A 56,526-nucleotide genomic window follows, 5' to 3' on the forward strand; every position below is an offset into this window, starting at 1 on the left:
TTTGCCGAGGAAAAGACCAAGGCGGCGCTGTCGGCGCTGAGCGGCGGCACGACGCAGGGCATGACCATCCGCGACGGCAGCGCCTTCCTCGATGCACTGGCCTCCGAGGGGATCGCCGGACCTGTTGGTGTCGTCGGCTACTGCATGGGCGGCGCGCGGGCGCTGAACGCGGCGGCGAGCTATCCCGACCGGATTGTTGCCGCGGCAAGCTTCCATGGCGGCAATCTGGCCAGCGACGCCGCCGACAGCCCGCACCGCAAGGCAGCAATGATCAAGGCCCGCATCTATGTCGGCGTTGCCGGCGTCGATCGCAGCTTCCCGCCGGAACAGTCGGCGCGGCTGGCGGAGGCCTTTCGGGTGGCCGAGGTCGACCATGTCATCGAGAACTATGTCGGCGTCGGCCATGGCTGGTGCGTGAAGGATCACAGCGTTTATGACGAGGTAGGCGCCGAGAGGCATTGGAAGCGGCTGACCGCGTTCTTCAAAGAAACACTGGGCTAGCCATCTCTCGCAGATCGCGGAGAGGGCACCGTGTAGCGCGAGCCTTCGAAGGTTCGCGCTGCCCCTCATCCGCCCTTCGGGCACCTTCTCCCCGTGAAACGGGGAGAAGGAAAATGCGCTGCGCTAAAAAAATCTTAGCATCGTCCCAAGGATTGGCCATTAGCCTTCGTCCAACAGGCAAATGATGGCGATGATGCTGGACGACGGCGAAGCCTCCGATGCCGAACTGATCGGGCGGGCGAGGGGCGGAGACAGAGGGGCTTTCGGCACATTGCTCGAAAGGCACTATGGCTTCGTCTATCGCGCCGCCTATCGCTGGTGCGGCCGCAAGGCCGATGCCGAGGACATCGCCCAGGACGTCTGCGTGCGGCTCGGCCGCGCGATCCGCGATTATCAGGGCAGCAGCGCCTTCACGACATGGCTCTATGCCATGACGCTGAACGCGGCGCGCGACATGATGCGCAAGCGCGCCCGCGACAACGCCAAGACCGATGCCTACGGCACCTATGCGCTGATTGCCGGCGAGGCGTCGGCGGAGGCCGGCGATCCGGCAGAATCGCTGTGGGCGGCGGTGCGGATGCTGCCCGACAAGCAGCGCGACGCGGTGCTGCTGGTCTATGGCGAAGGTCTCAACCACGCGGCCGCGGCGGAGGTGATGGCGATCTCGGAGACGACGGTTTCCTGGCACATCCATGAAGCGAAGAAACGGCTGAAAGTGCTGATGCGTTCAGCCGGGGAAGTGTGACCATGGTCGACGACAACGAACTCGAAAGGCTGCGCGACATCGCGGTACCGGCGCCGGACGGCGAGGCGAAGGCGCGCGCGTTCGCCGCCGCGATGCAGGCCTTCGACCTCGACGAAAAAATTTCGCCTGTCCCCCAAGGAACCTCAGCGGGCCTTCGTCTCACGGAGCGAGCACAAAAGCTCTGGAGAGAAATCATGCAACGGAAACTCATTGCCACGCCGGCCATCACCGCGCTGGTCGCGCTGCCTATCGCCGGCTATGCCGCTTTTGAGATGCTGAAGGAAGAGCCGCCCGTCTTCGGCGGCAACGGCACGGTCACCGAGACGGTGGCCGACAAGCCGGTGGCGCAGAAGCCTGCGCCGGAGCAACCCGCGATCAACGAGCCGCTGGCGACGGCGCCCGCCAAGCAGAAGAAAACCGACGCGGACACCGAAGCTCTGGCGAGGAACAATTCGCAAGTGCCAGCGACGCCGCCCAAGCCGGCGACCGAGGTCGACAGCCTGCTCAAGCGGGAGGTGGCGCCCGAGGCCAAGCCTGCTCTGCAATCTGCGCCGGCAGAGAGTGGCCAACTCGCGGCCGGCGGCAAGGACGGCTCATCTGGCAGAACGGCGATGTCGATGGCGCCGCAGCCCAGCGCTGACGAAGCCGCGAGGGCTGACCAGGCGCCGGCCGGCTCGGCGGTCGCCGATTCCAAGCTGATGGTGCAGCCTTCGCCCATGCCGGCCGACCAGATGCAGCCGCAGGCGGAAAACCGCGACCGCATCGAGACCTTCAAGACCAATCCGGTGCATGAAACCGCGCAGGATCCGGTCTCGACCTTCTCGATCGATGTCGACACGGCCTCCTACTCCTTCGTGCGGCGCTCGCTGAAGGAAGGCACTCTGCCTGAGGCCGATACGGTGCGGGTCGAGGAGATGATCAACTACTTCCCCTATGATTGGAAGGGTCCGGACTCGGCTGCGACGCCGTTCAACTCGACCGTCACCGTGATGCCGACGCCGTGGAACGAGCACACAAAGCTCATGCATGTCGCGATCAAGGGTTTCGATGTGAAGCCCGCCGAGCAGCCCAAGGCCAATCTCGTCTTCCTGATCGACGTCTCGGGCTCGATGGACGAGCCGGACAAGCTGCCGCTGCTCAAGTCCGCCTTCCGCTTGCTGGTCAGCAAGCTCAAGGCCGATGACACCGTCTCGATCGTCACCTATGCCGGCAATGCCGGCACGGTGCTGATGCCGACCAAGGCGGCGGAAAAGCAGAAGATCCTGTCGGCAATCGACAATCTGGCGCCCGGCGGCTCGACGGCCGGCGAGGAAGGCATCCGCGAAGCCTACAAGCTTGCGCAGCAGTCCTTCGTCAAGGACGGCATCAACCGCGTGATGCTCGCCACCGATGGCGACTTCAATGTCGGCCAGACCGACGACGAGGATCTCAAGCGGCTGATCGAGAGCGAGCGCAAGACCGGCGTCTTCCTGTCGGTGTTCGGCTTTGGCCGCGACAATCTGAACGACCAGATGATGCAGACCATCGCACAGAACGGCAACGGCACGGCCGCCTATATCGACACGCTTGCAGAGGCGCAGAAGGTGCTGGTCGATGACGCGTCCTCGACGCTGTTCACCATCGCCAAGGACGTCAAGATCCAGGTCGAGTTCAACCCCGCCGCGGTCTCGGAGTACCGGCTGGTCGGTTATGAGACCCGGGCGCTCAAGCGCGAGGATTTCAACAATGACCGCGTCGATGCCGGCGATATCGGCTCGGGCCATTCGGTGACGGCGGTCTATGAGATCACGCCGAAAGGCAGCGGCGGCGAGCAGGTCGATCCGCTGCGTTACGGCCAGGCCAAGATCGACAATGGCGGTGTCGCCAACGCCGGCGAATATGCCTTCGTCAAGATCCGCTACAAGCTGCCGAACGAGAATGTCTCGAAGCTGATCACCACGCCGGTGACCGCCGCCAACGAAGTGTCGTCCTTCGACGCAGCCGGCGCCGACCAGCGTTTCTCGGTCGCCGTCGCGGCCTTCGGGCAGAAGCTGCGCGATGAGGATCAGACGGCGAATTTCGGCTACGACCGGATCGCCGAGATCGCAAACGCCGCGCGCGGCGCCGATCCGTTCGGCTACAGGGCGGAGTTCCTGTCCCTGGTGCGACTGGCCTCATCGCTGGACGGCAACAAGTAGAGCGTCGTCAATCGAACCAAGGGCCGGCAGGACAAATCCTGCCGGCCCTTTTGCAATCGTTAAATTGCGCGGCTTTTCCGGAATATCATCGCAATGAGCTTCTGTTAGTCAGTGCCGATAGGGTTTGAGGGATCGGCGGTGCATATCACGACAATCGGGAACGCGAGCTCGACGGCGGCCAATGCGCCGGTGCGGGGACCGTCCGCTCCTTCAGCGGAATCCACGCGCATCAGGAATGATGTCGACGCGGCTCGAAACACGGCGCTTTCGGCGCTCAATAACGACCGTTTTCGTGTGATGCTGGAACAGATCACCGATCCGCGCGCATCGGGCGCCCTGATGACGATGGGCGCCGACAGCCAGGACGGCGGCGTTGTCGATTTCAACACGGCGCTGTCGCGCTACACCGAAAACAGCAAGTAGAAACCGTATCAGGCGCGGCTGCGCCGGCGCTCGCGACGCGCTTCGCTGGTTTCGGCGGTGTTTGCCGTCGCCACCTTGTTGCGCATCGGGCCGATGCGCTCGACGATCGTCTCGACGGTCGGCCGCGCCGCCTTGGTGTGCGCATCGAGCGCCTTGCGCATGGCGGCAAGGTGGGCGAACGAGGTGCCGCAGCAGCCGCCGACGATTTTCGCGCCGGCATCTACCGCAAGCCGCACATAATCGGACATCAGCTCCGGCGTGCCGGAATAATGGATCTCTGCGCCGCGGAATTCCGGAATGCCGCAATTGCCCTTGACGATAACCGTCGCCTCGGGCTTCGCCTCGGTCATATCCAGCAGCGAAGCCAGGATATCGGAAGCGCCGACGCCGCAATTGGCGCCGACACCGAGCGGGGCCTGCGACAGTCCGTCGGCGACGGCGTGGATGTCCTTCGGCAGCAGGCCCATCATGGTGCGGCCGGCCGTATCGAAGGAACCGGTATAGGTATAGGGCAGGCCGACGCGGATCGCGGCTTGCGCCGCGGCGCGGATCTCGTCGGGCGCCGACATGGTCTCGATCCAGGCGACTTCGGCGCCGCCGGCCTTGAGACCCTCGATCTGCTCGGCGAAGGCATCGACCGCATCCTCATAGGTCATGGCGCCGAGCGGCACCAGCAGCTCGCCGGTCGGGCCGACGGAGCCAGCGACGATCACCTTGTGGTCGGCCTTGTCGGCGACGGAGCGGGCGATTTCGGCGGCGCGCCTGTTCAGGTCGTGAACGCGGTCCTGCGCATGGTGCAGCTTCAGCCGGTGGCGGGTGCCGCCGAAGGAATTGGTGAGAATGATATCGGCGCCGGCGTCGACGAAATTCTGATGCAGGCTGGCGATGGTTTCGGGCGAAGTCTCATTGAGCAGCTCGGGCGCTTCGCCGGCCTCCAGACCCATCGCGAACAAATTGGTGCCGGTGGCGCCGTCGGCCAGAAGCACGCCCTTTTCGGCAAGCAGTGCGTCAATCGGGTTGGTCGCGGTCATGGCTTTAGCTTTCGTGTTCCGAATTCAAATAACGATATAAAGAAGTCTTTATGTCCAGTCAACGAGTTTGCGCCCGGGAAGGCCCTATGCAGCCGGGGTGATCTCGACCTCGATCTCGGTGCAGGCGTCGCCATTGGTCGGGTGGTGGTCGACCGAGCAGGCGGTGACGACAAGCAAGAGGTCCTGTTCGGCGCGCAGCGTCACGTAGCCGCCCGGCGGATTGATCGAGGCCTCGACCACCAAAGTCCCGTCGGGCTGCGGCATGGAGTTCTGGAACAGGTCGACCGGATCGGGCGCGAAGGGGAGTTCGATGCCTTCCGTGCTCAGCGCCTTCATCAGATTGTCGCGGCAGTTCGGGTGGTTGGGCAGGCCGGCCCGTTTGTAGAGCGCGCTGTCGCAGGCCGGGTAGAGCATGTCGTGCGGTCCGGGCGAGGCGTCCTCGACCAGCGTCAGCATGATCTTGCCGGCGGCGCTGTAGAAATGGTCGCCCAGTTTCGGAAACAGCCTCTCGGTGATGTCGCGGGTCTGCGATGTGCTCAGCCAGTCGAGCCCGCCTTCGGTCGAGAAGGCCCAGAGGTCGGAGACCTGCTGGCCCTTGGGATCGATGATGCGAACCAGATCGCCGCGCCCGACGCGCATGGAACGACCCGATTGAGGAGGAACGACGACGTGACGCGGCTCTTGCATGGGTTTCCCTGAAACGATGATCGGCGGCCGGGACGTCGGCCGACCGTCAAGATGATGTCGATGCCGGCGATCAGACAGAGCCTGATGGGAAGGACATTGCGGCCAGCTTTTGCGCGAAGCTCGCCGCCTCGTGCGCGTTGATGTCGGCCGCCCGGATCAGATTGTCGAAATGGCTGGTGAGGGTGCGGATCGGCTGGGTTGCGTTCAACACCAGATACATGTCTCCGACATAGATCGCGGCGCGGTAGGGGCCAAAGATCGTGTAGGGGATCGAATAGCGCATGCGTCCGTCATAGAGAAACAGGCGGAAGGTCGGGTAAAGGTCGTCAAGGAGCGCTGCCATGTGCAGCAGTTGCTCACGGCGGTCGGCTTCGGGAAAACGATCCCAGACGCCGAGACCGCGCGCAAAGATCTCCAATGTGTGGCGCGGCATGCAGACTTCCATGTCGGTCTCCGGCCGGCGGTTGTAGTCGATACGGTACTGCGTTTCGCCGGCTTGTGCTTCACGGCTCTTGTTGGTTATTCCGGCCTCATATTCGACCAGGGCCTCCGTGCGCAAAAGGTCAGGGATGCCTGCCGGCACGTAGCGGATCTTCGTGCCGGCCGCCTCCGCATGCCATTTGGCGAGCAGCGTGCGGTCGAAGCCGTCCGGCGCCTCCTCGATCTCCAGGCTCTCGCGGATTTCGCCGGTGACGCCTTCGTCGTGGCTCAAGCCCAGCAGCCAGTCGAGCGATACCTTGAACTCGGCGGCGATGTTGAGAAGCGTCTCGGCGCGCGGCAGGCGGGTCGAGGCGCCGGAAAGCAGTTGCGACAGCGCCGAGCGGTCGATGCCGACGGCCGTCGCGAAGGCCGACTGGTTGAGGTCGGACCGTGTCAAGAGCAATTTCAGCCGCTCCCGGAAGATCGTCGACAGATCGCGCTTGTCCATCAGGTCGCCCCTGCTTGCAGGAGGAAAAATTTTCGTCTGAGCCGTGCTGAACATGGCTCAGGCGTAAATGAATCCCCAAGTTTGTTTACAATATATAACACCTGCAGCCAAATATGCGCAATCGCAACAGTTTGTGCGCTTTGTCGCGTTGCGGCAACGGCAGGCTCCTGACACAATGCTGTCAGGAATCAAGGGGGTTCCGGCGACTGAAAGGCAGTGGTCGATAGCATGGCAAGCATGAATACTGGCATGAACAAGAGGCGTCGCAGCGCACCGGCAATCGAATGGCCGACAGCCTTCCTCACTCTCTTCTGCTACGGCACATGGCTCGCCACCGGCTTCCTGCTCTGGCCATCTTATCCCCTGATCGCGTTGATCGCCCTGGGGCTGATCCTGGCGCTGCAATCCTCGCTGATGCACGAGGTTCTGCACGGTCATCCGACCCGCAGCGCCCGCGTCAACGAAGCCTTCGTTTTTCTGCCTATCGGCATGGTCTGGCCGTTCCGCCGCTTCAAGACAATTCACCTTCGCCATCACGCCGACGAGCGTCTGACCGATCCGCTCGACGATCCGGAAAGCTACTACCAGGCGCTCTGGATGCATGAGGACCTGCCGCCGGCGATGAAGTTCCTGCTCAAGATCAACAACACCATGGTCGGCCGCTTCATCCTCGGTCCTTGGCTGTCGTCGGTCGGCTTCTTCATCGACGACGCCAAGCAGATCGCCGCCGGCGACAAGGCTATCCGCAAGGCCTGGCTGCTGCACGCCATCGGCATCGCCGTGGTGACGCCGGTCGTGACCTTCGGCTTCGGCATCCCGCTCTGGCTCTATGTGCTGGTGCCGGTCTGGCTCGGACAGTCGCTGATTTCGGTGCGCACCTATGCCGAGCACCAGTGGTCCGAACATCCGGAAGGGCGCACCATCATCGTCGAACGCTCGCCGCTGTCGTTCCTGTTCCTCAACAACAACCTGCATTTCGTGCATCACAAGAGCCCGACGGTTGCCTGGTACAGACTGCCGAAGCTGTTTCGCGAGCGCCGCGAGGAATGGCTGCGGATGAACAACGGCTATGTCTATCCGAACTATCTCTCGCTGATCAAATCCTTCGCCTTCAAGGCCAAGGAGCCGGTCATCCATCCGGTATTGCGCCGCTCGCCCGAACCTGGCCGTGCTTTCAAGCCGCGCGTCAGGGCGCGCAATGTCAACGGGCTTGGAACGGCGCCGGTTCCGGCTGAGCCGCCGAAGGAGTAATCTCGACTTTTCGCGATCGCTTTTTTCGCGGCGGAACGCAGGCGCCGACGGTTGCCTGTCTTTGAAAGCTGTTCGGCATGAGTAAATTCGTTGCGGCATTGCCGATGTATGACTGGCCCGAAGCGCGTGGCGAAGTCGACGCGCAATGGGCGCGGCTCCGCGACGCCTTCCGGCAAAGGGGCATCGATGCGCCGGAGGCCGTCGCGCGCAGCAATCGCGAGTTGCCGGCGGTGCCCGGCGGTATTCTTGACGACGCCGGAAGGCTGATCGCGCCCGACCCGGCGACACTGCCCCCGCATGAGTTCGATTTTCACCAGCTCTGGCTGAGCCCCGCGCTGCTCTTCGGGCAAACCTGCTGGGGGCCGATGGAACTCGGCCTTGCCCAGCATGTGCAGGCGATTGCCCAGCCAAACTACGATGGGTTCGAGGGCGGGCAGGGAGAACTCTATTCCAGCGCGCTGGTGATGCCTGCGGATGGCGGACCCTCGGTTGCCTCGCCGCTGGATGGCAAGGCCATCATTCCGACCGGTCTTCTGCGCGGCAAACGCTTCACCTTCAACAGTGCGGATTCGATGTCCGGGCTGATCGGGCTGACACGCGACCTGGAGGCGATTGGTGAAAGCCTTGATATTTTCGCCTCGCGCAGCGAAAGCGGCGGCCACCGGTCGTCGATCGTCGCCGTCGCCGAGGGCAGGGCCGATATCGCGGCGATCGACTGCGAAAGCTGGGCGCTGGCGCAACGTTTCGAGCCGGCTGCGCAGGGCGTCAAAGTCGTCGGCTGGACGGCGCGGCGCAAGGGCCTGCCCTATATCACCGCCAGGACCACCCCGGCGCCGATCGTCGCCGCTATGCGCGAGGCCGTCGCGGCGGTCGAGGGCGGCGCATCAGAGCAGCCGCTCGTCCAGCTTGTAGGCTGAAAGCTTCTCGTTGCCGGTCTCTGTTATCAGGATCTGCTCTTCGATCTTGACCCCTTCGTGCCCGCCGAGCCGGCCGATATAGCTTTCGACGCAAAGCGCCATACCGGGTTCCAGCACGCCGTCCGGCGTGTCGGCGGTCCAGTCGCCGGCATGCGGCAGCGTCGGGTATTCGTCCGCCAGGCCGACCCCGTGATAGAGCACGCCGTAGCGTGTCGGATAGCAATCGCCCGGCGGCACCGCCGAGCGCTCGACGAGGTCGCGGAAAGAGATGCCCGGCCGCATCAGATTTGTATTGTGCGAGATCTGGTCAGCGGCAATGCGGAACAGGTCGCGCTGCTCGTTCGACGGCCTCCCGTCGCCGCAGAGCCAGGTGCGCGAGAGATCGGCGCAGAAGCCGTAGGGGCCGACGAGGTCCGTATCGAAGGCGACGAGATCGCCGTCCTCGATGATGCGTGAGGAGCATTCCTGGAACCAGGGATTGGTGCGTGGCCCCGAGGACAGAAGACGCGTCTCGATCCACTCGCCGCCGCGCGCGATGTTGCCGCGATGCAGTTCCGCCCACAATTCGTTCTCGGAAATACCCGGCTTCAATTTCGCTTCCATCTCGCTCATCGCCGCCTCGCAAGCGACGATGGCCCGGCGCATGGCGAGGATCTCATCCGACGATTTGATGAGGCGCGCATTCTCCATCACGGCCTCGCCGTTGCCGACGGAAATGCCGCGGCGGGCGAGCTCCTCGACGCCTTCCGGATCGATGTGGTCGACGGCGATGCGTCGGTTGCCGCCGCCATGCTCGGCAACGAGCTCGGCGATGCCGGCGGCCCAGCGGCGAACTTTCTCATCGGTCAGTTCGCCGCTGTAGAGATATATCCACGACACGGCCGGTCGCACTTCGTCGACGACGCCCGAATGGTCGGACAGGTGCTCGCAGGAGAAATAGTCGAACAGCACCACCGGCCCATCGGTGGCGACGAAACAATGGCGGGTCGGATTGTGCGCGACCCAGAGCTGCATGTTGGTCGAATCGGTCGCGTAGCGAATGTTGACCGGGTCGTAGAGCAGGGCGCCGGCATAGTCGCGGCGCTTCAGCTCGGCGCGAATACGCTCCAGCCGGTATCTGCGCATGGCGGGCAGGTCGGGCGCGGCGATGCCTGCCGCCGCCCACTCGGCTTCGGCCTGAAGGCCATAGCCCAGCAGATGTTGATTAAGCGAGGCCGCCTTCTCGCGGGAGGCTTCGAGCAGCGCTTCGACCGAGCCGGGTTCGAACGGCATGATCTTGCGGTGGTGGCCGAAGCGTTGCTTGTCCATGCAGTCCCCTGGCGCTCTACCGCGCCGCCTTCTTGTGCAGTCTGGTAATTGTCAGTTGGCGCGGCGCGTCGCCGAAGCGCTCAGGCACCGCGATGCGCCGATGGACGGTATCCATCACGTAGCCTGCCTGGGCGATCCTGTTGAAGACGGCCGAAGGCGGCTCCCTGTCTTCCGTCAACACAAGCACTGCCGGCTCGCGGATCGACTGGGCGAAGTCGGGTATTTCATCGTCGAGCACGATAAGGTCCGAATCGACCAGGCGCAGATTGCCGATCCAGAACCAGCTCGACACCACGGTGCTGACCGGTCCGTCGGCGTTGATCTGGTCGTAGAGCGACCGGTAGTCCATGCGCACGATACCGCCGCGGCTGTCGCCGCCTTTCAAGTGCATGTACCAGCTTACCGGCAGCACAAGGATGGCAAGGACCGCGCCGACGAAGACGATGGTAGCTTGTGTTTTTCGCCCCCTCTGGCCCATGGCGTCAAAGCGCATGGCAAGCGCCGCGGGCAAGAAGATGAACACGGGAAGCATCCAGCGGTCGCGAAACTGCGTAATGCCGGCCGCCAACACCACTGCCACCAAAACCACCAGACCAAAGACGATGGCTCGCCACAAGAGCTTTTCCGGCCACTGTACCGGCTGAAGCGGCTCCGTCCGTTTTCTTATCGTCAGGAAATAGGCGACGGCAAAAACCGCTGCCGGCAATCCGGCGAAATTGACGATCGCATTGGCCAATCTCCGAATGCCGACAAATGCCGTATTCGCAACGCTGCCGCCCTCGGCGACGCCGAGGCCTCCCTGGTGCGAAAGCAGATCGTCCAGATGGGTCAGGCTCCAATAGAGCGTCGGCAGGCAGGTTAGGACCGCCACCGCCACGCTGATCAGGAAGCGGCGATCGAAGATCGCCTCGCGCGTTTCGCGAACCGAGAGAGCCGCCAGGAGCAACGCGGCGAGGAAGATGACGATGTTGTATTTCGACAGCATCGCGGCGGCCGTCGCCAGGCCGAACAGCGCATAGGCAATGGCCGATCGCCGCTTCTGCACCTCGACCAGCGCCAGAAGCAGCACCGAGGTGAAACAGAATATGGCGACCGAGTGGGTGAGGGCGTGCTGCATCTCCCAGAAGATCTGAGGGAACAGGAGCAGCCCGAACATGGCGGCGGCAGCAGTGCGGCTCGAATAGCCAAGCCGGCGGACGGCGGTGAAATAGGCCGCCAGCCCCGCAGCCAGAAGGCCGTATTTGACGATCTTGAGGGCAAGGACGCTGGTTCCGACCAGCGAGGCGGCAAGCATGGCCAGCCAGGTATAGAGTGGCGGCTGCGAACTGCCGTAGCCGGCAGCCAGGAACCGCATTTCCATCAACTGCTCGGAATCGTCGACGCCGACGCCCGTGCCCACAACGTGGGACAACAGCGCCATCACCACTGTCTGAGTCAGACAGTAGAGGAGGGCAAAAGCGACCGCGGCGCTGAATGGACCGACCCGTTCATCGCAGAGCCAATCGGTCCATTTCTCTAGCTGCCGCAAGGGGGTCGTCTTCTCATGCTGATGCGCCGGTAGCGGGCTCGACCATGCCATAGCGACCGGCGCAATCCAACAATTTGCCAGAGCGGTTCACCGTTTCGTAGAGACGGCAAACCGCTCTGCCTGTCTGTTTTACGCAATTCCGGGCGGAAAACCGCGTCACACTTTTCCTGGAATTGCTCTACGCCTCAGGTCCGCATCTTCTCGCCGCTCGGATCGAAGGGCGGCTCGACATTGATGCGCGCCGGGCGGCGGTGGCCGAGGATCTCGATCTCGAACAGGCCGGCGCTTTCGTCCTCGGCAAGGGCCGCCGGAACGTAGCCCTGCGCCATCGACTTTTGCACGTAATGCGCATAGCCGCCAGAAGTGACCCAGCCGACGACGCGCCAGTCGCCATCGACGATGCCGCGCACGGCGGAGGCGCCTTCTGCGGCCTTGGAGCCGCGTATTTCCTTGCCGGTCTCATCGAAACGCGGTGCGCCATAGCCGTGCGGCTTCTCAACGGTGCCGTAGTCCTTGCTGACCTTGGCCCAGATAGGCTCGTCGCCCATGACGTCGGCATCGATGGCATCGACGATGAACGAAACGCGGCGCAGCTTGGGCCCCTCGGCCTGTTCCTTGGCGGACGCCTCACGACCGATGAAGTCGTTCTTCTCCAGTTTGATGAAGCGGTCCATCGAACCTTCGAAGGGTCCGTAGATCGGACGCAATTCGCGGAACCAGGTCGGGAAGTTCTTTTCGAGGCGCATCGACAAAAGCGCGCGCATGCCGAAATCGACAATCCCGAACTCCTCGCCGGCCTCCTTGATCGCGTGATAGACGAGGCGCTGATAGGCTGGCGCCATCCAGATCTCGTAGCCGAGGTCGCCGGTATAGGTGATGCGGTTGACCAGGCAGGGCGCGCCGCCGACCGCCATCTCGCGGAAATCCATGAAGCGGAAGGCCTTGGTCGAGACATCGACATCGACCAGCTTCTGCAGCAGGTCGCGCGATTTCGGCCCGGCGATCGACAGGCCGACCAGCGTCTGGTCGAAGCGGTGGATGCGCACCGAACCATCCTTCGGCAGGTGCTTCTCGAACCAGCGCATGTGATACTTCTGCGCGGCCGACGAGCCCCAGATCATGAAGCGGTCCTCGCTCGACTTGGCGATGGTGAAGTCGCCGATCAGCTTGCCGAACTCGTTGACCATCGGGGTCAGCACGATGCGGCCAACCTTCGGCATGCGGTTGGTCATCAGCCGGTTGAGGAAATCCTCAGCACCCGGTCCCGACACTTCGTATTTGGCGAAGTTGGCGATCTCGGTGACGCCGACCTTGTCGCGCGTGGCGCGCACTTCCTCGCCGATCGGGCCGAAGTCGTTCGAGCGGTGGAAGGAGACGATGTCCTTCGGCTCTGAGCCCTCCGGCGCGAACCAGAGCGGCGTCTCCAGGCCCCACGAGTCGCCCATGACGGCATTGTTGGCAAGCATGGTGTCGTAGAGCGGCGTCGTCTGCGCCGGACGGGCGGCCGGCAGTTCCTCGTTCGGGAAGCGGATCGAAAAGCGGCGCGAATAATTCTCGCGCACCTTCGCGTTGGTGTAGCGCAGGCTGGCCCATTCGCCGAAGCGGGCGACGTCCATGCCCCAGACGTCGAAGCCCGGATCGCCATGCACCATCCAGTTGGACAGCGCGAGGCCGACGCCGCCGCCCTGGCTGAAGCCGGCCATGACGGCGCACGCGCACCAGAAATTGGTCAGGCCCTGCACCGGACCGACCAGCGGATTGCCGTCGAGCGCGAAGGTGAAGGGGCCGTTGATGATCTGCTTGATGCCGGCCTTCTCGATGCCGGGGAAATGCTTGAAGCCGATCTCCAGCGACGGCGCGATGCGGTCGATGTCGGGTGGCAAGAGCTCATGGCCGAAATCCCAGGGTGTGTTGACCGGCGACCACGGCTTGCAGGCCTTCTCATAGGTGCCGAGCAGGATGCCGTTGCGCTCCTGGCGGGTGTAGATCTCGCCCTTGAAGTCGAGCACGCCGATCATCTCGCGGCCGGTCGACTTGTTGAATTCCTCGACCTCCGGCATCGGCTCGGTGAGCAGGTACATATGCTCCATCGCCAGCACCGGCAGCTCGACGCCGACCATGCGGCCGATCTCGCGCGCCCACAGGCCGCCGCAGTTGACGACATGCTCGGCATGGACCGTGCCTTGTTCGGTGACGACGTTCCAGGTGCCGTCCGGCTGCTGGGTCAGGTCGACGACGCGGTTGCGCAGCACGATCTCGGCCCCGAGTTTCTTGGCCGCCTTGGAATAGGCGATGGTCGTGCCCGAAGGGTCGAGATGGCCCTCGACCGGATCCCACATGGCACCGACGAAATTCTTCTCGTCCATCAGCGGGAACATCGCCTTGGCTTCCGAAGGCGTGATCAGCTCGGTGTCCATGCCGAGATAGCGGCCCTTGGCGTGGGCCAGCCGCAGGAAGTCCATGCGTTCCGGCGTATCGGCCATCATGACGCCGCCGGTGAGGTGCAGCGAGCAGGACTGGCCGGAAATCTCCTCGATCTCCTTGTAGAGCTGGACCGTATAGGCCTGCAGCTTGGCGACGTTCGGGTCGCCGTTCAGCGTATGGAAGCCGCCCGCCGCGTGCCAGGACGACCCGGAGGTCAGCTCCGAGCGCTCGATCAGCATGATGTCGGTCCAGCCGGCCTTGGCGAGGTGATAGAGCACCGAGCAGCCGACGACGCCGCCGCCGATGACAACCGCTTTTACGTGGGATTTCATGAAGATAGATCCGTCTTGTGTAATGTGGAGTCAAAAATAGGAATTGATGCGGGCCGGCGACTTGCCGGCGTTAGAAGTCGGTCGGCGCGCCGCCTTCGGCACGGCGCTTCTCGACGAAGTCGTTGAGTTCCTCGCGGATGGCCGGATCCATATATGGCTCCTCGTAGGAAGCAAGACGCTCCTTCCACACCTTGTTGGTGCGTTCCATCGCCGTCGGCGAGCCTGCCTCGGCCCAGGTCTCGAAGTTGCGCCAGTCGGAGACGATCGGCGAGTAGAAGGCGGTCTTGTAGCGCGCTTGCGTGTGCGGGGTGCCGAAGAAATGGCCGCCTGGACCGACCGACTGGATGGCGTCGAAGCCCAGCGCATCCTCGGAGAGGTCGAGAGGGGTCAGGTACTCTGCCACCATCTGCAAAAGGTCGATGTCGAGGATGGTCTTTTCGTAGGAGCAGCGCAGGCCGCCTTCCAGCCAGCCGGCGCCGTGCATCATCAGATTGCCGCCGCCCTGGATCGCGCCCCACAGCGAGAACACGCTTTCATAGGCTGCCTGCGCGTCGACCGTGTTGGCGGCGCAGGTGTTGGAGGTGCGGTAGGGAATTTGATAGCGGCGGGCGAGCTGGCCGCCGACGAGCTGCGCCTTCATATATTCGGGCGTGCCGAAGGCCGGCGCACCCGACTTCATGTCGACATTGGAAGTGAAGCCGCCATAGCCGACCGGCGCGCCCTTCTTCACCATCTGCGCGAAAGCGATGCCGGAGAGCGCCTCGGCATTCTGCTGCACCAGCGCCCCGGCGACGGTGACGGGCGCCATGGCGCCCGACAGCGTGAACGGCGTGATGATCACGACCTGGCCCATGCTCGACATCTGGATAATGCCTTCCATCATCGGCACGTCGAGCTTGAGCGGCGAATTGGTGTTGATGATGGTAAAGACCGAGGGTTCCTGCATCAGTTGCTCGCGGCTGATGCCGCGCGCGATGCGGGTGATCTCGATGCCGTCGACATTGCGCTCCTTGCCGAGCGAATAGATGTGGAAGACCTTGTCGGTCAGCGTGGCGAGGTCGCGGACGCATTCCAGGTGCCGGACCGAAGGATGGATGTCGATCGGCTCCACCGGATAGCCGCCAGTGCAGTTCAGGATGTTGTGCATCTGAGCCAGGCGAAGGAAGTTGCGGTAGTCGGCCTGGTTGCCCGGCCGCCGGCCGCGATCGAGGTCGGAGCAATTAGGCGCCGAGGCCATCATCGACAGGATGACGTTGTTGCCGCCGAAGCGCAGATTGTGCGCCGGGTTGCGGGCATGCAGCGTGAATTCCGACGGGCAGTGCGAGACAAGCTCGAGGATCATGTCGCTGTCGAAGCGCACGCGCTCGCTGCCTTCGCGCACATCCGCGCCATGCGCCTTCATGATGCGGCGCGCTTCGTCGTGCAAAACGTCGACGCCGATCTCCTTCAGCACGCGCAGCGAGGCGAGGTGGATTGATTCCAATTCATCGTCGGACACCAGCTTGGTCGGCGTCAGCGGGTTCTTCAACTGCCGGAAGGCGGGCTGCTCGAAGGCGGCCGAGCCGCCGGCGCGCTTGCCGGCGCGGCCGCCACGGCGGGCGCGATCGGTAGCCACTGTCGGTTCGGCTGGATGGAGGGCGGCAGTCATGGGAAGCCTCGTGAGGATGCGAAATTGGCCGCATAATGGACTGGCGGCAATGCAGCGGGTGAGGAGGCGGCGACCACTAGAGCGAGGGAAGCGACATGGCCGAAGGGGAGCTTGCTGCAGGCGCTCGGACCGCTGGGACTGCCTACCGTGGCGTGATGGACGTCGTCGGCGCCGCCGGCCTGCCCGTCACGCTCGGCGTAATCTGCGCGGCGTTGGCGGCGGCGACGGTCGTCCGAAGACGGGTCTTATAGGGCAATCGGGGTCTCGGAGTCCTCAGTTGGCCTGCCGTCGGAATATTGCCCAGAGATCACAGTCGGCGTGTCGCTCTTCCGGATGCGTTGTGTGCAGCCGATCCCTAATTTGGAGCGCGCGATCGAAGTCGTCCAACAGCCCGACACTGGAGAGCTCCATGTTCGCGAACACGTCCGGAAAGCCGCCACAATTGCTCAAGGCGCTGTTGCCGACATTCTTGTCCATCAGATCGTAACCCAGGAACGCAAACCCGTCCCACTCAAGCGAGCGCACATCCGCCGAAGGCCTTCGGATCACGCCAAGGATATTGAGATCGCGCGTATCGGCCAACTCCGAAAGCAGGAAATCCAAATCGACAAAGAAATTGAGCATGTTGTCTTCTTTGACGATGTGGGGCCAGTGGCTCTCCTTGGTGTCCGGGAGCGCGAATGGGCATAGCATCCCATCGAGCGTGACGACCTCGGTCAATTGGGTGAGGCCAGACCACTCGATGTATTCCTTCCATCCGGTGCCGTGGGACGGACCGAACTTCTCAGTGGCTATGTAGAGGCGTTGCATCGGTTACTCGCCTTGCCATGGCGATTTTCGGAGCTGCCTTTTTAAACGCTCCGGTTGAATGTCGGTAGCGCCATGCCGATGTTTGTGGCACCCAGCATGGCAGATTTCGGAGACGACATGACCCAGTCGAGTGCACAAAAGCAGCCAGCCTCAGCCGAAGACCCCTTCCTCTGGCTGGAAGACCGCAACAGCAAGCAATCCCTCGACTGGGTTCATCGCCAGAACGCGCTGACGGTCGCCGAACTGCAGGGTGATCCTTCGTATCAGGCGGCGTTCGAGACCGCGCTCGATCTGATGACGGCCGAGGATAACATGCCGGTCGGAGCGGCGCTTGCCGGCTACGTTTATAATTTCTGGCAGGACAAGACCAATGCGCTTGGCTTGTGGCGGCGCACGCCGGTCGCTTCCTACAAGACCGACAGACCGGATTGGGAGACGATCATCGATTTCGACCAGCTCTCGGCGAAAGAGGGCGTAAAATGGGTGTTCGGCGGCGCCAGCCGGCTCTATCCCGATTTCAATCTCTGCCTGCTCTCCATGTCGCCCGACGGCGGCGACGCCAGCGAGATGCGCGAGTTCGACATCGCGACGAGGTCCTTTGTCGAAGGCGGTTTTTCCGCGCGCGCCTCCAAGTCGGGTTTTTCCTGGCTGGACAGGGACACGGTAATCGTTTCGGCGGCTTTCGAGGAAGAAGACAAGACCCAGTCCGGCTATCCGCGCGTGATCAAGCTCTGGCGGCGAGGCACCAAGCTCGAGGAGGCAACGCCGATCTTCGAAGGCGAGAAGCATGACCTCGCGGTCGGCGGCGGCGTGGAGTATGACGGCGACAAGCGGCATGTGCTGCTCGGAAAGACGATCGACTTCTTCACCTCGCACAGCTTTTTGCGACTGGATCCGGGAGAAAACAGGCGCGTACCGCTGCCGGACGACGCCACCGACACGGCGATCTTCAAGGGCCAACTCCTTTTCGGCGTGCGCAGCCCGTGGACGGCGCCCGACGGCACGCGCTGCCTGCCCGACGGGCTTTATTCCGTCGATTTCGACCGCTGGATCGACACCGGTGCGTTCGGGCCGTTCCAAACCGTGCTCGAGCCCGCGCATCGCGTTTCGATCGCCGGGCTCGCCAGGACGCGAGACCGGCTGTTCATCAACCTGATGGACAATGTGCGCGGCAAGGTCATCGCCTGCGACCGCACCGCAGATGGCTGGTCGCTGAAACGGATCGCGCTGCCCGACAACGGCAATGTCGGCATCAGCCATGTCGAGCATTTCGGTTCGAGCGTCTCCTTCTCCTTCACCGATTTCCTGACGCCGAGCTCGATCATCTGGTCGGATGACAATGGCGAGACGCTTGAAACCGTGAAGTCGCAGCCGGCGCGCTTCGATGCCTCGCCTTGTGTTTCGGAGCAATTCGAGGCGCGCTCGAAGGATGGCACGATGATCCCCTATTTCGTGGTGCGGCGCCGCGACCAGAAAGGGCCGGTGCCGGCACTGCTCTACGGCTATGGCGGCTTCGAAGTCCCGCTCTTGCCCGGCTATGCCGGCATTCGCGGCAAGCTCTGGCTGGACAAGGGCAACGCCTATGTCCAGGCCAGCATCCGCGGCGGCGGCGAGTTCGGTCCGGCTTGGCACCAGGCGGCGCTCAAGGGCAAGCGCCAGAACGCCTTCGACGATTTCGCGGCGGTGGCCGAGGATGTGGTCCGGCGCGGCATCACCACGGCGGCGCAGCTCGGCATCCAAGGCGGCTCGAATGGCGGCCTGCTCACCGGTACGTCGCTGACGCAGCGCCCGGAATTGTTCGGCGCCGTCATCATCGACGTGCCGCTGCTCGACATGCTGCGCTACACCGAATTGCCGCCCGGCGCCTCGTGGATCGCCGAATATGGCGATCCGTCGAAGCCGGATGAGGCGGCCTGGCTCGGCGCCTATTCGCCCTATCAGCATGTCGCGGCGAGTGTTGCCTATCCGCCGGTGCTGTTGATGACGTCGACAGCCGACGACCGCGTCCATCCTGGACATGCCCGCAAGATGGCGGCGCGGCTGCAGGAGGCAGATCACGGCCGGACGCTGTTCTTCGAGGAGACCGAAGGCGGCCATGGCGGACGCGGCGATCCCCGGCCGCAGGCGGCGCAGACGGCGATGCGCTACATATTCCTTCAGCGAGCGCTGACCGGAACGGCTTGAATTCTGGGCCTCAGGCGGCATAAGCTGCCGCCATGATCCGCTTCAGCACATCTGGCGCCTTCGGGGTCGCGGTGACGCCGTCACCGCGCACCCTTCGCGCCGAGCTGTTGCGGCTATGCGCCCGCATCGGCTATTCGCCGCCCGCCTTCCTCTGAGAGCCTGACCCGAAAGTCGGTCGGGTCGGCTCGGCGGGTCTTTTCGCCGCCCGGCGCGTCGCCAATCTTGCCGATATCCTGATATCGGCTGCGATCGGCTCCTTCCGGATCGACAAAAATCCCTCGCCGACCCTCAGCCGCCGACTTCCGAGTCAGGCTCTGACGAATCCGCCCCGGCCGTTGCCGTATTGATTCAAGAGGAAAGATCAAATCCATGACCTATCAGAATTATTCGCTGAAGCAGCTTCAGCAGATCGACGCCGCGCATCACCTTCACCCCTTCACCGACCACAAGGAGCTGCGCGAGACAGGCTCCCGCATCATCACCCATGCCAACGGCCCGTTCATCTACGATGCTGACGGCACCGAAATCCTCGACGGCATGGCGGGCCTTTGGTGCGTCAATGTCGGCTATGGCCGCAACGAGCTGGCCGAGGCCGCCTATTCGCAGATGAAGGAGCTGCCCTACTACAACTCCTTCTTCAAATGCTCGACGCCGACCCCGGTGCTCTTATCCAAGAAGCTGGCGGAGCTGGCGCCCAAGCATGTCAGCCAGGTCTTCTACGGCTCGTCCGGCTCGGAAGCCAACGACACCGCGCTCAGGCTTGTGCGCCACTATTGGGCGCTGGAGGGTAGACCTGAGAAGAACCGCGTCATCTCGCGCAAGTCGGCCTATCACGGCTCGACGATCGCCGGCACCTCGCTCGGCGGCATGGAGCCGATGCACAAGCAGCTCGGCGGCGCGGTGCCCAACATCGTCCATGTGATGATGCCCTATGCCTATGAGCTGGCTCTGCCCGGCGAAAGCGACCATGATTTCGGCATCCGCGCGGCGAAGGCCGTCGAGGACGCGATCCTCGAAGCCGGCGCCGACAAGGTCGCCGCCTTCATCGGCGAGCCGGTGATGGGTGCCGGCGGGGTGAAGATCCCGCCGATGAGCTACTGGCCGGAAGTGGAGCGCATCTGCCGCAAATACGATGTGCTGCTGATGCTGGACGAGGTCATCACCGGCTATGGCCGGACCGGCGAATGGTTCGCGGCGCAGACCTTCGGGATCGAGCCCGACACCATCACCACCGCCAAGGCGCTGACCTCGGGCTATCAGCCGCTGTCGGCGCTGCTGGTCGGCGACCGTGTCGCCAAGACGCTGGTCGAGAAGGGCGGCGAGTTCTATCACGGCTATACCTATTCCGGTCATCCGGTGGCCTGCGCGGTGGCGCTCAAGAACCTCGAGATCATCGAGAAGGAAGGGCTGGTCGAGCGCGTCAAGAACGATACCGGTCCGTATTTCGCGCAGGCGCTGCAGGAGCGGATCGCCGGCCACAGGCTGGTCGGCGAAGTGCGTTCGATCGGCCTTATGGGCGCGATCGAGATCGTCAAGGACAAGGCGACCAAGCAACGCTACCTGCCGTCGGGAAGTGCGGCGGTCGTGGTGCGCGACCACGCGGTCGCGAACGGCATGATGCTGCGGGCTACCGGCGACACGATGATCCTGTCGCCGCCGCTGATCTGGACGCGCGACACCATCGACATGGCTTGCGAGCGCATCGCCAAGGCGCTCGATCTTGCCGAAGCGGATCTGCGGAAGCGCTAATGCATGTCGCCCAGAAGTGTGCAGCGGTACTGGGACAACGACATGCATCAAAACAAAGACCTAAAGCGCGTCGCCTGAATCCGGTTCAGCGCGACGCGCTTTAGAGCGAGCATCCTGTTCCGTCGTCATCCTGGGCGGAGCAAGGAGCGTAGCGACGCAGCGCAGACTCCAGGATCCATGCCGTTACCTCGGCCGAGGCGCCGCGGAGCAGAATTCTGCTCCGTTGCAACGCTCGTAAGTCACGGCATGGATTCCAGGGTCTCCACGACGGAGCTTCGCTCCTGCTGCGCCCTGGAATGAGGAGGCGAAGGGATGCTTCCAAAACGCAAAAACCGCGCTCCAACAGGAACGCGGCTTTGCCAAATACACATGGCATTTCGCTACAAGAATACTTGCGAAACTTACGGGCTCCGGTACGCGAGACCTGATCCGGAGCGCCGGGCAGACGCGATGTCCGCCTCGCAGTCCGTTTTAAAGGCACATCGTTACCGGTGAGTTAGCGAGACCTTAAGCAAATCTAAATTTGCCGGCTTCGGACCGGCAAATTCTGAAAATAACCTTTGAAAAGCAGTGGCTTAAGCTGGATTTCCGCGCAGAAAATTAATAATCCCGGAAAAGTCGGAGCCGGCGTGTCCTTGCGCGTTGAACAAGGCATAGAGCTGCGTGGCCTCGGCGCCGAGCGGGGTCACGGCGCCCGCGCTCTGCGCGGCTTCCTGCGATAATTTCAGGTCTTTCAGCATCAGCGCAGCGGCAAAGCCCGGCTTGTAGTCGCGGTTGGCCGGCGAGGCGGGCACCGGACCGGGCACCGGGCAATAGGTCGTGAGCGACCAGCACTGGCCCGACGAGGTGGAGGCGACGTCGAACAGCGCCTGATGCGACAGGCCGAGCTTTTCGGCGAGAACGAAGGCTTCGGCGACGCCGATCATCGAGATGCCGAGAATCATGTTGTTGCAGATCTTGGCCGCCTGGCCGGCGCCGTCGCCGCCGCAATGGACGACGCGCCCGGCCATGGGCTTCAGGATCGGCTCGGCGGCGGCGAAAGCCTCATCGGAGCCGCCGGCCATGAAGGTCAGCGTGCCGGCTGTGGCGCCACCCGTGCCGCCGGAAACGGGCGCGTCAATGGAGGGCAGGCCATGTTTTGCGGCAATGGCATGGCCCTTGCGCGCGGATTCGACGTCGATGGTCGAGGAATCGATGAACAGCGCGCCTTTCTTCGCCTTGGGCGCGATGTCCTCATAAACCGACAGCACATGCTTGCCGGCAGGCAGCATGGTGATGACGACATCGGCGTCCTTAACTGCGGCGACGGCGTTCGCCATGACGGTAACGCCATGTTCTTTCGCAACCGTCAGGTTCTCGGGAACGAGATCAAAACCCAGCACCGTATGCCCCGCCTTGACCAAATTGGCGGCCATTGGATTGCCCATGTTGCCGAGACCGATGAAGGCGATCGTTGTCGTCATAGTCGTGCTCCGTGATTTCGGTAGGCAGTAGGCAGTAGGCAGTAGGCAGTAGGCAGTAGGAGATCTATTCAGGTGCGAGCTTGATAATAAGCTGGCGAAGCATTTTTCCGATCGCTTCTGTGGCTGACAGCATATGATTGACCTCATCACTCGTGGCTAGGCCGATGCGTTCAGCGATCTGGAGGTGCGTCTCGAGCTCCTTTAGAGAGCCTTGAGCTATCCTGAGAAACTGCTGATAAGAGCCGGTGTTATCTCGCCCGTAACCTTCCGCGATGTTTGCGGGGATGGATGTGGCTGAGCGGCGGATTTGGCTGGTCAACCCATACAGTTCCTCTTTCGGCCATGCCTTGGTCAAGGAGTAGGTCGCGACGGCCAGATCCATCGCCTGCTGCCAGACGATCAAATCCTTGTACGAGTTGATCTTGCCGGTCATCTTTCCCTACTGCCTACTGCCTACTGCCTACCAATCAGCGCCCGCGCAATGATGACGCGCATGATCTCGTTGGTGCCTTCGAGGATCTGGTGGACGCGGAGATCCCGCACCAGCTTCTCGATGCCGTAGTCGTGCAGATAGCCATAGCCGCCATGCAGCTGCAGCGCCTGGTTGGCGATGTCGAAGCCGATATCGGTGACGAAGCGCTTGGCCATCGCCGACCATTTGCCGGCATCCGGCGCCTTGCGGTCGAGCTTCGAGGCGGCGGCGTACAGGAAGATGCGCGCCGCCTGCAGCTCCGTCTCCATGTCGGCCAGCCTGAACTGCAGCGCCTGGAACTGGTTGATCTTGGAGCCGAAGGCCTTGCGCTCGGCCGTATAGGCAAGCGACTTGTCGAGCGCCGCCTGCGCGCCGCCCAGCGAACAGGCGGCGATGTTGAGCCGGCCGCCATCGAGCCCCGCCATGGCAATGCCGAAGCCGGCGCCTTCCGCGGCAAGCAGGTTCTCGGCCGGCACCTTGCAATCCTCGAAGATGACCTGGCGGGTCGATTGCATGTGCCAGCCCATCTTGTGCTCGTTGGCGCCGAAGGAAAGGCCCGGCGCGTCCTTGGGCACGACAAAAGCGGATATGCCTTTCGGACCGTCGGCGCCGGTGCGCGCCATCACCACGTAAAGGTCGCTGTCGCCGGCGCCGGAAATGAACTGCTTGGCACCGTTGAGCACATAGTCGCCGCCGCTTTTGACCGCGCGCGTCTTCAGCGCCGCGGCATCCGAGCCCGAGCCGGGCTCGGTCAGGCAATAGCTCGCCAACCATTCCATCGAGGTCAGTTTCAGCAGGAAGCGCAGGCGCTGCTCGTCGCTGCCGAAGCGGTCGATCATCGAGGCCGCCATGTTGTGGATGGAAATGAAGGAGGAGAAGGCCGGATCGGCGTGGGCGAGCGCCTCGAAGATCAGCACCGCGTCGAGCCGCCCAAGCGCCGAGCCGCCGACATCGTCGCGCACATAGATGCCGCCAAGGCCAAGCGGCCCTGTCTCGCGGATCACATCGGCGGGGAAGTGCTTTGCACGGTCCCAGTCGAGCGCGTTGGGCGCAACGCGGTCCGCCGCGAAGGCCTGGGCCATCTCCTGGATGGCGCGCTGTTCCTCGTTGAGTTCGAACTGGCCGCCGCCCGCATCGACTGTCGCGTCCATGGCGTGCTCCCTGTCGCTTCAGGCCTTCTGGCCTGTCGTTTTTGGCTTTGCGCGCCGTTCAATCTAGACCAATGATGCCGCCGCGCAACCCGGCTTCCTGCGGACCGGCTGTGCGTGAAATGACCAACGGAGCTCGTGCGTGCCGACAATTTTCAATGAGCTGCTGGACCGGTTCCACGCCTATCTCGCCGGCATCGACAGCGATCTGGTCACGGACGAAGTCGCGCGCATTGGCTGGGACATGCAGGCACGTGCGCTCGAAACGCGCCCGCTTGGCTGCCTTGGCCATCTCGATCGCATCGCCGAGCTTGCCGCGACGGACGCCAAGCCGCTGGCGCAATTCGTTGCCGACAATCGGGGCGCGTTGCGCTGGGGGCAGACCTATACCGCTGACGATTTCGGGCAGGGTTTTGTCGACAATTACGGCTGGCTGGAAGTGTTCGGCACGCGCGGGCATTTCGTCAATGACGAGGTCGCCGCCGGCCTGCTTATCCTCGGGCCCGACATCGTCTATCCCGACCATCACCACATCGCCGAGGAAATCTACATCCCGCTGACCGGCGGCACGGAGTGGCGGATGGGCGAGGGCGGTTTCCATGTTCGCGACGCCGGCGAGGTCATTCACCATGCCTCCAACGTCAACCATGCCATGCGCACGGGCAAGGAAGCGCTGATGGCGCTTTACCTCTGGCGCGGCGGGCCGCTGGCGCAAAAGTCGACCATCGGTTCAGGGGGCAGGAACTGATGGCCAGGGCGATCATGCTGCAGGGCACCGGGTCGGATGTCGGCAAGACAGTGCTGGTGGCGGGGCTTTGCCGCGCTGCGAGAAATCGTGGGCTGAAGGTCAGGCCGTTCAAGCCGCAGAACATGTCGAACAATGCCGCCGTCGCCGACATTCCAGGCGGCAACAAGGCTGGCGAGGGCGAGATCGGCCGCGGGCAATGGCTGCAGGCGCTGGCCTGCGGCGTCCGGCCGACCGTGCACATGAACCCGGTGCTGCTCAAGCCGCAGAGCGATATCGGCTCGCAAGTGGTGGTGCAGGGCAAGGTGTATGGCGAGGCGCGGGCGCGCGACTACCAGGCGATGAAAGCCGGATTGATGGACGCGGTGCTCGATTCCTGGGCCAAGGTCGGCGAGGGCGCCGACCTGGTCATCGTCGAGGGCGCGGGCTCGCCCGCGGAGATCAATCTCCGCAGCCGCGATATCGCCAATATGGGTTTTGCCACGCGCGCCAACGTGCCGGTGGTCCTTGTCGGCGACATCGATCGCGGTGGCGTCATTGCGTCCGTCGCCGGCACGCATCTGATCCTGCCGGAGGAAGACCGGCGCATGATCGCCGGCTATCTCATCAACAAGTTTCGCGGCGATGTTTCGCTGTTCGACGACGGGATAAGCGCGATCGAAAAGTTCACCGGCTGGCGCTGCTTCGGCGTCGTGCCGTGGCTGAAAGCCGCCGGTCGCTTACCGTCCGAGGATTCCGTCGTGCTCGAGCGCCTCGCTTCCGGCGAGAAACGGGCGCTGAAGGTGGCGGTGCCGATGCTGGCGCGCATCGCCAATTTCGACGACCTCGATCCCCTCAAGGCCGAACCGCAGGTCGAGGTGGTGTTCGTGCCGCCGGGAAAACCGCTGCCTCAGGATGCCGGGCTCGTCGTCATTCCCGGCTCGAAATCGACAATCGGCGACCTAGTGAAATTCCGCGAGAATGGCTGGGATCACGATCTTGCCGCCCATCGCAAACGCGGCGGCCATGTCGTCGGCATCTGCGGCGGCTACCAGATGCTCGGCCGTGTGGTGCGCGATCCCGACGGCATCGAAGGCAGCGTCACCGAGGCTGAGGGCCTAGGTCTGCTCGACATCGAAACGGTGATGGATCCGGAAAAGACCGTGCGCAATTCAAGCGCGCGTTCGGTGCAGTTCGGCCTGCCGCTCGAAGGCTACGAGATCCATCTTGGCCGCACCACCGGCCCGGACACGGCGCGGCCGTCGGCGATCCTCAACGGCGTTGAGGACGGCGCGGTTTCCGCTGACGGCAAGGTGATCGGCACCTATCTGCACGGGCTGTTTTCCGCCGACGCCTTCCGCGCCGCCTACCTCGCAAGTCTCGGTGTCAGCGGCGGCGGTATTGATTACCGCGCCGAGGTCGAGAAGGCGCTGGACGAGGTGGCCGCAGAGTTGGAGAGGCATATCGACTGCGATGCGATTTTTGCCCTGGCGCGATAGGTCGGGTTCCTCGGCACGGAAGCTGGCCCGGGTAGCTGAGGGATCTCGTGCCTTGGCGATTAGCCGAGCCACCTATGCGGTCGTCATTCTATGGCGAAGCAAGGAGCGAAGCGACGCGCGCAGACCATAGAATCCATTCCGTGACGTCAAGGCGTTGCAACCGTGCAGAATTCTGCTCCGCTGCGCTCTTCGATTAAGGTCACGGCATGGATCCTCGGGTCTGCGCGCGTCGCTTCGCTCCTTGCTTCGCCCGTGGATGACGAAGTTGAGATGGTTTCGCTCATGGGGGGCACGGCGAGACTTCCTACGCCTTCTCTCCCGCCTTCGGCCAGTAGGTGCCAAACGACCAGACATTGCCTTCCGGGTCGAGGCAGATGAACTCGCGGCTGCCATAGTCGCGGTCGACCAGTTCCTGGATAATCCTGGCGCCGGCCTTCTTCGCCTTGGCATATGCGGCGTCGGCGTCATCGACGGCGATGTAGATCGACTTTCCGCCGCCACGGCCGGGCTCGCCGACCATCTTGCCGTAGTCGTCGTCGCGCGCCGTGCCCAGCATGATCATCGAGGAACCGAAGGTCAGCTCGGCATGATGGATGACGTCGCCCTCGCCATAGCGGGCGCGCAGTTCGAAGCCGAAGGCTTCGCACAGCCAGTCGATCATCCTGGCTGCGTTTTTGTAGCGCAGGGCGGGGTAAATACGGGGTGCTTCCGTTGCCGTGGGCATGACGATCTCCTTGTTTGGGTCGATAAACCCAATGTCGACCATGGCCGCCTTGGCGTCTTGAAGAAATGTTACTTCGCCGATGCCTACATCGACGCCGCGAGCGCGGTCGGCGTTTCCCCGGCAAGCTGGCGGAATTCGCGCACCAGATGCGCCTGATCGGCATAGCCGCAGTCGGCGGCGATGCCGGCCCAATCGTCTTCCTGCCGCTTGGATAGCGAGAGTGCGCGGTTGAAGCGCACGATGCGCGACAATGTCTTCGGGCCGATGCCGATCGCGTCGGTGAATTTTGCCGCCAGATGCTTGCGGCTCCAGCCGATCTCGCCGGCGAGCGCGGAAATGCGGGTGCGGCCGCCCGACGCGATGACGGTCCTGTAGGCCCAGGCGATTTCGGGCGAAAGCGCATTCGCTTCCGCAAGGCGTCTGGCTATATAGTTCTCCGCTATGTCGAAGCGCGTCCCAATCCGACGCCTCGCCAAGCCGTTCGCGCAGCGCGATGCCGTCAAAGCCTAGCGCATCGTCCAGCCCGACCATGCGGTCGCGCAGCTCGCTCATCGGCAGGCCGAAGAATCGCCTGGCGCCGAGCGGGGTAAAATTGACCTGGACGCAGCAGGCGGCACCGAAGGATTCGATCGTGACCGGCCCGGCATAGAGGCCGGCGGCGAAGCTGGCGTAGCGATCATTGTCCCCGGGGGTTTGGCCTAGTCCGATGGCGAAGGCTTCGGCAAAGCTGATCACCAGCGGCACGGTGAGCGAGGCATATTCGACGATGCGGAAATGGCCGGGGCGGGTCTCGCGATAGCCGCAGATATCCGTGACGATGCCCGTAAGCGCGGCAGCGGGCTTGCGCCGAACCATCTCGAAATGGAGGGCCGGGGATCGATTGTCCTGTCGATGGCGTTCTGTCTCGTCGGACATTGCGCAAGCCTAGCAGAACACGCTCTCAAAAATCAAAAGCGCCCGGCACGTGCCGGGCGCTCCGAGTTGCCAGAGATTGGTGTGCTCAGGCGCCGCGCATCAGGCAGCCGGCGGCAAGCACGATATAGGCGATGAGCATGATCCAAACTGACGCAAGCGGAATGAATGCAAGAACGCCAAGAGCGGCAAGAAGGCCGATGATGGCGATGACCAACGAAATAATGAACACGATCTGGGTAGGCGCACTGAGATTCATGTCCGTCCCTCCAACATGATTCGCACCTGCGAACTCTAACAGCAGGAGCGTCACACACCAATGAGCTGGCGCAAGGGATTGGTTGGGTCGGCCAGCAGCTTCGCCGCCAGCGCTAGGCAGACGACCACCAACAGCGGCTTGATCAGCTTGGCGCCGATCCGGATGGCCAGGCTCGCGCCGACACGGGCGCCGATGAATTGCGCCGCGCCCATCATCAGGCCGATCTTCCAGTCGATGACGCCGACGGCGGCGAAGACGACGAAGCCGCCGATGTTGGAAGCGAAGTTCAGCAGCTTGGTGTGCGCGGTCGCCTTGAGCACGCCATAGCCGGCAAGGGTGACGAAGGCGAGCATGTAGAAGGAGCCGGCGCCGGGACCAAAGACACCGTCATAGAAGCCGACCAGCAGCGGGATGATCAGCCCGAACAGGAAAGGCGACAGCCGCTCGGCGCGGTCGACGTCGTCCATGTTCGGCTTCAGTGCGAAATAGAGCGCGATGGCGATCAAGAGCAGCGGCAGCAGGGCGCGCAGGAAATCGCCGGGAACGACCGTCGCCAGCAGCGCGCCGACCGCGCCGCCGACGAGCGCCAGCAGTGCTGACGGCAGCTGGCGGCGCAGGTTCACCTGACCGTTGGCGGCATAGTGGATGGTGGCCGAGCCGGAACCGAACATGCCCTGCAGCTTGTTGGTGCCGAGCGCGGCGACCGGCGAAAAACCGGCCAGCAGCAGCGCCGGGATCGTGATCAGCCCGCCGCCACCGGCGATCGAATCGACGAAGCCGGCGGCAAAGGCGGCGGCGATGAGGATGAGGACGGTCTGCAGGGTAAGGTCAATCATCAGGCAAGTCGCGGCGAGGAGAGCCGCAGCTTGCATCACGCTCGACCAGTTTGCGCAAGGCTAATTCCACGCTAAAGCGCGTCGCGCTGAACCGGATTCAGGCGACGCGCTTTAGGTTTTTGTTTTGATGCATGTCGTTGCCCCAGAACCGCTGCACACTTCTGGGCGACATGCATAGATCGGTTCACCGTTTCGTGGAAACGCCGAAACCGCTCCATCTTTTGTTTTGGCGCAATTGCGGACGGAAAACCGTTTCACACTTTTCCTGGAATTGCTCTAACAATCAGATGGAATCGCGGAGGGAGGCTGATGGCGATGGCGCTGCTTGACCAGATACGTTCGATCTTCGACGGTGACCCAGGGGTGCGCAAGGTGGCGGACGACCCTGTGCTGTCGGCGGAACTCTTGATGCTGTTCCGCATGATCCTGGCCGACGGCTCGGTCTCCGAGAGCGAGATGGTTGTCTTCCGGCGCATCTGCAAGGAAGCCTTCGGCATTGCCGAGACCTCGATCGACAGCGTCATCGAATATCTCAACGACTTTGGCTACGAGACCAACGGCTCGCAGGCGATCGCGCTGTTCCGCGACCTCGATGCCGAGCGCCGAAAACTCCTTGCGCGCCACATGGCCGAGATCGCCAAGGCCGATTCCAAGCTGGCGGAGAGCGAGGTCAAGCTTCTGCGCCGCACGCTCGACCTGCTCGATATCAGTGCGGTCGACGTGGTGAAGCCGGAGAGCTGAAAGCGGACCGGTCGTCTATCCCTGTTCCTGCATTCTGCGCGCGATGGCTCGGTGGAGGTCGGGCGCCGCCGAGACAAGCGCTTGCGCCGGTTCAGAGCGCGGATGGTCGAGCACTTCGGCGGCCCGGCCGCGCTCGACGATCTTGCCTTCATGCATGACCAGCACCTCGTCCGCCATGGCGCGGGCGACTGTCAAGTCATGGGTGATGAAGAGATAGGCGATGCCGAGCTTCTGGTTGAGCTCGGCGAAAAGGTCGAGGATCTGGGCGCGGATCGAGACGTCCAGCGCCGAGACCGGCTCATCGGCGACCACCAGCTTCGGACGGGTGATGATGGCGCGGGCGATCGACAGGCGCTGGCGTTGGCCGCCCGAGAATTCATGCGGATATTTGTCCATGTCGCGGGGACCGAGCCCGACTTCGTGCAGCGCATGCGCGACCATCTCGCGGCGCTCGGCCACGGCCGGCTGTTTCTCAAGAAGATGCAGCGGCTCCGCTACCAGCTTCTCCACCTTCTGGCGCGGGTCGAAGGAGCCGTAAGGATCCTGGAACACGACCTGCATATCGCGCCTTGCCGGCCTTAGCGCCGACTCCGGCTTGCCCGTGATGGCCTCGCCGCGAAAGCGGATCGTGCCCGCCGTGGGCTTGTCCAATGCGAGGATCATGCGGGCGAGGGTGGATTTGCCGCAACCCGAACGGCCGACGAGCGCCACCGATTGGGCAGGCTCAATGGTGAGCGAGACGTCGTCGACGGCGCGGATCGGTTGTGCCGGCCGGAACAGTGATATGCGCCGTCCCGGATAGTCCCGGCCGACGCCTTCGACTTCGAGCAAGGGTTTCGCCGAGCCGGCAAGGTGTGGTTTCGGACGCGGCGGCACATGCATGGAGGCAAGCGCCAGCTCGCGCGTGTAGGGGTGCGATTGTTCCGACAGGGTGCGCGCCGTGTCACCCGCTTCCATAACCTCGCCTTGGCGCAGGATGGTCAGGCGATCGGCCATCTCGGTCACCACGGCAAGGTCGTGCGAGATCAGCAGCAGCCCCATGCGGTTTTCGCTGACCAGATCGCGCAAAAGGTCGAGAATCTGCGCCTGCAGCACCACATCGAGCGCCGTGGTCGGCTCATCGGCGATCAACAATTTAGGTTTCAGCGCGCAGGCAATGGCGATGACGACGCGCTGGCGCTGGCCGCCGGACAGTTCGTGCGGGTAGCGCGACAGCGGGAATTTGGCTTCGGGCAGCCCGACGCGGTCGAGGATTTTTCGCGCGCGGTCCTCGGCTTCGGCGCGACCCGCCTTGGTGTGCCAGCGAATGCCTTCGGCGACCTGTTCGCCTATGGTCTTGACCGGGTTGAGCGCCGTCATCGGCTCCTGGAAGACCATGCCGATATCGTCGCCGCGCAAGGCGCACATCTGGTCCTCGCTCGCCGCGAGGATGTCGATGCCGGCGAAGCTGACGCGGCCTTCGGCGCGCGCCAGATGGGGAAGGAGTTGCATGACGGTCAGCGCCGTCATCGACTTGCCGGAGCCGGATTCGCCAACCAGGCCGACAACTTCGCCGGGCGCGATGGCGAGCTCGACGCCTTTCAGGATCGGTGTGCCGCCGATCGTCAGCGACAGGTTCTCGATCTCGAGCAGGCTCATCGCTGCCGCCGCGATTTCGGATCGAGGATGTCGGCGATGCCGTCGCCGAGCAGGTTCAGCCCAAGCACGGTGATGACGATCGCCATGCCGGGAAAGATCGCCATCCAGGGCGCGGTCACCATGCGCGTCTGCGCATCGAACAGCATGCGACCCCAACTCGGCATCGGCGGCTGGGCGCCGAGGCCGACATAGGAAAGCCCGGCTTCGGCCAGGATGCCCAGCGCAAACTGGATCGTGCCCTGGACAAGCAGCAGCGTCGCGATGTTGGGCAGGATGTGCTCGACGGTGATCCGCGTCATGCCTTTGCCGGCGGCGCGCGCGGCGAGGATGAACTCGCGCGGCCAGATGGCCAGCGCGCCGGCCCGCGCGACACGGGCGAAGACCGGGATGTTGAAGATGCCGATGGCGATGATGGCGTTGACGGCGCCCGGGCCGAAGATCGCGGTGATCATGATTGCCGAAAGCAGCGCCGGAAAGGCGAAGACGAGATCGTTGACACGCATCAGAGCCTCGTCGGCCATTCCGCCGCGCGCGGTGGCGAAGGCGCCGAGCGGCACGCCGATGCCCATGCCGATACCGACCGCGACCAGCGCCACGGCGATCGAGTTGCGGGCGCCGACCATGATCATCGACAGGATGTCGCGGCCGAAATGGTCGGTGCCGAACCAGTGCGCCGGCGAGGGCGCCTGCGTCTTGTCGGCGATCACCAGCCTGGTGACGTCATAAGGCGTCCAGACGAAGGAGAGCAGCGCGACGGCCACGACCAGCAGCGTGATAACGAGCCCGATCAGGAAGGAGCGGTTGCCGAACGCCTTGGCCAGCACGCCGGCAATGGTTTCCTCGGGCAGGTCGATGCGCATGGTCATTTGCGGCCTCGCAGGCGCGGGTCGACGATGGCGTAGGAGAAATCGACAATGAGGTTGATGAGGATCACGGCGGCGACCAGCAGCATGACGATGCTCTCGACCACGATCAGGTCGCGCTGGGTGATGGCCTGGAAGATCAGCCTGCCGAGGCCAGGCAGGTAAAAGACATTCTCGATGATGATGGTGCCGGCGAGCAGGAAGGCGAATTGCAGGCCGAGAATGGTGAGCACGGGGATCATGGCGTTGCGCAGCGCATGGCGCCAGAGCACGGCGCGATAGGGCAGGCCCTTGGCGCGGGCGGTGCGGATATAATCCTCGTTGAGCACCTCGATCAGCGCAGAGCGGGCGACGCGCGCCAGGATCGCCGCCTGCGGCAGCGCCAATGCGACGGCCGGCAAGATCAGGGATTTCAGCGCCGTCCAGATGCCGGCGTTCCAGCCGGGAAAGCCGCCGGCCGGAACCAGCCGCAGCCAGACCGCGAAGAGATAGATCAGCATCAGCGCGAACCAGAAATTGGGCACTGCGACGCCGAGTTGGGCTGCCCCCATGGCAAGCGTGTCGCCCGCCCGGCCTTGTCGGCTGGCTGAGAACACGCCGACCGGAATGGCGATGACCGTTGACAGGGCGAGCGCAATCAGCGCCAGCGGAAGAGAGACGACGACGCGCTCGCGGACAAGATCTATGACAGGCACGGAGTAGGTGTAGGAGCGGCCTAAATCGAGGCTGAGCATTCCGCCTACCCAATGCAGGTAGCGCAGGACAAGCGGTGCGTTCAGCCCCATCTGGTCGCGCAGCAACACGACCTGATCGGCGCTGGCGTTGAAGCCCAGCATCAGCCGCGCCGGATCACCGGGCAGGATTTCCATCACGGCGAAAACGACCATCGAGGCCAGCACCAGGGTGAGGGCGGCGATGATGAGGCGTTTTAGGAGGTAGGCGGTCATTGCTGAAGAATTGTTGAGTTGCCGGGTGCAACGACCGGGTTAAGACGGAGTTCCCGCCCACCCCCCTCTGTCCTGCCCGGTCCACCCTCAGTAGCTGCAGCGCAGCTGCTGCGGAGGACGGGCAGGGCAGAGGGGGGTGTGACGGAGCGCAAGGTTCGCCTTTGGCCGAGAGGCCTCAATCCGTCCACTTCACCTTGGTCAGGTCATTGGCCTGGATCGGCGCATTTTCCCACAGGCCCTGCAGCTTGGCGTCCCAGACGCCGACCTTCGGCAATTCATAGAGGAAGCCGACCACGGCATCGTCAGCCAGAATCTTCTGCGCCTCGCCGAGCAGCTCCTTACGCTTTGCCTCGTCGGAGGTGAGGTTCAGGTCGGCGATTATCTTGTCGAAGGTCGGGTTGCTGTAATTGAAATAATAGTCCTTGCGCGAATAGATATCGATGTCGTTCGGCTCGGTGTGGGAGACGATGGTCAGGTCGTAATCCTTCTTGGTGAAGACCTGGTCCAGCCACTGCGCCCATTCTACAGGGATAATCTGCAGATCGATGCCGACGTCGCGCAGTTGCGAGGCGATGATCTCGCCGCCGAGCCGCGCATAGGAAGGCGGCGGCAGCTTCAGCGTCGCCTTGAAGCCGTTCTCGAGGCCGGCTTCCTTCAGCAGTTCCTTGGCCTTGTCGACATTGTGCGGATAAAGCCCGGTGAGATCCACGTAGTCCTTGTTAGCCGGCGACATATGCGAGCCGATCGGCACGCCGAGACCGGCCGAAGCGCCGTCGATGATCGCCTTGCGGTCGAGCGCGTAGGAGATCGCCTGGCGCACCTGCAGCTTGTCGAAAGGCGGCTTCTTGTTGTTGATCGACAGGATCGTTTCGCCTTCCGTCGAGCCGATCACCACCTTGAAACGAGGGTCGTCCTTGACCTGCGAGACGCTGTCCGGATCGAAGAAAGGGAAGGCCTGGATGTCGCCGGAAAGCAGCGCCGGCACGGCGGCCGCGGCATCCGGCACGACGCGGAACTCGACCTTGTCGAGGGATACCGGCGCTCCCCAATAGCCGTCGGCCTTGACCAATGTGATCGACGAGCCCTTGGCCCAGTTCTGGAACTTGAAGGGACCGGTGCCGATCGGCTTTTCCTTGTTGGCGTCGGCCGATTTCGGCGACACGATCACCGCATCGCCCCAGCCCATATTGTAGAGGAAGGAGCCTTGCGGGTTCTTCAGCGTCACTTTCACGGTCGTCGGATCGACGACGTCCACCTTGTCGATCTGCGCAAACAGGCCCTTCTGCGCATTGACCGAATTGTCGGCGCGCGCGCGGTCGAGCGAGAATTTCACATCGTCGGCGCTGAAGCCTGAACCGTCATGGAATTTCACACCGGCATGCAGCTTGAAAGTATAGGTCTTGCCGTCATCCGAGATGGTCCAGCTTTCGGCAAGGTCTGGCAGGACCTCGCCGTTCGGGCCGATGCGCGTGAGACCTTCGAAGACGTTGGCGTAGAGCACCTCGTCGATCGCCGCGGCAGCGCCCGCTGTCGGATCGAGATGCGGAGGTTCGAGTGGAATGCCGATGACGAGGTCGGTGCGCGCTGCAAAGGCCGACGTGGCGGCGGCGAATGACAGCACGGCCGCGGCGAAAATCGTCTTCCACAATTTCATCGCTGAACTCCCATTTGCTTAAACCTAGCCAAGTGTTAGCGGATAGAAGCGTGATTTCGCGCGCGAGTAAATTGCGTTTCGTGCTGTCGGACAGCGCCAAGGGAAATGTTTTTCCCGATCAACCGGCCGTGCCGCGCAGGAGCACGTTGAGGCCGATCGCCATCACCTTGGCCGATTCCACCATGTCGGCGATGCCCACCCATTCGTCCGGCCTATGCGCAAGGTCGAGAATGCCCGGGCCATAGGCGATGCAGTCATAGAGGTGGCCGATGCGCGCGACGTGCTTCTGGTCGTAGGTGCCGGGCGAGATCACATAGTCGGGCTCGCGGTCGAACACCTCCATGATGCCTTTCGCGACGGCTTTGACCACCGGCGCGTCGCGCTCGGTCATCAGCGGCAGCACCTCCATCAGGTCGCGGATCTCGTAGTCGAATTTCTTCCGCTCGCGCTTCAGCCGCTCGAGGATGCCGGTGACTTCGCCCTTGACGGTGGCGATGTCCTCTTCGAGCAGGAAGCGACGGTCGATGGTGAGCCGGCACCAATCCGGCACGTTGGGCGAGGGAAGCCCCGGCCGGAAATCCTCGGTCTGGCCGCCATGGATCGAGTTGATGTTCATCGTTGAGCGCTTTGCGCCTTCCGGCACCACCGGCATGCGCGTCATCTTGCGGTCGAGCGCCGGGAACAACTCGTCTTCGAATGCCTGCAGCACGGCGCCCATATGGCGCACCGCATTGTCGCCGAGGAACGGCATCGAGCCATGCGCGATCTCACCCTTGGTCTCGATCTCGGCCCACCAGACGCCACGGTGGCCAAGGCAGATGCGATCCTTGTTCAACGGCTCAGGGATGATGACGTGATCGACCTTCGGCTTCGAGAAATAGCCGAGCCTTGCCAGATGGGCGACGCCGCCGAAACCGCCCGATTCCTCATCCGCCGTACCTGATATCTCGATGGCGCCGGGAAAATCGGGATAGACTTCCATGAAGGCTTCCACGGCGATGACCGAGGCCGCCAGGCCGCCTTTCATGTCGCAGGCGCCGCGGCCATAGACCCTGCCGTCCTTCACCTCGCCGGCAAAGGGATCGACGGTCCAGCCGTCGCCGGCCTCGACCACGTCGATATGCGAGTTGAAGTGCACGCATGGGCCGGGCGAGCGGCCGTCGAAGCGGGCGACGACATTGACGCGCGGATAGCGGTCGCTGTCGCCGGGCGCGCCTTCGGCGCGGATAAACTCGGTTTCGAAGCCGCGTTTCCTGAGACGCGCGCCGAGAAACTCGGCGCATGGCCCATAGGCTTCACCCGGCGGATTGACGGTCGGGAAGCGGATCAGGTCCGCGGTCAGCGCAACGAGGTCGTCGACCCGGTCCTCGACCGCCTTGAGAAGTCGTTCATTCATTCGGCGGATTGAAGAAGGAACGCAGCACTTTTGCAAGCGATCAGTCGCTCATTTGCAAGCGACCAGTCGCTCATTGCCACACGACGATCCGGGCATGGCCCAACGCCTCGCCTAAACTTCAGAGAGTGCGTATCGTGGCGGCAACCATACCGGGAAAATCGTTCAAATTCACCGTATCGCATTGGCGGAATCGTCAACGAGTGTGTGGTATTTAACGCATCTGCCGGCAAAAAGATGGAAAAAACGCGTCGATGGCAGGGGCAATCAAAGGGGTTTGATCGCATGAAAAAGTTCGTTCTCATGGCAACCGTGCTGGCAACCGCGTTGTTCGGCATGTCTATCGCAAGTCGGGCGGCCAACCTGGTCGCCAACATCGACGTCTCGTCGCAGACCATGACCGTCAGCAAATACGGCCAGGTGGTTTATCGCTGGAGCGTTTCGACCGCGCGCAAGGGCTACTTCACGCCGCGCGGCAGCTACCGGCCGCAATGGACCGCCCGGATGTGGTACTCGAGCAAGTATGACAACTCGCCGATGCCCTATTCGGTGTTCTTCCACGGTGGCTACGCCATCCACGGCACCGGGGCGGTCAGAAATCTCGGGCGCCCGGCCTCGCATGGCTGCGTGCGCCTGCATCCGGTCAACGCAGCGACCTTCTACGCGATGGTCAAGGAAGCCGGCTTCGGCAACACGCGGATCGTCGTCGCCAACTGACAACAACCAGGAGAGGGGCGGCGAAGTCGCAGGCTGACATCGCTGTCTGCGCTTGTCTCTTTCGGCGCGTTGCAGCAATACCTCACATGCTTCGAAAAACAACAGTTTAGGCAGCTCACATCATCGTCGAAGCTGGTTTAGACAGCGCGACGATGGTAAGGACGAAGCGTTAATTCTGGCTGCTTGGGGACTATGATGTATAGATTTCTTTTGAGCGCTGCGATCGCGGCAACCGCAACTTCGGCCTTCGCTGCCGACGCGCCGGTCGTTCTGGATCAGGAACTCGCCCAGCCGCATATTTCCGGCTACGGCGAGGTGTATCTGGGTGGTCTCTATTTCGCGACCCCTGGCGACGACGCAAATGGCACGACAGCGGGCGGTGCCGCGCGGGTCAATTTTCCCATCGACGCTCGCTGGAACATCCAGACTGATGCGATAATCGATTCGCTTTGGGTCGAAGGCGTAAACATCTACAGCTACGGCGGCGCCGTTCACGGCTACTGGCGTGATCCGAGTTCCTACGCCCTCGGCGGTTTTGCCACGCTTAACGGATATGGCGGCGACGAGGGCATCGGTGGCGAAAATCTCTACACCTTCACCGTGGGTCCGGAAGCGCAAGCTTATTTCGGCAACGTGACAGTCTACGGCCAAGTCTACTACGGCCAGCTGCGGGCCAGCGGCGAATCCGAACATTTGGACAATTGGGGCGGTCGTGGCGTGGTGCGATACTTCGCTCAGGATAACCTTCGCCTCGACGGCGAACTGGGCTTTTCGCGTCTTTCCGGATTTGGCCAGCATTTCGATACGTTCTCGGCTGCATTGCAGGCAACCTACCGGTTCTCTGGCACGCCTTGGTCCGTGTTTGGGCGCTACCAGCTGGATCACCTGACCTTCTCCGAAGCTTCGGGCAGCGTAAACGTCCACAAATATGTAATTGGCCTGCGGGCAAGCTTCGGCTCCGATACGCTTCTTTCCGAGGATCGCAATGGCGCTACCATGGATACTTATCGACCCAACTTTGCGGTGCCATTCCTCTAGGAATTGCGCAGCCAAGTTCCAGTAACTTGGCTAAAGCGCGTCGCCCAGAAGTGTGCAGCGGTTCTGGGACAACGACATGCATAAAAACAAGGGCTTAAAGCGCGTCGCCTGAATCCGGTTCAGCGCGACGCGCTTTAGTTTCCCGACACAGGGATTTTGAAAGGTTGCCGTTTGTCTTGGTGCAGGATTTTCCGTTCATTTCCGTGAAATCAGGGCAAACGCCGGAGATTGGTTGAAGCCGCCCCAACGTCGTCATTCTATGGCGGAGCAAGGAGCGAAGCGACGCGCGCAGACCATAGAATCCATGCCGTGACTTGGAAGTGGTGCTGCGGTGCAGAATTCTGCTCCGCAGCGCCTTCGATCAAGGCCACGGCATGGATTCTAGGGTCTACGCGGTACGCTTCGCCCTAGAATGACGACGATGGGATGGGCGTTTCGGCCAATCTCCAAGGCATGTCACCTGCAGACTCGGCACTCTTGTGCTCCGGATGGGATCGGGCCGAAGACGTCGCTGAGTGCTATTAGATTTGGCCCGGAGTTCAGCCGGCCTGCCTGGCCTGACCGCGCCGCTTGCGGCGACGGCCGCTGATTTCCCAGCGCTTGTGGAACCACATCCACTGGCCGGGATCCTCGCGCACCCAGCGCTCGACCACCTCGGTGAGGAGCTGGGTGGCAGCATTGACGTCGACACTGCCGTCTTCGGTGCGCGGCAAGCTCAGCTTGTCCTCGATGTCCAGGCGGAAGCGGTTGCCCGGCAGCCTGACGCAGCGAGCAGGGTAAACATCGCAGTCGTAATGGCGGGCGAGCATGCCAAGCATCGGGTTGCTCTGGCATGGGCGGCCGAAGAACATCGTCTCCACACCGCCTGAAAATTTCTGATCTACCAGCACGCCGATATTGCCGCCATTCTCCAGGATGGCGGCAAGAGCGAACGACGCACCGGTGGCGGAGGGTAGCAGCCCACCCATGGAGGAGCGGCGCGTCGAGAGAATGTAGTCGGCAAGGTAGGGATTGTTCGGCGGGCGAAACAGCGCCGTGATGCTCATGCCGAAAGTGGCGGCGGCCACCGGCAGCAGCTCGAAATTGCCGAGATGGCCGGTGAACAGGATGTGCGGCTTCTTCTCGCCGGCGATCTCGACGAAATGCTCGATGCCGCGAACCTCGACCCGGCCCGGCTTCGAAGCGTTCGGATCAAAGTCGAACAGCGCGTCGAGGAAGATGTACTCGGCCGCGAGGCGAGCCATGTTGCCCCACATGTCGAGCGCGATCGCTTCGATCTCGGCGTCGCTCTTTTCCGGATAGGCAAGGCGCAGATTGTTGACGGCCACGCGGTGGCGTCCAACCAAGGGGCCGATGCGGCGGGCGGCACGGTCGGCGAAGTTGAGCGCGCTGTCGGGCGGCAACAAACGCAGCAGCGACAGCATCACCATGGCGAGCCTGGCGACCAGCCAGTGCTCCAGCTGGCGCAGCCGCCGGCCGTAGCGGAACATGAAGTCCCGGCGGGCTTTCCTGAACACCTTGCCGACCATCCGCTTTTCCTGGAATTGCTTTAGGAAACGCGCAGGATGATCTTGCCGAAGACGTCGCGGCCTTCCATGCGCTTCAGCGCGGCGTCGATGTCGTCGAAGCCGACCTCGGTGTCGATCACCGGGGCAACGAGGCCGGCCGCCATCTTCTGCATGGCATTGGCCATGTTCTCCATGCGGCAGCCGAAGGACCCGAGCAGCTTCAGCTGTTGCTGGAAGAGCTGCATCAGGTTGACCTGCGTCGACACGCCCGAGGTCGAGCCGCAGGTGACGAGGCGGCCGCCGCGCTTCAAACAGAGCATCGAACCTGCAAAAGTGTCGGCGCCGACATGCTCGAACACCACGTCGACGCCCTTTTTCCTGGTCAGCTTGCGCACGACGCCTTCGAAACGGTCCTCGCGGTAGTTGATGACATGGTCGGCGCCAAGCGCCTTGGCCTTGTCGATCTTGTCGTTCGAGCCGACGGTGGTGATCACCATGCAGCCCATCTTCTTGGCCAGCTGGATGGCGGCGGAGCCGATGCCGGAACCGCCGGCATGTACGAGGATGGTTTCGCCCGGTTCCAGCTTGGCATTGTCGAACAGCATATGCTCGACCGTGCCGAAGGTGACCGGAGCGACCGCCGCACCGATTTCCGTGACGCCGGAAGGAGCGGGCACCAGGAGGCGCGCCGGCAGGTTGATCTTCTCCTGCGCGAAACCATCGAGGTGGAAGCCGTGGACGCCGGAAACATGCTCGCAGAGATTGTCGCGGCCTTCACGGCAGGCACGGCACAGCCCGCAGGTGCGCGCGCCGTAGATCGACACCAATTGTCCCGGCAGGAGGTTGGAGACGCCGGGCCCGACCGCTTCGACCTCGCCCGCGGCTTCGGCGCCGACGACCAGCGGCAGCTTGCGCTTGGCAAAAGCCATGCCGCGCCAGCCCCAGACGTCGATATGGTTGAGCGCCACCGCCTTGATGCGGAGCGTCACTTCGCCGAGCGAAGGCGGCGGGGGAGGCGGCAGGTCCACCGCTTCAAGGCGGCGGTCCTCGATAAGTTGCAATGCGCGCATTTGGCCTGTCGGGTTCTGATCTAAAGCGCGTTGCGCTTTAGTTCTTTGTTTTATGCATGTCGTCGTCGCAAAACCGATTTCACTTTTGCGCGACATGCATTGGCGGAAAAAGTCCGCTTAGACCGGTTCCCTTGCCATGACAAGGCAGGTGTTCTGGCCGCCGAAGCCGAAGGAATTCGACAAAACCGTGCCGACTTCGGCGTTGCGCTTCTTGTTCGGCACGACGTCGAGCACGATAGCGGGGTCGGGATTGTCGTAGTTGATGGTCGGCGGGATGACGCTTTCGCGCATGGTCATCAGCGAGAAAGCGGCCTCGACCGCGCCGGCGGCCGACAGCGTGTGGCCGATCATCGACTTGTTCGATGAAACCGGCATCGAGCCGATGCGTTCGCCGAAGACGGTCGACAGCGACAGATGCTCCATCTTGTCGTTTTCCGGCGTCGAGGTGCCGTGCGCATTGACGTAGTCGATCTCGTCCTCACCTAGGCCCGCATCGTCAAGCGCGGCGCGCACAGCCGCGATTGCCGGCGAGGCGTCGGGCTTGGAGCGGGTGCGGTGGAAGTCGTCGGCCTTTTCGCCGCAGCCGCGCATGATGCCGAGGATGGTGGCGCCGCGTGCAAGGGCTGCCTCCAGCGATTCCAGCACCAGCGCGCCGGAGCCTTCCGCCAGCACGAAGCCGTCGCGGTCCTTGGAGAAGGGTTTTGACGCCTTCTCGGGGAGGTCGTTGTGGGTGGAGAGCGCCGAGAGCAACGAGAAGCGGATCAGCGCCTCAGCGGTGGCTGACCCATCGGTGCCGATCGACAGCGCCTTGTCGCACTCGCCGCGACGGATCGCCTCGACGCCGAGCTGGATGGCAGTGGCGCCGGAAGCGCAGGCAGTCGACAAGGTGATCGGCAGGCCGCGCGTACCAAAATGGTCGGCCAGCCGGTCGGCAATCGAGCCGAACTGCGTGGTCTCGAAAATGTCGAGCTCCTTCAATCCGCGTGCCACGCGAAGCAGCCTTTCGGCGCCGGCGTCGCCCTCGCCGGAATTGTAGAGCGAAAAGCGGTCGGCCCAGTCGAGCTCGACCGGCGGCGAGGCCAGGAACAGCGGGCCACCGAAATCGCCTGAGTCCAAACCCGCCTCGGAGACGGCCTCCTGGGCAGCGGTTTCGGCCAGTTCGTAGGTGAGGTGACTAGCGCCCTTCGAACTCGACGGCAGGAAGTCGACCATGCCGGAAATGCGCGTGTTGAGCTGATCGACCGGGAAGCGGGTGATCGGATGGATGCCGGACGTGCCCGACGTCAGCGCCGCCCAATTGTCTTTTTTGCCGATACCCAGCGACGTCACGACGCCGATACCGGTGACGGCGACGATCGGCCGACCCATGTGATCGCGAAGATTGGCCATGCTTTACGTGCCTCGTCCTTGAGCAATTCCAGGAAAAATGTGTAGCGGTTTTCCGTCCGGAATTGCGAAAAAACCGATCTAAGCGGCTTTGACCAGCCCCAAGCCCTCGAATTGGTGATAGCCGATCGCCGTTGCAAGGACGGAAGTCGGGGCGCCTTCGTAAGGCCGCTCCGCCGTGGCATCGAACACGGGGTAACCGGCCTTGCGGTCGACGGCCATTGCCGCGAGTGCAACGGCGAAGGGGAACTGCGCTTCCTTCATGTGACCGGTCAGCGTCGAGAATGCCCGCGCGGCAAGCGCCGGGTTCGCGTCGAATACTTCCTTCTCCGCCGCTGTGGCGGCGTGGGCGCCGGAGGCGGCGGAAATCGTAAGCAGTTCGCCATCGGGAAGCGCGGCTTGCTTCAGCAGTGTGGCGATCTCGGCATTCAACTCGCCGCGCCGACGTCTGGCGCGGCCGGAAACGACGGAGCCAAGCTCGGCGTAGATCTTGCGGCCGCGGCTCTTCGCATGCTCGCGCTGCTCCAGCACCAGGAAGGCGCCGCCGGAGCCCGTTACCACGCCGCCGCCTTCGCTGCCCCGGCGTTGCCAGACGGGCTTCCATGGGCCGCGATGCAGATAACCGGCCAGTTCATAGCCGAGCAGCATGTCGGAATGCTCGGTCTGGAAGGCCCCGCCGACCAGCACATGGGTCGACTGGCCGGAGCGGATGCGCGCGGCCGCCGTCTCGACCGCCGAGACGCCTGCGCCTTCCTCGCCCATGAAGGTGCGGGAGGAGCCGGTGACCTTGTGGACGATCGAGATGTTGCCGGCGAGCAGGTTGGAAAGCTGGGCGAGGAACAGCGTCGGCCGCAATTCCGTGGTCAGCTTCTCGTTGAGCAGCACGTCACGGTCGTTGCGGCTCTCGGAGGCCGCAAGGATCGCGGCGTCGACGGCCTCGTCGCGCTCGCCGCCGCCGGCCGCCACCACCATGTCCATGGTCGCGCACAGCTCGTCATCGCCCTTGATGCCGGCGTCGTCCAGCGCAAGGCCGGCGACATAGGTGCCAAGGCGCTGCCAGGTTTCCATCTGGCGCTGGTCGCCGCGCTTGGCGATCTGCAGGTTCCAGTCGATCTCGGGCAGGGGATGAATGGTATAGGGCGCGAAGCGCTCAGCCTCGAGCACCGGCTGGAAACCAGGCTTGGTCAGCTTCTGCCAATGGGCGTCGGGACCTTCTCCCAGAGAAGAGACAAGGCCGATGCCGGTGATGACGACGTCGTGGGCACTCATGGGAGGCTGTTTTGGGTCAGGTGACCGGGCGGCGTCAAGACCGCGCCCGAGCGGACTCAGGCGACCTTGGCCGCGACCAGGGCGTCTATCTTGGCGCAGAGGTTCCTCATGACGAAGTAATCGTCGGTCGAAGCCTTGCCGTCATTGACTTCCTGCGTCCACTTCTCGAGCGGCACCTTGATGCCGAATTCCTTGTCGATGGCGAAGACGATGTCGAGGAAATCGAGGCTGTCGATGCCGAGGTCGTCGATGGTGTGGCTCTCGGGCGTGATGGTATCGATGTCGATCTCGCTGGTGTCGGCAATGATCTTGGCGACTTTCTCGAAAGTGGTGGACAAGGGCTCTTCCTTCGGTTGCGGGCGGAATCTGTCCGCATCTTGTTTGGGCGCTGTCTAATCGGTTTTTTCCGGCAGGAAAAGGCCGAATGCGCCGGCCGCAGATGGGATGACGGCCTTGGGAACGCAATCCAAAGCAATGCAGCGAGTTTGCTCAATTGCGTTTGCGAACGCCGCCGGTGGCATTTCTGCAACAGATAGGCCCTAAAAATGGATAGCCGGCCTTCAGAAAGTTACGCGGCCGAGCACCTTGAGGCCGTCGCCATCGGGTGCCACCACCACGGCTTCACCTTCGCGCGGTGCGATGCCGGTGAGCGCCACGATGTTTTCGAGATGCGTGACCAGAACCAGATTGTCGGAGCCGGAATAGCCGCGGATCTCCTTCATGATCGCAGCGATCTGCGCGGCTTTCCCGGCGGGGTCGGCTTTCAGCAGGTCGAGCGGCGCGAAAGGATGCGGCTCGGACTCGAAAGCGATGCGGGCAGTGTCGAGGCAGCGGCAGTAACGGCTGGAAAGCACGTGATCGATCGGGGCCGCGCGAGCCGCGAACAGCGCGCCGATGCGGCTTGCCTGCTGCTTGCCGCGCTGCGACAGGTTGAGCTGGGTCCCGCAATTGTCGATATCGAAATTCGCCGGGTCGGTCGCCCCGGTGACGAAGGCATGGCGAAGCAGCACGATATGGCCGCCGTCGCGCAGCAGCGCCCAGCCGGCGTCGGTCGCGTGGGCAAGGCTCGGAGCAGCAAGGAGGAAAAGCGCCAGAACAATTCGCAGCATCAGAAGTCCTTTGGCGGCCCGACGGGGCCAAGGCCGTGATTGGCATATAGGGACCGCAAAGCCGGCCGGAAAACAAGCACAGCAGCCGGGGAGCGCCGCATCGCGCCAATTGCATGGCGATCAGCGCTCGCCTATCACGGGAAAAATGTCTCCGCCCAAAAAATGAGTCCGCTCACCGAAACCGTCCTTTTTGTCTTCAGCCTGGTGGCGCTCGGCTATCTGGCCGGGCTCACCGGCTATCTGAAGCCGGCGAGCGGGGAGGGCATTTCCGAATTCGCCGTCAACGTGGCAATGCCGCTGCTGTTGTTCCGGACCATGGTCAAATCGGATTTCCACGGCGTCACGCCGTGGTCGCTGTGGGGTGCCTATTTTGCGGCTGCCGCCATCACCTGGGCCGCGGGCCATCTGGTCACGACGCGCGTCTTCGGCCGGGACGCCCGCGCCGGCATCGTCGGCGGCGTCTCCTCGGCCTATTCCAATATCGTGCTGCTCGGCGCGCCTTTCATCCTCGGCATATTCGGCGCCAGCGGCTTCGAGGTGCTGTCGCTGCTGGTCTCGGTTCACCTGCCGATCATGATGATGGCCTCGATCGTGCTGTTCGAGATGTTCGGTCGCGGCAGCGGCGAGACGGTGCATCCGCTGCGCGTCGTCAAAAGCTTCCTGCGGCGGCTGTTCATCAACCCTTTGATCATAGGAATCCTGGCGGGGCTTGCCTGGCGCCTTACCGGCGCGCCGCTGCCGGACCTTGTCGAACGGCTGGTCGATACGCTCGCCGACACGGCCGGCCCGGTGGCGCTGTTCGCCATGGGGCTCAGCCTGCGCCGCTTCGGCATCTCCGGGAATATCCGGCCGGCGCTGGCGCTGTCGGGGCTCAAACTGTTCCTGATGCCGGCTCTGGTATTGGCGTTCGTCTGGCTGCTCGGCCTGCCGCCGCTGACCGCCAAGGTCGCGGTCGTCGTTGCCGCGCTGCCTTCGGGGATCAATTCCTACCTGATCGCGGTGCAGTTCAACACCGGCCAGGCGCTGGCCTCGAACCAGATGACGCTTGCCACGGCGAGCGCGGTGCTGACCACGTCGTTCTGGCTGACGGTGGTCATCCAAGTCTTCGGATAGAGCCGCCGAACGCGCTCGCCTTTGCTGGCCCAACCCCTATATGCCATCTTGTGATTGCTTGCCCGCCTTTCCCTAGGTAAGAGCAATGCGCCGGCGTGCGGGTCTTGAGCACGCTCCAACGGACATTCAGAAAAACGGCCCGATCAGCGCGCCGAACGGAGGCCAGACCATGCTTCAGAAAACCAGCCATTTCATGCGCCAGGCCAATCTCATCAATGGTGAATGGGTGCAGGCCGACAGCGGCCAGACCATCGACGTCAACAATCCGGCAACGGGCTTGAAGATCGGCACCGTGCCGAAGGCCGGCAAGGCCGAGACGCGCCGCGCCATCGAGGCCGCCGAGGAAGCCTTCAAGAGCTGGCGCAAGACCACCGCGCTCGAGCGCTCGAAGCTCTTGCGCAAGCTGCATGACGCGATGATGGACAATCAGGACGTGCTTGCCGAGCTGCTGACCATCGAGCAGGGCAAGTCGCTGTTCGAATCCAAGGGCGAGATCGGCTCCGCCGCGGCCTACATATTGTGGTTCGCCGAGGAAGGCCGCCGCGTCTATGGTGACATCGTGCCGTCGCCGTGGGGCGACCGCCGCATCCTGGTGACCAAGGAGCCGGTCGGCGTCATTGCCGCCATCACGCCGTGGAACTTCCCGTCCTCCATGCTTGCCCGCAAGATCGGCCCGGCTTTGGCCGCCGGCTGCACCGCGGTGGTCAAGCCGGCTTCGCAGACGCCTTATTCAGGCCTCGCCTGGGGCGCGCTTGTCGAGGAAGTCGGCTTCCCGAAAGGTGTCGTCAATGTCGTCACCGGTTCGGCCGGCGAGATCGGCGACGAGATCTGCGCCAATCCGCTGGTCAAGAAGATCACCTTCACCGGCTCGACCGAGGTCGGCAAGATCCTGATCCAGAAGTCGGCCTCGACGGTCAAGAAAGTGTCGATGGAGCTTGGCGGCAACGCGCCGTTCCTGGTCTTCGACGATGCCGATGTCGACCGTGCGGTTGCCGGCGCCATCACCGCCAAGTACCGCAATTCTGGCCAGACCTGCGTCTGCACCAACCGCTTCCTCGTGCAGGCCGGCATCTACGACAAGTTCGTCGAGAAGCTCGCCGCGGCCAGCAACGATCTGAAGGTCGGCTCGGGCCTGGAGGAGGGCGTGCAGCAGGGGCCGCTGATCGATGAGAAGGCCGTCGAGAAGGTCGAGGAGCTGATCGCCGACGCAACGTCGAAGGGCGGCAAGGTCGTCGCCGGCGGCAAGCGTCATGCGCTGGGCGGCTCGTTCTTCCAGCCGACAGTCATCGCCGGCGCCACACCGAAGATGCGCTTCATGAAGGAAGAGATCTTTGGCCCGGTCGCGCCGGTGTTCAAGTTCGAGACCGAGGAAGAGGCGGTGGCTTTGGCCAACGACACCGAGTTCGGCCTCGCCGCCTATTTCTACACCGGCGATCTCGGCCGTGCCTTCCGGGTCATGGAAGGCCTGAAATACGGCATGGTCGGCGTCAATGAAGGCCTGATCACCACGCCCGAGGCGCCGTTCGGCGGCGTCAAGGAATCCGGTCTCGGCCGCGAAGGCGGGCATCAGGGCATCGAGGACTATCTCGACACCAAATATGCCTGCTTCGGCGGCCTCGGGCTCTGATATCGATCCCTGGAACAGGGCAGGCGTTTAGTCTGCCCTTGCCGGATGATGCGTGGCCGGCCTAAATCCAAGGATCAGGAAATGACATTTCGGGCATGGCGATGAAAGACGGCGAGGTCTTCGGCACGACACAGGCGGGCGAGGCCGTGCGCCGGTTTACAATCCGGGGCGGCGGCCTCACCGCCAACATCATCGGCCTCGGCGCCATCGTCCAGGATCTGCGCCTTGCCGGCCACGATGCGCCGCTGGTGCTGGGCTACGACCGTTTCGAACCCTACGAGACCGACCGGGCCTTCTTCGGCGCGCTCGTCGGCCGCTTCGCCAACCGCATCGGCGGCGGCCGCTTCACCATCGCCGGCAAGCGCTATCAGACCGAGCAGAATTTTCTCGGCAAGCATACGCTGCATGGCGGCTCTGAAGGTTATTTCCACCGGCCGTGGGCGGTCTCGCTGCACGGCCGCGATTTCGTGACGCTGACGTTGCACGACCCGGACGGCGCGATGGGCTTTCCCGGCGCGCTCGATGTCACCTGCACGTATCGGCTGAAGATCCCCGGGACGCTCAGCATGGAGCTGACCGCGACCTGCGAGGAGCCGACGCTGTGCAATCTGGCGCAGCATTCCTATTTCAATCTCGACGATGGCGGGGCCGGCGACATCCTCGACCACAGGCTGATGCTCAACGCAGGCGCCTATACGCCCGTCGATGACGAGATGATCCCCACCGGCGTGGTGAAGCCGGTCGACGGCACGCCCTACGATTTCCGGCAGGCGCGGCCGCTGCGCATGGAAATGGAGGGCGAGCAGCTTCGCTATGACCTGAATTTCTGCCTGGCCTCCAACCGTGGACCGCTGCATCAGGCGGCCTGGGTGCAAGGCGCCAATTCCGGCGTCGAGATGGAAGTCTGGACCACCGAGCCCGGCCTCCAGCTCTATATCGGCCAGTATGTGGCGCCGACATCGCCTGGGCTCGATGGCCACCGCTACAAGGCGTTTTCGGGCCTCTGCCTCGAGGCGCAGACCTGGCCGGACGCGCCGAACCGGCCCTATTTCCCGCAAGCCACCCTATGGCCAGGTCAGATCTACCATCAGGTGACCGAGTACCGGTTCCGTTTGCCTTAAAGCTTAGTTTTGACGCATGTCGTTGTCCCAGAACCGCTGCTCACTTCTGGGCGACATGCATTAAGTTTGTCGATATTGAAGTGAATCGCGACTAAGCTTCGATAGCGTTTAACTTTCGAAGGCCGTTCTGAGTGTCTCGAATGGAGCCAGCGCGCCGCGAACCTGAACAACCGCGGCGGCGACGCGATGCGCGCGGCGCGCCGCGTCGGCGGGTGCATGGCCGGCAAGCCTGGCGGCCAGATAGCCGCCGTTGAAGGAATCGCCCGCGCCCGTGGTGTCGACTGGGGCGGCCACATGCACCGCGTCAACGGTTTGTGAAGCGCCGTTCAGCGTAATCAAGGCCGGCTGCTCGCCGTTCTTGACCACGACCTCGCCGGTCAGCTTGCCGAGGCGCTCGGCCGTTGCCTGCGGCGTCATATCCCCGAACAGCATCTGCTCATCCGGAAAGGTCGGCAGCGCGATGTCGGCGACGGCGAGCGCCTCCAGGATCGCGGCCTGCGCCGCCTCGCGGCTGGGCCACAGACGCGGCCGGTAGTTTGGGTCAAAGGCGATGAGCGAGCCGGCCTTGCGGGCGGTCGCGACAGCGGTCAGCAAGGTCTTCCGCGCGGCCTCGTCCAGGATTGCGAGAGTGATTCCGGAGAAATAGACAAGCGCTTGGTTTTCAAGGCTTTTCGCCAGCGCCAATGGATCGGAGGCAAGCTGGCGCGCGGCCGCATCGCTTCGCCAATAGGTGAAAGCGCGCTCGGCTCCGGTGAGTGTGATGGCGTAAAGGCCGGGGCGTGCGCCGGCGATGACCGGACTGTTGCCAATCCCTATGCCGTTCTCCGCGAAGAAGGCGATCTGGTCGCGCGAGAAGGGGTCGTCGCCGAAGGCCGATACATAGGTCGCGGGCCGGTCCGGGCTCAACGCGTGCAATGCCCAGAGTGTGTTGAAAGTGTCGCCGGCAAAACCCATTCGCCAGTTCGAACCGGTCTGGCCCGACAGTTCCAGCATGCATTCGCCGATCGACGCGATACCATTGGCCATGCGGGCTTATCCCTTCCTAAGACTTTGTTGCTGTAGCTTTTTGCAGCAGGCAGCGCCATGCTTGGCGAAGGCCGAATTTTGCGCCAGAAGCGATTTCCCACAGGCAGGGCGGGACGCGATACGCGGCCCGTGACGTTAGCAGCCGAAGAGGAACGGGTTTGGCATCGATATGGCGTTACATTCTTGCGGGTCTCGGTCTGGCTGCCCTGCTGATCGGTATCGTGGCCGCCGTCTATGTGACGCTGCCGCAATCGGCGCCAGGTCCGGACATTTCGCGCTCGAAAAAGACGGCGGGCGGCCTGTTCGTCGCGAGCTTCGAGCCGGAGCGCGGCGTCGTCCGGCAGGGCGAGCTGCAGTCCTGGCTGCTGACGCTGAAGACCGCCGCCGGCGCGCCGGTGGAAGGGGCGGCCATCACCGTTTCAGGCGGCATGCCGCGGCACGATCACGGCTTGCCGACCAGCCCGCAGGCGACCGATTATCTGGGCGACGGGCGCTACCGTATCGACGGCGTGAAGTTCACGATGAGCGGCTGGTGGCAACTGCGCTTCGCCATCTCGGCGGCGGCCGGCTCCGATTCCGTCGTTTTCAACATCGTGTTGTGAGCGGGCGATGAGGCGTCTGGCGAGCGTCGCAGTCCTGCTGGCCCTGGCCGCTCTCGCCCTGGTGGGCGGCTGCGGCGAGCCGCAGTTCAGCGACGCCGAGAAGAAGACGATCGCGTCGCTGGCGCTGAACACGCTGCCTTCGCTCAAAGCGGACACCACGAACCAATATGCGGATGTGCCGGCGGCCGCCGCGCTCGGCTCGACGCTGTTCTTCGATGTCGGCATGAGCCGCGACGGCTCGGTGTCCTGCTCGACCTGCCACAAGATCGACCGCCAGTTCCAGGACGACCTGCCGCAGGCGGTTGGCGTCAGCCACACCAACCGGCGCACCATGCCGCTGGCCGGCGTGGCGCGCAATGCGTGGTTCTTCTGGGACGGAAGGCGCGACAGCCTGTGGGCGCAGGCGCTGACGCCGCTTGAAACTCCGCTGGAGCAGGCAGGTAACCGGGCAGCCTTCGCGCATTACGTCAAGAAGCGGTTCGGCGAGCGCTATGAGCGCATCTTCGGGCCGCTGCCCGATCTTTCGACCGTGCCGGCCAATGCCAGCCCGCTCGGCAGCGACGCCGAGAAGGCGGCGTGGAATGCCATGGCAGCCAGCCAGCAAGAGGACGTCAACCGCGTCTTCGCCAATATAGGCAAGGCGATCGCCGCCTTCGAGCGGTCGATCGAACCGCAGCAGACGCGCTTCGACCGTTTTGCCATCGATCTTGCCACCGGCGCAGCGCCGCAAGGCGACGCCGCGTTCTCGCCCGAGGAGATCCTCGGGTTGAAGCTGTTCATCGGCAAGGCCAATTGCGTGACATGCCACAACGGCCCGCGCTTCACCGACAATTCCTTCCACAACACCGGCGTACCGCCGGTCGACGGCCTGCCACTGGATCGTGGCCGGGTCGATGCCGTCGCGCAGCTTGAGGCCGATCCATTCAACTGCTTGGGTAAATTCCGCGACGGCGATGAAAGCGCCTGTCGCGAACTGCGCTTCATGGTGAAGGACGGGCCGCAGATCGTGCGCGCCTACAAGACGCCTTCACTGCGCGGTGCCGCGAGCCGGCCGCCTTATATGCATGCCGGCCAGTTCTCGACGCTCGATGAGGTCGTGGCGCATTACTCGAAAGCGCCGGCGAGCATGGAAGGCGTTTCGGAAGTCCACACGCTTGACCTCTCCGATCGCGAGCGGGCTGCGCTGGTGGCCTTCCTGAAGACGCTGTCGGAATGATGCGAAGAAGCTCCGATGAGCCGGAAAAAATTCTCGTTGAAGATGCCGCCAAGGATTGGTTCAAGGATCCAGAGTTCGTTGCCGAATTCGCAGCCTTGCGAGAGGAATTCGCGATTGTCGAAGCATCAATAACGGCCAGAGACGAAGTCGATCCGGCAAAGAAACCTTCGGCTAGCGATCCTTGACCGTCTCCATCGCCACGAAGGTCGAGGTCTGGGCGACGTGGGGCAGGGCCGAGATGCGCTCGCCGAGCACCCGTCGATAGGCGGCGATGTCGGTGGTGCGGACCTTCAACAGGTAGTCGAAGCTCGACGCCATCATGTGGCATTGCTCGATTTCGGGCACGGCCTGCACCGCGCGGTTGAAGGCATCGAGCGCCGCCGAACGCGTGTCCGACAGTTTCACCTGGACGAAGGCGACATGGCCTTCGCCCATGCGTTCGCGATCGATGACGGCGCGGTAGCCTCTTATGTACCCGTCCTTTTCCAGCCGCCTCACGCGCGCCTGCACCGGCGTCTTCGATAGGCCGACCTTGGTCGCCAGCTCCGACATGGAAAGCCGGCCGTCGCGCCCAAGGGCGGCCAGGATGTTGCGGTCGATGCGGTCCAATTGGTCTTCGGTCATCGATACGGCAGTCGAAACGATGGAAAATCGACCTAAATGATAGATCAAACAGACTATCTTGTCGATTTCTTTGGACCGACTGAAATTCGCAGCTGTGCTAGTTTGCGCCATTCGGTCCGGTGACCGCCAGACCGCTTCCTCACGCTCGCTTTCATGGACCCGATATGCCGCTCGATGCCATCCGCCAGCAGATCCGCGCCAATTATTTGCCCGACGAAGACGAGGCGGTGAAGCGCCTGTCGGCGGCGGCCGGGCTTTCGGCCGAAGAGCGTAAGGCGATTTCGGCCCGCGCCGCCGATCTGGTGCGCGCGGTGCGCGGCTCGACCGATCCCAGGCTGATGGAGGTTTTTCTGTCGGCCTATGGCCTGTCGACCAAGGAAGGCGTGGCGCTGATGTGCCTAGCCGAAGCGCTGCTGCGCGTGCCCGACACCGAGACGATGGATGATCTCATCGCCGACAAGATCGCGCCGCATGACTGGTCGGCGCATTCGGGTGGATCCAGCTCGATTTTCGTCAACGCTTCGACCTGGGCGCTGATGCTGACGGGCCGCGTGCTCGACGAAGGCGAGGGCGGCATCGAAGGCACGCTGCGCGCCATGGTGCGCAGGCTTGGCGAGCCGGTGATCCGCAAGGCCGTGGCGGCGGCGATGCGCGAGATGGGCGAGCAGTTCGTGCTCGGCCGCACCATCGCCGAGGCGGTCAAGCGCGGCCGGCCGATGACACAGAAGGGTTATCTTTATTCCTTCGACATGCTGGGCGAGGCGGCCCGCACCGAAGCCGACGCGCTGCGCTACCACCGGGCCTATGCGGACGCGATCTCCTCGCTCGATTCCGGCTCGAACGGCCCCGACATCCGTTACAATCATGGCATTTCGGTCAAGCTCTCGGCGCTGCATCCGCGCTACGAGGTGGCGCAGCGGGATAAGATGCTGCCGGTGATGGCCGAGCGGCTTCTGTCGCTGGCGCTTGCCGCGCGGCATTCGCGCATGGGCCTCAACATCGACGCCGAGGAGGCCGATCGTCTCGACCTGTCGCTCGATGTCATCGAGAAGGTGTTGGCCGAACCGGAACTCGCCGGCTGGGACGGTTTCGGCGTCGTCGTCCAGGCTTACGGCCCGCGCGCGGCCTTCGCCATCGACTGGCTCTACGCGCTGGCGAAAAAATACGACCGCCGGATCATGGTACGGCTGGTGAAGGGCGCCTATTGGGATACCGAGATCAAGCGCGCGCAGACGCTCGGGCTGTCCGGCTATCCGGTGTTCACCCGCAAGGCCAACACCGACGTCTCGTATCTCGCCTGCGCGAAAAAACTGCTGTCGATGACCGACCGCATCTATCCGCAGTTCGCCACGCATAACGCGCACACGGTCGCTGCCATCCTGTCGATGACGAAGGATCGCGATAGCTTCGAGTTCCAGCGCCTGCATGGCATGGGCGAAGCGCTGCACGAGACCGCGCGCAAGGCCGAAGGCACGCGCTGCCGCATCTATGCGCCGGTCGGGGCGCATTCGGACCTGCTTGCCTATCTGGTGCGGCGGCTCCTGGAGAACGGCGCCAACTCCTCCTTCGTGCATCAGTTGACCGACGAGGAGGTCGAGCCCGAAGAGATCGCGCGCGATCCGCTCGAGGCCGTCGAGACACAGGGTTCCGCCGCCAATCCCGCGATCGCGCGTCCCGCCGCGATTTTTGGTGCCGGCAGGCGCAATTCCAAGGGCTTCGACATCACCGATCCGTTGACGCTCGCGGCCGTCGAGAAGGCAAGAGCGGAGTTCGCCGGAGCAGATCGCTGGCACGCCAAGCCGGTCACGCGCGCCGCCGGCTACGGCAAGCCGCGCCAGATCGTCAATCCGGCCAAGCCCGACGAGGTCGTCGGCACGGTGCATGAGGCGGCGGCCAAGCAGGTGGCGACCGCCGTGCGCTTTGCAGTCGACGCCCAGCCGGCCTGGGCCAAGCGCCCGGTTGCCGAGCGCGCCGCGATTCTCAACCGCGCCGCCGACCTCTACGAGGCCAACGCGGTCGAGTTCTTCGCCCTTGCCACACGCGAAGCCGGCAAGTCGCTCGCCGACGGGGTGGCAGAGGTGCGCGAGGCGGTCGACTTCCTGCGCTACTACGCCGCCGAGGCGGCGAATGCCGAAGCGGGTACGCAAGCGCGTGGCGCGATCGTCTGCATCTCGCCGTGGAATTTCCCTTTGGCCATCTTCACCGGCCAGATCGCCGCGGCTTTGGTCACCGGCAACTCGGTGATCGCCAAGCCGGCCGAGCAGACGCCGCTGATCGCCTTCCGCGCCGTCGAGATGCTGCGCGAGGCGGGCGTGCCGGAGGACGTTATCCAGCTTCTGCCCGGCGACGGCCCCTCGGTCGGCGCACCGCTCGCCGCCGACCCGCGCATTGCGGGCGTCTGCTTCACCGGCTCGACCGAGGTCGCCAAGCTGATCGAAAAGCAACTGGCGGAAACCGCGGCGCCCGATGCTATGCTGATCGCCGAGACGGGCGGCTTGAACGCCATGATCGTCGATTCCACCGCGCTGCCGGAACAGGCGGTGCGCGATATCCTTGCCTCGGCCTTCCAGAGCGCAGGCCAGCGCTGCTCGGCGCTGCGCGTGCTCTATGTGCAGAAGGACGTCGAGAAGAAGATGCTGGAGATGCTGAAGGGCGCGATGGAAGCGCTCAATGTCGGCAACCCTTGGGCAATCTCGACCGACGTCGGCCCGGTGATCGACGACGAGGCGCAAGCTTCGATCAGCGATTACTGCAAGAAGAAGGGACAGGAAGGGCGGCTGATCGCCAGGCTCGAAGCGCCGGCAAGCGGCCGTTTCGTCGCGCCGCATGTCTTCCGCGTCAAAGGCATCGAGGAGATGGAGCGCGAGGTGTTCGGCCCGGTGCTTCATGTCGCGACCTTCGATGCCGATGAGATCGACGCGGTGATCGCCGCCATCAACCGCAAGGGCTACGGCCTGACCTTCGGTCTGCACACCCGCATCGAAGGCCGTGCCCAGCATTTCGTCGACGGCATCCATGCCGGCAACATCTACGTTAACCGCAACCAGATCGGCGCCGTCGTCGGCTCGCAGCCTTTCGGTGGCGAGGGGCTTTCGGGCACCGGGCCGAAAGCCGGCGGACCGCATTACTTGCGCCGCTTCCGCAAGGGGCCGGAGGCCGGCACCGAGGTTGGTGAGGGCCACAAGGTGACCGCGACCGAGCTTGCCGACAATCTGCCGGATCCGACGCTCGGCGGCTGGTCGACGCGGCCGGATCGCGTCGCGATCCTGAGGAAGCATTTGCGCGGCAAGGGCGCGGCGGCGATCGCCGCTGCCGCCAGCCTCGATTTCGGCCAGGTCGACCTGCCTGGACCGACCGGTGAGGCCAATACGCTGTCGCTGTCGCCACGCGGCCGCGTACTCTGCCTCGGCCCGGACGCCGAGACGTTGCTTTCCCAGACGATCCAGGCACTCGCGGCCGGCAATGCCGTGCTGGCAGTGGCGCCGGGCGCGCCGGCGGCGCTGTCGGCGCTGACCGGCAAGGGCCTGCCGCTCGCGGCCATCGATGGCCGGCCCGACCCGGTCGAGGCGCGTTCGCTGCGCGTCGATGTCGTCGCCTTCTCCGGCACGCCGGAGGCGGCGCGAATCGTGCGCAAGGTGATTGCCGAACGCGCCGGGCCGATCGTGCCGCTGGTCAGCGAAGTGCTCAATCCAGCCGCTTATGCGCATGAGCGCGCGGTCTGCGTCGACATTACGGCGGCCGGAGGCAACGCCAGCCTGCTGGCCGCCGCTTAGCCAACTCGGGCGATCTCGTTATCGGAGGCGCGTTTCAGGCGCCTTCTACGACCGAAAAGCCCTCGAATTGCGGGTGGCCGAGATAGTGGACCTTCGAGCCGCCGGCGTTGCGATGTGCGGCGCGGAAATTCTCTGACTTCGTCCAGGCGACAAAATCCTCCTGGCTTGCCCAGACCGTGTGCGAGGCGAAGAGCGTATAGCCTTCCGTCTCGTTGACTGGACCGCGCAGCAGGTGGAACTCCTTGAAGCCCTGCATTTCGGAAAGGCTGGAGTCGCGGTTCCTCCAGACGTCCTCGAAGGCTTCTTCCGAGCCGTTCTGGACCTTGAAGCGGTTCATGGCGATATACATTGGCTTCCTTTCGAAATGGATGAATTCTGACGTTCAGGATGGCTTCAAACGCGGGACGAACGCCTCAAAAAGGGCCGATCCGCGCCTTGAACACCCAACTTGATTTTCCGGTCTCGGGTGGAATGGGAGGGAACGGTGCCTGCTTGCGCACCAGCGTCAAAGCGAACTGATCGAGCTCGGCGGATCCTGAACTTTCAGCGAGCTGCAGGTCGCTGACGCTGCCGTCGGCCGCGACGACGAAAACCACCCTGGCATTGTTGCGAGCCTTGGCCTGGATCGATTTCGAAACGCGACGGTTGGCACGGGCAAGCTTCTTCTGGATTTCACCGCTGTAGCGGGATTCCAGGGCATTGCCGGCGGCCTGCTTCTTGCCCTTGCTGGCGACGACAGATGCGTCGCGCGCATCGCCATCCGCCGTGCCTCCAGTTTCAATGGTTTGGCTTGACCCTGCCGATGCGGCTGGCGCGCTCGTGGTCGGCGGCTGTTCTGGCTCGGCGGGGGTCGCTTCAGCACTTTGCGGCTCGATCGCGGGCGTAGGTTTGCTCTCCACGGGGACACGCTGATCGTCCTGGCGCGGTGTGGCGGCCGCCAGGATATCCGGCGTAGGGGTGGGCTCCTTGACGGCTTCCGGCACAGGCTGAGGCGTCACCTTTTCACTTGCCGGTTGTGGCGCCTCGGCTGGCGGAGCGGGCTGCGCGGCCTGGCGTTTTGCCGGTTGCGGATCCGGCACCAAAGTAACATCCACCGCGCCGGACGCCTGATCATCCAAGGCGCTGCCGATGACGTTGGCGCCGGACTGGTCGGCGCCCTCGGCCCTTATCGCGTCTGCGGAGTCGAATGACGCCGCGGGCGCGATGAAAAACGCCGCCGCGGCGGCGGCATGGAGCAAGCCGGAGACGGCAATCGCCACCGGCCATTTGCGGACTTGCGCCGTTTGCCGCGGCTGCACGAGCTGTTCGGCCGGCGTGACCGCCAGTTCGCTGCCCGCGTCAGAGGGGTGATTGATGTCCTGCATGTCTCGCGCCGAGACCTGCCGCGCACGATAGGGACTTGTCAAATCAA

At 63.7% G+C, this 56,526-nt stretch carries 49 protein-coding genes and 1 pseudogene (1 of these 50 cut by a window edge); 20 read left to right on the top strand and 30 right to left on the bottom strand.

Annotated elements, in window-relative coordinates:
- From RFM98_RS00860 to RFM98_RS00875, 4 genes are all read left to right on the top strand, one after another.
- A protein-coding gene (locus RFM98_RS00860) for a dienelactone hydrolase family protein (protein ID WP_320307063.1) crosses the window boundary here: on the top strand, positions 1-501 show its 3' portion. Its footprint begins 231 nt before the window's first position; 501 of the gene's 732 nt are visible here — the last part of the coding sequence; the start codon falls outside the window, past its left edge; it ends in the stop codon at positions 499-501.
- Between the two features lie 184 nt (positions 502-685).
- The gene (locus RFM98_RS00865) at positions 686-1,246 is read left to right on the top strand and encodes an RNA polymerase sigma factor (RefSeq protein ID WP_320307064.1); all 561 of its coding nucleotides are present in this window, start codon (positions 686-688) and stop codon (positions 1,244-1,246) included.
- Positions 1,247-1,248: 2 nt separating this feature from the next.
- The gene (locus RFM98_RS00870) at positions 1,249-3,423 is read left to right on the top strand and encodes a YfbK domain-containing protein (protein WP_320307065.1); all 2,175 of its coding nucleotides are present in this window, start codon (positions 1,249-1,251) and stop codon (positions 3,421-3,423) included.
- Positions 3,424-3,561: 138 nt separating this feature from the next.
- Positions 3,562-3,846 carry a hypothetical protein gene (locus RFM98_RS00875; protein WP_320307066.1) on the top strand — a complete coding sequence of 95 codons (285 nt, stop codon included), beginning with the start codon at positions 3,562-3,564 and terminating at the stop codon, positions 3,844-3,846.
- An 8-nt stretch (positions 3,847-3,854) separates the two neighbouring features.
- Here the strand turns inward: RFM98_RS00875 and bmt are convergent, their stop codons facing one another.
- The 3 genes from bmt to RFM98_RS00890 form a co-directional block, all read right to left on the bottom strand.
- Positions 3,855-4,877: a betaine--homocysteine S-methyltransferase gene (gene bmt / locus RFM98_RS00880; RefSeq protein WP_320307067.1), complete on the bottom strand. Its 1,023-nt coding sequence runs from the start codon at positions 4,875-4,877 to the stop codon at positions 3,855-3,857.
- Between the two features lie 84 nt (positions 4,878-4,961).
- Entirely contained in the window at positions 4,962-5,564 is a 603-nt protein-coding gene (locus RFM98_RS00885) for a DUF1989 domain-containing protein (RefSeq protein ID WP_320307068.1), read from the bottom strand.
- Between the two features lie 70 nt (positions 5,565-5,634).
- Positions 5,635-6,492, bottom strand: a complete 858-nt coding sequence (locus tag RFM98_RS00890) for a helix-turn-helix domain-containing protein (RefSeq protein ID WP_320213727.1) — start codon at positions 6,490-6,492, stop codon at positions 5,635-5,637.
- A 249-nt stretch (positions 6,493-6,741) separates the two neighbouring features.
- On the opposite strand from RFM98_RS00890, the gene RFM98_RS00895 reads away from it, so the two are divergent.
- Positions 6,742-7,743: a fatty acid desaturase gene (locus tag RFM98_RS00895; protein WP_320307069.1), complete on the top strand. Its 1,002-nt coding sequence runs from the start codon at positions 6,742-6,744 to the stop codon at positions 7,741-7,743.
- Positions 7,744-7,820: 77 nt separating this feature from the next.
- The gene (locus RFM98_RS00900) at positions 7,821-8,660 is read left to right on the top strand and encodes a phosphate/phosphite/phosphonate ABC transporter substrate-binding protein (protein ID WP_320307070.1); all 840 of its coding nucleotides are present in this window, start codon (positions 7,821-7,823) and stop codon (positions 8,658-8,660) included.
- Here the strand turns inward: RFM98_RS00900 and RFM98_RS00905 are convergent.
- The 5 genes from RFM98_RS00905 to RFM98_RS00925 form a co-directional block, all read right to left on the bottom strand.
- Complete coding sequence (locus tag RFM98_RS00905) at positions 8,628-9,968, bottom strand: M24 family metallopeptidase (RefSeq protein WP_320307071.1); 1,341 nt, start codon at positions 9,966-9,968, stop codon at positions 8,628-8,630. The genes RFM98_RS00900 and RFM98_RS00905 overlap by 33 nt on opposite strands.
- A gap of 16 nt (positions 9,969-9,984) precedes the next feature.
- On the bottom strand, positions 9,985-11,388 hold the full coding sequence (locus tag RFM98_RS00910) for an ArnT family glycosyltransferase (protein WP_430682233.1): 1,404 nt from the start codon (positions 11,386-11,388) through the stop codon (positions 9,985-9,987).
- Between the two features lie 293 nt (positions 11,389-11,681).
- Positions 11,682-14,252: a GcvT family protein gene (locus tag RFM98_RS00915; RefSeq protein ID WP_320307073.1), complete on the bottom strand. Its 2,571-nt coding sequence runs from the start codon at positions 14,250-14,252 to the stop codon at positions 11,682-11,684.
- Positions 14,253-14,322: 70 nt separating this feature from the next.
- A complete protein-coding gene (locus tag RFM98_RS00920; protein WP_320307074.1) occupies positions 14,323-15,900 on the bottom strand; it encodes a trimethylamine methyltransferase family protein in 1,578 nt (525 codons plus the stop codon).
- A gap of 273 nt (positions 15,901-16,173) precedes the next feature.
- Positions 16,174-16,710 carry a hypothetical protein gene (locus tag RFM98_RS00925; protein WP_320307075.1) on the bottom strand — a complete coding sequence of 179 codons (537 nt, stop codon included), beginning with the start codon at positions 16,708-16,710 and terminating at the stop codon, positions 16,174-16,176.
- Between the two features lie 117 nt (positions 16,711-16,827).
- On the opposite strand from RFM98_RS00925, the gene RFM98_RS00930 reads away from it, so the two are divergent.
- Complete coding sequence (locus tag RFM98_RS00930; protein WP_320307076.1) at positions 16,828-18,894, top strand: prolyl oligopeptidase family serine peptidase; 2,067 nt, start codon at positions 16,828-16,830, stop codon at positions 18,892-18,894.
- Between the two features lie 369 nt (positions 18,895-19,263).
- Positions 19,264-20,643, top strand: coding sequence for an aspartate aminotransferase family protein (locus RFM98_RS00935; protein WP_320307077.1), 1,380 nt, complete (start codon positions 19,264-19,266; stop codon positions 20,641-20,643).
- 575 nt (positions 20,644-21,218) lie between these two features.
- Here RFM98_RS00935 and mmsB read toward each other — a convergent pair.
- From mmsB to RFM98_RS00950, 3 genes are all read right to left on the bottom strand, one after another.
- A complete protein-coding gene (mmsB, locus tag RFM98_RS00940; RefSeq protein ID WP_320307078.1) occupies positions 21,219-22,106 on the bottom strand; it encodes a 3-hydroxyisobutyrate dehydrogenase in 888 nt (295 codons plus the stop codon).
- 64 nt (positions 22,107-22,170) lie between these two features.
- On the bottom strand, positions 22,171-22,539 hold the full coding sequence (locus tag RFM98_RS00945; RefSeq protein ID WP_320307079.1) for a four helix bundle protein: 369 nt from the start codon (positions 22,537-22,539) through the stop codon (positions 22,171-22,173).
- A gap of 20 nt (positions 22,540-22,559) precedes the next feature.
- Positions 22,560-23,729 carry an isobutyryl-CoA dehydrogenase gene (locus RFM98_RS00950; protein ID WP_320307080.1) on the bottom strand — a complete coding sequence of 390 codons (1,170 nt, stop codon included), beginning with the start codon at positions 23,727-23,729 and terminating at the stop codon, positions 22,560-22,562.
- A gap of 139 nt (positions 23,730-23,868) precedes the next feature.
- On the opposite strand from RFM98_RS00950, the gene RFM98_RS00955 reads away from it, so the two are divergent.
- Together RFM98_RS00955 and RFM98_RS00960 are read left to right on the top strand one after the other, a co-directional pair.
- The gene (locus tag RFM98_RS00955; protein ID WP_320307081.1) at positions 23,869-24,474 is read left to right on the top strand and encodes a dimethylsulfonioproprionate lyase family protein; all 606 of its coding nucleotides are present in this window, start codon (positions 23,869-23,871) and stop codon (positions 24,472-24,474) included.
- Positions 24,474-25,949, top strand: coding sequence for a cobyric acid synthase (locus tag RFM98_RS00960; RefSeq protein ID WP_320307082.1), 1,476 nt, complete (start codon positions 24,474-24,476; stop codon positions 25,947-25,949). The genes RFM98_RS00955 and RFM98_RS00960 overlap by 1 nt, the downstream gene beginning before the upstream one ends.
- Positions 25,950-26,253: 304 nt before the next feature.
- Here RFM98_RS00960 and RFM98_RS00965 read toward each other — a convergent pair whose 3' ends face one another.
- The 4 genes and pseudogenes from RFM98_RS00965 to RFM98_RS00980 all read right to left on the bottom strand — a co-directional run bounded on the left by RFM98_RS00965 (position 26,254) and on the right by RFM98_RS00980 (position 28,680).
- Positions 26,254-26,673, bottom strand: a complete 420-nt coding sequence (locus tag RFM98_RS00965; protein ID WP_320307083.1) for a VOC family protein — start codon at positions 26,671-26,673, stop codon at positions 26,254-26,256.
- Positions 26,674-26,756: 83 nt separating this feature from the next.
- Positions 26,757-27,588: pseudogene (locus tag RFM98_RS00970) on the bottom strand (helix-turn-helix domain-containing protein).
- An 85-nt stretch (positions 27,589-27,673) separates the two neighbouring features.
- Complete coding sequence (locus RFM98_RS00975; protein ID WP_112127440.1) at positions 27,674-27,844, bottom strand: hypothetical protein; 171 nt, start codon at positions 27,842-27,844, stop codon at positions 27,674-27,676.
- A gap of 50 nt (positions 27,845-27,894) precedes the next feature.
- Positions 27,895-28,680: a TSUP family transporter gene (locus tag RFM98_RS00980; protein ID WP_320307084.1), complete on the bottom strand. Its 786-nt coding sequence runs from the start codon at positions 28,678-28,680 to the stop codon at positions 27,895-27,897.
- A gap of 309 nt (positions 28,681-28,989) precedes the next feature.
- Here RFM98_RS00980 and RFM98_RS00985 point away from each other — a divergent pair, with 309 nt between their 5' ends.
- The gene (locus RFM98_RS00985) at positions 28,990-29,421 is read left to right on the top strand and encodes a TerB family tellurite resistance protein (protein WP_320307085.1); all 432 of its coding nucleotides are present in this window, start codon (positions 28,990-28,992) and stop codon (positions 29,419-29,421) included.
- Positions 29,422-29,436: 15 nt separating this feature from the next.
- On the opposite strand, the gene RFM98_RS00990 is transcribed toward RFM98_RS00985, so the two are convergent.
- The 5 genes from RFM98_RS00990 to RFM98_RS01010 form a co-directional block, all read right to left on the bottom strand.
- Positions 29,437-31,059 (bottom strand): ABC transporter ATP-binding protein, encoded by a 1,623-nt coding sequence (locus RFM98_RS00990; protein WP_320307086.1) that lies wholly within the window; start codon positions 31,057-31,059, stop codon positions 29,437-29,439.
- Positions 31,056-31,925: an ABC transporter permease gene (locus RFM98_RS00995; protein WP_320307087.1), complete on the bottom strand. Its 870-nt coding sequence runs from the start codon at positions 31,923-31,925 to the stop codon at positions 31,056-31,058. The genes RFM98_RS00990 and RFM98_RS00995 overlap by 4 nt, the downstream gene beginning before the upstream one ends.
- Complete coding sequence (locus RFM98_RS01000; protein WP_320307088.1) at positions 31,922-32,869, bottom strand: ABC transporter permease; 948 nt, start codon at positions 32,867-32,869, stop codon at positions 31,922-31,924. Before RFM98_RS01000 ends, RFM98_RS00995 begins: the two co-directional genes overlap by 4 nt.
- A 175-nt stretch (positions 32,870-33,044) precedes the next feature.
- The gene (locus RFM98_RS01005; RefSeq protein WP_320307089.1) at positions 33,045-34,523 is read right to left on the bottom strand and encodes an ABC transporter substrate-binding protein; all 1,479 of its coding nucleotides are present in this window, start codon (positions 34,521-34,523) and stop codon (positions 33,045-33,047) included.
- A gap of 118 nt (positions 34,524-34,641) precedes the next feature.
- Positions 34,642-35,919, bottom strand: coding sequence for an acetylornithine deacetylase/succinyl-diaminopimelate desuccinylase family protein (locus tag RFM98_RS01010; protein ID WP_320307090.1), 1,278 nt, complete (start codon positions 35,917-35,919; stop codon positions 34,642-34,644).
- A gap of 282 nt (positions 35,920-36,201) precedes the next feature.
- Between RFM98_RS01010 and RFM98_RS01015 the strand changes: the two genes are divergently transcribed.
- Positions 36,202-36,633, top strand: a complete 432-nt coding sequence (locus RFM98_RS01015; RefSeq protein ID WP_320307091.1) for a L,D-transpeptidase — start codon at positions 36,202-36,204, stop codon at positions 36,631-36,633.
- Between the two features lie 195 nt (positions 36,634-36,828).
- The gene (locus RFM98_RS01020) at positions 36,829-37,671 is read left to right on the top strand and encodes a hypothetical protein (protein ID WP_320307092.1); all 843 of its coding nucleotides are present in this window, start codon (positions 36,829-36,831) and stop codon (positions 37,669-37,671) included.
- 539 nt (positions 37,672-38,210) lie between these two features.
- Here RFM98_RS01020 and RFM98_RS01025 read toward each other — a convergent pair.
- From RFM98_RS01025 to RFM98_RS01050, 6 genes are all read right to left on the bottom strand, one after another.
- Positions 38,211-39,200: a lipid A biosynthesis lauroyl acyltransferase gene (locus RFM98_RS01025; RefSeq protein WP_320307093.1), complete on the bottom strand. Its 990-nt coding sequence runs from the start codon at positions 39,198-39,200 to the stop codon at positions 38,211-38,213.
- 20 nt (positions 39,201-39,220) lie between these two features.
- On the bottom strand, positions 39,221-40,249 hold the full coding sequence (locus RFM98_RS01030) for a zinc-binding dehydrogenase (RefSeq protein WP_320307094.1): 1,029 nt from the start codon (positions 40,247-40,249) through the stop codon (positions 39,221-39,223).
- Between the two features lie 117 nt (positions 40,250-40,366).
- Positions 40,367-41,638, bottom strand: a complete 1,272-nt coding sequence (locus RFM98_RS01035) for a beta-ketoacyl-ACP synthase (RefSeq protein ID WP_320307095.1) — start codon at positions 41,636-41,638, stop codon at positions 40,367-40,369.
- Between the two features lie 78 nt (positions 41,639-41,716).
- A complete protein-coding gene (locus tag RFM98_RS01040; RefSeq protein ID WP_320307096.1) occupies positions 41,717-42,904 on the bottom strand; it encodes a beta-ketoacyl-ACP synthase in 1,188 nt (395 codons plus the stop codon).
- 56 nt (positions 42,905-42,960) lie between these two features.
- Positions 42,961-43,242 carry an acyl carrier protein gene (locus RFM98_RS01045; RefSeq protein ID WP_320307097.1) on the bottom strand — a complete coding sequence of 94 codons (282 nt, stop codon included), beginning with the start codon at positions 43,240-43,242 and terminating at the stop codon, positions 42,961-42,963.
- A 222-nt stretch (positions 43,243-43,464) separates the two neighbouring features.
- On the bottom strand, positions 43,465-44,013 hold the full coding sequence (locus RFM98_RS01050) for a histidine phosphatase family protein (RefSeq protein ID WP_320307098.1): 549 nt from the start codon (positions 44,011-44,013) through the stop codon (positions 43,465-43,467).
- A gap of 162 nt (positions 44,014-44,175) precedes the next feature.
- Here RFM98_RS01050 and RFM98_RS01055 point away from each other — a divergent pair, with 162 nt between their 5' ends.
- The 3 genes from RFM98_RS01055 to RFM98_RS01065 all read left to right on the top strand — a co-directional run bounded on the left by RFM98_RS01055 (position 44,176) and on the right by RFM98_RS01065 (position 47,874).
- Entirely contained in the window at positions 44,176-45,126 is a 951-nt protein-coding gene (locus RFM98_RS01055) for an AEC family transporter (RefSeq protein ID WP_320307099.1), read from the top strand.
- 169 nt (positions 45,127-45,295) lie between these two features.
- A complete protein-coding gene (locus RFM98_RS01060) occupies positions 45,296-46,753 on the top strand; it encodes an NAD-dependent succinate-semialdehyde dehydrogenase (RefSeq protein ID WP_320307100.1) in 1,458 nt (485 codons plus the stop codon).
- 95 nt (positions 46,754-46,848) lie between these two features.
- Positions 46,849-47,874: an aldose epimerase family protein gene (locus RFM98_RS01065; protein ID WP_320307101.1), complete on the top strand. Its 1,026-nt coding sequence runs from the start codon at positions 46,849-46,851 to the stop codon at positions 47,872-47,874.
- 108 nt (positions 47,875-47,982) lie between these two features.
- Here RFM98_RS01065 and RFM98_RS01070 read toward each other — a convergent pair whose 3' ends face one another.
- Positions 47,983-48,900 (bottom strand): sugar kinase, encoded by a 918-nt coding sequence (locus tag RFM98_RS01070; RefSeq protein ID WP_320307102.1) that lies wholly within the window; start codon positions 48,898-48,900, stop codon positions 47,983-47,985.
- A gap of 158 nt (positions 48,901-49,058) precedes the next feature.
- Between RFM98_RS01070 and RFM98_RS01075 the strand changes: the two genes are divergently transcribed.
- The 3 genes from RFM98_RS01075 to RFM98_RS01085 are packed head-to-tail and all read left to right on the top strand — an operon-like array spanning position 49,059 to position 50,903.
- A complete protein-coding gene (locus RFM98_RS01075; RefSeq protein ID WP_320307103.1) occupies positions 49,059-49,502 on the top strand; it encodes a FixH family protein in 444 nt (147 codons plus the stop codon).
- Positions 49,503-49,509: 7 nt separating this feature from the next.
- Positions 49,510-50,718 carry a cytochrome-c peroxidase gene (locus tag RFM98_RS01080; protein ID WP_320307104.1) on the top strand — a complete coding sequence of 403 codons (1,209 nt, stop codon included), beginning with the start codon at positions 49,510-49,512 and terminating at the stop codon, positions 50,716-50,718.
- On the top strand, positions 50,715-50,903 hold the full coding sequence (locus RFM98_RS01085; RefSeq protein WP_320307105.1) for a hypothetical protein: 189 nt from the start codon (positions 50,715-50,717) through the stop codon (positions 50,901-50,903). The genes RFM98_RS01080 and RFM98_RS01085 overlap by 4 nt, the downstream gene beginning before the upstream one ends.
- Here the strand turns inward: RFM98_RS01085 and RFM98_RS01090 are convergent.
- On the bottom strand, positions 50,890-51,342 hold the full coding sequence (locus tag RFM98_RS01090) for an Lrp/AsnC family transcriptional regulator (protein ID WP_320213666.1): 453 nt from the start codon (positions 51,340-51,342) through the stop codon (positions 50,890-50,892). The two genes, RFM98_RS01085 and RFM98_RS01090, sit on opposite strands and share 14 nt — an antisense overlap.
- 164 nt (positions 51,343-51,506) lie before the next feature.
- Between RFM98_RS01090 and putA the strand changes: the two genes are divergently transcribed.
- Complete coding sequence (gene putA / locus RFM98_RS01095) at positions 51,507-55,115, top strand: bifunctional proline dehydrogenase/L-glutamate gamma-semialdehyde dehydrogenase PutA (protein ID WP_320307106.1); 3,609 nt, start codon at positions 51,507-51,509, stop codon at positions 55,113-55,115.
- A gap of 34 nt (positions 55,116-55,149) precedes the next feature.
- Here putA and hmuQ read toward each other — a convergent pair whose 3' ends face one another.
- Both hmuQ and RFM98_RS01105 read right to left on the bottom strand, forming a co-directional pair.
- Positions 55,150-55,464, bottom strand: a complete 315-nt coding sequence (hmuQ, locus tag RFM98_RS01100) for a heme-degrading protein HmuQ (protein WP_320213664.1) — start codon at positions 55,462-55,464, stop codon at positions 55,150-55,152.
- Between the two features lie 64 nt (positions 55,465-55,528).
- The gene (locus tag RFM98_RS01105; RefSeq protein ID WP_320307107.1) at positions 55,529-56,479 is read right to left on the bottom strand and encodes an energy transducer TonB family protein; all 951 of its coding nucleotides are present in this window, start codon (positions 56,477-56,479) and stop codon (positions 55,529-55,531) included.
- Positions 56,480-56,526 lie beyond the last annotated feature (47 nt).

The sequence above is a fragment of the Mesorhizobium australafricanum genome (genome assembly GCF_033977265.1).
Taxonomy (GTDB): domain Bacteria; phylum Pseudomonadota; class Alphaproteobacteria; order Rhizobiales; family Rhizobiaceae; genus Mesorhizobium; species Mesorhizobium australafricanum.

What these genes read in the sequence shown, in the direction of transcription:
- RFM98_RS00930 (WP_320307076.1), top strand. Translation starts at nt 16,828, where the DNA reads ATGACCCAGTCGAGTGCACAAAAGCAGCCAGCCTCAGCCGAAGACCCC.
- RFM98_RS01080 (WP_320307104.1), top strand. Translation starts at nt 49,510, where the DNA reads ATGAGGCGTCTGGCGAGCGTCGCAGTCCTGCTGGCCCTGGCCGCTCTC.
- RFM98_RS00915 (WP_320307073.1), bottom strand. Translation starts at nt 14,252, where the DNA reads ATGAAATCCCACGTAAAAGCGGTTGTCATCGGCGGCGGCGTCGTCGGC.
- RFM98_RS01050 (WP_320307098.1), bottom strand. Translation starts at nt 44,013, where the DNA reads ATGCTGCGAATTGTTCTGGCGCTTTTCCTCCTTGCTGCTCCGAGCCTT.
- RFM98_RS01065 (WP_320307101.1), top strand. Translation starts at nt 46,849, where the DNA reads ATGGCGATGAAAGACGGCGAGGTCTTCGGCACGACACAGGCGGGCGAG.
- RFM98_RS01085 (WP_320307105.1), top strand. Translation starts at nt 50,715, where the DNA reads ATGATGCGAAGAAGCTCCGATGAGCCGGAAAAAATTCTCGTTGAAGAT.
- RFM98_RS00945 (WP_320307079.1), bottom strand. Translation starts at nt 22,539, where the DNA reads ATGACCGGCAAGATCAACTCGTACAAGGATTTGATCGTCTGGCAGCAG.
- RFM98_RS00905 (WP_320307071.1), bottom strand. Translation starts at nt 9,968, where the DNA reads ATGGACAAGCAACGCTTCGGCCACCACCGCAAGATCATGCCGTTCGAA.
- RFM98_RS01090 (WP_320213666.1), bottom strand. Translation starts at nt 51,342, where the DNA reads ATGACCGAAGACCAATTGGACCGCATCGACCGCAACATCCTGGCCGCC.
- RFM98_RS00965 (WP_320307083.1), bottom strand. Translation starts at nt 26,673, where the DNA reads ATGCCCACGGCAACGGAAGCACCCCGTATTTACCCCGCCCTGCGCTAC.
- RFM98_RS01055 (WP_320307099.1), top strand. Translation starts at nt 44,176, where the DNA reads ATGAGTCCGCTCACCGAAACCGTCCTTTTTGTCTTCAGCCTGGTGGCG.
- bmt (WP_320307067.1), bottom strand. Translation starts at nt 4,877, where the DNA reads ATGACCGCGACCAACCCGATTGACGCACTGCTTGCCGAAAAGGGCGTG.
- RFM98_RS00975 (WP_112127440.1), bottom strand. Translation starts at nt 27,844, where the DNA reads ATGAATCTCAGTGCGCCTACCCAGATCGTGTTCATTATTTCGTTGGTC.
- RFM98_RS01040 (WP_320307096.1), bottom strand. Translation starts at nt 42,904, where the DNA reads ATGAGTGCCCACGACGTCGTCATCACCGGCATCGGCCTTGTCTCTTCT.
- RFM98_RS01025 (WP_320307093.1), bottom strand. Translation starts at nt 39,200, where the DNA reads ATGGTCGGCAAGGTGTTCAGGAAAGCCCGCCGGGACTTCATGTTCCGC.
- hmuQ (WP_320213664.1), bottom strand. Translation starts at nt 55,464, where the DNA reads ATGTATATCGCCATGAACCGCTTCAAGGTCCAGAACGGCTCGGAAGAA.
- RFM98_RS00865 (WP_320307064.1), top strand. Translation starts at nt 686, where the DNA reads ATGGCGATGATGCTGGACGACGGCGAAGCCTCCGATGCCGAACTGATC.
- RFM98_RS01035 (WP_320307095.1), bottom strand. Translation starts at nt 41,638, where the DNA reads ATGGCCAATCTTCGCGATCACATGGGTCGGCCGATCGTCGCCGTCACC.
- RFM98_RS00895 (WP_320307069.1), top strand. Translation starts at nt 6,742, where the DNA reads ATGAACAAGAGGCGTCGCAGCGCACCGGCAATCGAATGGCCGACAGCC.
- RFM98_RS00960 (WP_320307082.1), top strand. Translation starts at nt 24,474, where the DNA reads ATGGCCAGGGCGATCATGCTGCAGGGCACCGGGTCGGATGTCGGCAAG.
- RFM98_RS00990 (WP_320307086.1), bottom strand. Translation starts at nt 31,059, where the DNA reads ATGAGCCTGCTCGAGATCGAGAACCTGTCGCTGACGATCGGCGGCACA.
- RFM98_RS01000 (WP_320307088.1), bottom strand. Translation starts at nt 32,869, where the DNA reads ATGACCGCCTACCTCCTAAAACGCCTCATCATCGCCGCCCTCACCCTG.
- RFM98_RS00950 (WP_320307080.1), bottom strand. Translation starts at nt 23,729, where the DNA reads ATGGACGCGACAGTCGATGCGGGCGGCGGCCAGTTCGAACTCAACGAG.
- RFM98_RS01105 (WP_320307107.1), bottom strand. Translation starts at nt 56,479, where the DNA reads ATGCAGGACATCAATCACCCCTCTGACGCGGGCAGCGAACTGGCGGTC.
- RFM98_RS00985 (WP_320307085.1), top strand. Translation starts at nt 28,990, where the DNA reads ATGGCGATGGCGCTGCTTGACCAGATACGTTCGATCTTCGACGGTGAC.
- putA (WP_320307106.1), top strand. Translation starts at nt 51,507, where the DNA reads ATGCCGCTCGATGCCATCCGCCAGCAGATCCGCGCCAATTATTTGCCC.
- RFM98_RS01070 (WP_320307102.1), bottom strand. Translation starts at nt 48,900, where the DNA reads ATGGCCAATGGTATCGCGTCGATCGGCGAATGCATGCTGGAACTGTCG.
- RFM98_RS00890 (WP_320213727.1), bottom strand. Translation starts at nt 6,492, where the DNA reads ATGGACAAGCGCGATCTGTCGACGATCTTCCGGGAGCGGCTGAAATTG.
- RFM98_RS00885 (WP_320307068.1), bottom strand. Translation starts at nt 5,564, where the DNA reads ATGCAAGAGCCGCGTCACGTCGTCGTTCCTCCTCAATCGGGTCGTTCC.
- mmsB (WP_320307078.1), bottom strand. Translation starts at nt 22,106, where the DNA reads ATGACGACAACGATCGCCTTCATCGGTCTCGGCAACATGGGCAATCCA.
- RFM98_RS00980 (WP_320307084.1), bottom strand. Translation starts at nt 28,680, where the DNA reads ATGATTGACCTTACCCTGCAGACCGTCCTCATCCTCATCGCCGCCGCC.
- RFM98_RS00995 (WP_320307087.1), bottom strand. Translation starts at nt 31,925, where the DNA reads ATGACCATGCGCATCGACCTGCCCGAGGAAACCATTGCCGGCGTGCTG.
- RFM98_RS00920 (WP_320307074.1), bottom strand. Translation starts at nt 15,900, where the DNA reads ATGACTGCCGCCCTCCATCCAGCCGAACCGACAGTGGCTACCGATCGC.
- RFM98_RS01060 (WP_320307100.1), top strand. Translation starts at nt 45,296, where the DNA reads ATGCTTCAGAAAACCAGCCATTTCATGCGCCAGGCCAATCTCATCAAT.
- RFM98_RS00935 (WP_320307077.1), top strand. Translation starts at nt 19,264, where the DNA reads ATGACCTATCAGAATTATTCGCTGAAGCAGCTTCAGCAGATCGACGCC.
- RFM98_RS01005 (WP_320307089.1), bottom strand. Translation starts at nt 34,523, where the DNA reads ATGAAATTGTGGAAGACGATTTTCGCCGCGGCCGTGCTGTCATTCGCC.
- RFM98_RS00870 (WP_320307065.1), top strand. Translation starts at nt 1,249, where the DNA reads ATGGTCGACGACAACGAACTCGAAAGGCTGCGCGACATCGCGGTACCG.
- RFM98_RS00925 (WP_320307075.1), bottom strand. Translation starts at nt 16,710, where the DNA reads ATGCAACGCCTCTACATAGCCACTGAGAAGTTCGGTCCGTCCCACGGC.
- RFM98_RS01010 (WP_320307090.1), bottom strand. Translation starts at nt 35,919, where the DNA reads ATGAATGAACGACTTCTCAAGGCGGTCGAGGACCGGGTCGACGACCTC.
- RFM98_RS01020 (WP_320307092.1), top strand. Translation starts at nt 36,829, where the DNA reads ATGTATAGATTTCTTTTGAGCGCTGCGATCGCGGCAACCGCAACTTCG.
- RFM98_RS01030 (WP_320307094.1), bottom strand. Translation starts at nt 40,249, where the DNA reads ATGCGCGCATTGCAACTTATCGAGGACCGCCGCCTTGAAGCGGTGGAC.
- RFM98_RS01015 (WP_320307091.1), top strand. Translation starts at nt 36,202, where the DNA reads ATGAAAAAGTTCGTTCTCATGGCAACCGTGCTGGCAACCGCGTTGTTC.
- RFM98_RS00910 (WP_430682233.1), bottom strand. Translation starts at nt 11,388, where the DNA reads ATGGCGCTGTTGTCCCACGTTGTGGGCACGGGCGTCGGCGTCGACGAT.
- RFM98_RS00900 (WP_320307070.1), top strand. Translation starts at nt 7,821, where the DNA reads ATGAGTAAATTCGTTGCGGCATTGCCGATGTATGACTGGCCCGAAGCG.